52 protein-coding genes, 1 tRNA gene, 1 other RNA gene and 1 pseudogene (1 of these 55 running past the window's edge) are annotated in these 57,671 nt (G+C 46.1%); 45 read left to right on the forward strand and 10 right to left on the reverse strand.

What is annotated here, in order from left to right:
• Nucleotides 1–435: 435 nt before the first annotated feature.
• The 3 genes from BC351_RS25470 to BC351_RS25480 are packed head-to-tail and all read right to left on the reverse strand — an operon-like array spanning nucleotide 436 to nucleotide 2,940.
• Nucleotides 436–738: an MTH1187 family thiamine-binding protein gene (locus tag BC351_RS25470; RefSeq protein WP_079416309.1), complete on the reverse strand. Its 303-nt coding sequence runs from the start codon at nucleotides 736–738 to the stop codon at nucleotides 436–438.
• Nucleotides 739–784: 46 nt separating this feature from the next.
• Complete coding sequence (locus BC351_RS25475; protein ID WP_079416311.1) at nucleotides 785–2,347, reverse strand: GMC family oxidoreductase; 1,563 nt, start codon at nucleotides 2,345–2,347, stop codon at nucleotides 785–787.
• Nucleotides 2,344–2,940 (reverse strand): gluconate 2-dehydrogenase subunit 3 family protein, encoded by a 597-nt coding sequence (locus BC351_RS25480; protein ID WP_079416313.1) that lies wholly within the window; start codon nucleotides 2,938–2,940, stop codon nucleotides 2,344–2,346. The genes BC351_RS25475 and BC351_RS25480 overlap by 4 nt, the downstream gene beginning before the upstream one ends.
• 303 nt (nucleotides 2,941–3,243) lie before the next feature.
• Between BC351_RS25480 and BC351_RS43560 the strand changes: the two genes are divergently transcribed.
• The 26 genes from BC351_RS43560 to BC351_RS25610 all read left to right on the forward strand — a co-directional run bounded on the left by BC351_RS43560 (nucleotide 3,244) and on the right by BC351_RS25610 (nucleotide 29,884).
• Nucleotides 3,244–4,095, forward strand: coding sequence for a C40 family peptidase (locus tag BC351_RS43560; protein ID WP_079416315.1), 852 nt, complete (start codon nucleotides 3,244–3,246; stop codon nucleotides 4,093–4,095).
• A gap of 122 nt (nucleotides 4,096–4,217) precedes the next feature.
• The gene (locus tag BC351_RS25490; RefSeq protein WP_079416317.1) at nucleotides 4,218–5,333 is read left to right on the forward strand and encodes a PucR family transcriptional regulator; all 1,116 of its coding nucleotides are present in this window, start codon (nucleotides 4,218–4,220) and stop codon (nucleotides 5,331–5,333) included.
• A 111-nt stretch (nucleotides 5,334–5,444) separates the two neighbouring features.
• Nucleotides 5,445–6,575, forward strand: coding sequence for an ABC transporter ATP-binding protein (locus BC351_RS25495; RefSeq protein WP_079416319.1), 1,131 nt, complete (start codon nucleotides 5,445–5,447; stop codon nucleotides 6,573–6,575).
• A 167-nt stretch (nucleotides 6,576–6,742) separates the two neighbouring features.
• Complete coding sequence (gene hprK / locus BC351_RS25500) at nucleotides 6,743–7,684, forward strand: HPr(Ser) kinase/phosphatase (RefSeq protein WP_079416321.1); 942 nt, start codon at nucleotides 6,743–6,745, stop codon at nucleotides 7,682–7,684.
• Between the two features lie 37 nt (nucleotides 7,685–7,721).
• Entirely contained in the window at nucleotides 7,722–8,699 is a 978-nt protein-coding gene (gene lgt / locus BC351_RS25505) for a prolipoprotein diacylglyceryl transferase (protein ID WP_079416323.1), read from the forward strand.
• Nucleotides 8,677–9,345 carry a pyrophosphatase PpaX gene (gene ppaX / locus BC351_RS25510; protein WP_079416325.1) on the forward strand — a complete coding sequence of 223 codons (669 nt, stop codon included), beginning with the start codon at nucleotides 8,677–8,679 and terminating at the stop codon, nucleotides 9,343–9,345. The genes lgt and ppaX overlap by 23 nt, the downstream gene beginning before the upstream one ends.
• Nucleotides 9,342–9,836 carry an acyltransferase gene (locus BC351_RS25515; RefSeq protein WP_079416327.1) on the forward strand — a complete coding sequence of 165 codons (495 nt, stop codon included), beginning with the start codon at nucleotides 9,342–9,344 and terminating at the stop codon, nucleotides 9,834–9,836. Before ppaX ends, BC351_RS25515 begins: the two co-directional genes overlap by 4 nt.
• 205 nt (nucleotides 9,837–10,041) lie before the next feature.
• Nucleotides 10,042–11,259: an ATP phosphoribosyltransferase regulatory subunit gene (locus tag BC351_RS25520; protein WP_079416329.1), complete on the forward strand. Its 1,218-nt coding sequence runs from the start codon at nucleotides 10,042–10,044 to the stop codon at nucleotides 11,257–11,259.
• Between the two features lie 78 nt (nucleotides 11,260–11,337).
• On the forward strand, nucleotides 11,338–11,973 hold the full coding sequence (gene hisG, locus BC351_RS25525; RefSeq protein ID WP_079416331.1) for an ATP phosphoribosyltransferase: 636 nt from the start codon (nucleotides 11,338–11,340) through the stop codon (nucleotides 11,971–11,973).
• Between the two features lie 61 nt (nucleotides 11,974–12,034).
• Complete coding sequence (hisD, locus tag BC351_RS25530; protein WP_079416440.1) at nucleotides 12,035–13,321, forward strand: histidinol dehydrogenase; 1,287 nt, start codon at nucleotides 12,035–12,037, stop codon at nucleotides 13,319–13,321.
• A complete protein-coding gene (hisB, locus tag BC351_RS25535; RefSeq protein ID WP_079416333.1) occupies nucleotides 13,322–13,930 on the forward strand; it encodes an imidazoleglycerol-phosphate dehydratase HisB in 609 nt (202 codons plus the stop codon).
• A 2-nt stretch (nucleotides 13,931–13,932) separates the two neighbouring features.
• Nucleotides 13,933–14,544 (forward strand): imidazole glycerol phosphate synthase subunit HisH, encoded by a 612-nt coding sequence (gene hisH, locus BC351_RS25540; RefSeq protein WP_079416335.1) that lies wholly within the window; start codon nucleotides 13,933–13,935, stop codon nucleotides 14,542–14,544.
• Between the two features lie 236 nt (nucleotides 14,545–14,780).
• On the forward strand, nucleotides 14,781–15,539 hold the full coding sequence (gene hisF / locus BC351_RS25545; RefSeq protein WP_079416337.1) for an imidazole glycerol phosphate synthase subunit HisF: 759 nt from the start codon (nucleotides 14,781–14,783) through the stop codon (nucleotides 15,537–15,539).
• Nucleotides 15,536–16,189 carry a bifunctional phosphoribosyl-AMP cyclohydrolase/phosphoribosyl-ATP diphosphatase HisIE gene (hisIE, locus tag BC351_RS25550; RefSeq protein WP_079416339.1) on the forward strand — a complete coding sequence of 218 codons (654 nt, stop codon included), beginning with the start codon at nucleotides 15,536–15,538 and terminating at the stop codon, nucleotides 16,187–16,189. The genes hisF and hisIE overlap by 4 nt, the downstream gene beginning before the upstream one ends.
• Before the next feature lie 26 nt (nucleotides 16,190–16,215).
• A complete protein-coding gene (gene hisJ, locus BC351_RS25555) occupies nucleotides 16,216–17,022 on the forward strand; it encodes a histidinol-phosphatase HisJ (RefSeq protein WP_079416341.1) in 807 nt (268 codons plus the stop codon).
• Between the two features lie 74 nt (nucleotides 17,023–17,096).
• Entirely contained in the window at nucleotides 17,097–18,047 is a 951-nt protein-coding gene (locus BC351_RS25560) for a ribose-phosphate diphosphokinase (protein WP_079416343.1), read from the forward strand.
• Nucleotides 18,048–18,283: 236 nt separating this feature from the next.
• Entirely contained in the window at nucleotides 18,284–20,020 is a 1,737-nt protein-coding gene (locus BC351_RS25565; protein WP_079416345.1) for a tetratricopeptide repeat protein, read from the forward strand.
• 175 nt (nucleotides 20,021–20,195) lie between these two features.
• Complete coding sequence (gene trxB, locus BC351_RS25570; protein WP_079416347.1) at nucleotides 20,196–21,143, forward strand: thioredoxin-disulfide reductase; 948 nt, start codon at nucleotides 20,196–20,198, stop codon at nucleotides 21,141–21,143.
• Nucleotides 21,144–21,461: 318 nt separating this feature from the next.
• Nucleotides 21,462–22,409 carry an ROK family glucokinase gene (locus BC351_RS25575; RefSeq protein ID WP_079416349.1) on the forward strand — a complete coding sequence of 316 codons (948 nt, stop codon included), beginning with the start codon at nucleotides 21,462–21,464 and terminating at the stop codon, nucleotides 22,407–22,409.
• Between the two features lie 75 nt (nucleotides 22,410–22,484).
• The gene (rapZ, locus tag BC351_RS25580) at nucleotides 22,485–23,372 is read left to right on the forward strand and encodes an RNase adapter RapZ (protein WP_079416351.1); all 888 of its coding nucleotides are present in this window, start codon (nucleotides 22,485–22,487) and stop codon (nucleotides 23,370–23,372) included.
• A gap of 32 nt (nucleotides 23,373–23,404) precedes the next feature.
• Nucleotides 23,405–24,388 (forward strand): gluconeogenesis factor YvcK family protein, encoded by a 984-nt coding sequence (locus tag BC351_RS25585; RefSeq protein ID WP_079416353.1) that lies wholly within the window; start codon nucleotides 23,405–23,407, stop codon nucleotides 24,386–24,388.
• 5 nt (nucleotides 24,389–24,393) lie between these two features.
• Nucleotides 24,394–25,326 (forward strand): DNA-binding protein WhiA, encoded by a 933-nt coding sequence (gene whiA / locus BC351_RS25590; RefSeq protein ID WP_079416355.1) that lies wholly within the window; start codon nucleotides 24,394–24,396, stop codon nucleotides 25,324–25,326.
• A gap of 148 nt (nucleotides 25,327–25,474) precedes the next feature.
• Complete coding sequence (locus tag BC351_RS25595) at nucleotides 25,475–25,744, forward strand: HPr family phosphocarrier protein (protein WP_028555561.1); 270 nt, start codon at nucleotides 25,475–25,477, stop codon at nucleotides 25,742–25,744.
• A gap of 248 nt (nucleotides 25,745–25,992) precedes the next feature.
• Entirely contained in the window at nucleotides 25,993–27,057 is a 1,065-nt protein-coding gene (locus tag BC351_RS25600; RefSeq protein WP_279628367.1) for a phosphotransferase, read from the forward strand.
• The gene (locus BC351_RS25605; protein WP_144028531.1) at nucleotides 27,041–27,952 is read left to right on the forward strand and encodes a phosphotransferase; all 912 of its coding nucleotides are present in this window, start codon (nucleotides 27,041–27,043) and stop codon (nucleotides 27,950–27,952) included. The genes BC351_RS25600 and BC351_RS25605 overlap by 17 nt, the downstream gene beginning before the upstream one ends.
• A gap of 162 nt (nucleotides 27,953–28,114) precedes the next feature.
• On the forward strand, nucleotides 28,115–29,884 hold the full coding sequence (locus BC351_RS25610) for a stalk domain-containing protein (protein ID WP_079416361.1): 1,770 nt from the start codon (nucleotides 28,115–28,117) through the stop codon (nucleotides 29,882–29,884).
• A gap of 428 nt (nucleotides 29,885–30,312) precedes the next feature.
• On the opposite strand, the gene clpP is transcribed toward BC351_RS25610, so the two are convergent.
• On the reverse strand, nucleotides 30,313–30,894 hold the full coding sequence (gene clpP, locus BC351_RS25615; protein ID WP_079416363.1) for an ATP-dependent Clp endopeptidase proteolytic subunit ClpP: 582 nt from the start codon (nucleotides 30,892–30,894) through the stop codon (nucleotides 30,313–30,315).
• A gap of 202 nt (nucleotides 30,895–31,096) precedes the next feature.
• Nucleotides 31,097–31,168 (reverse strand) — tRNA-Arg (locus tag BC351_RS25620).
• A 278-nt stretch (nucleotides 31,169–31,446) separates the two neighbouring features.
• Between BC351_RS25620 and BC351_RS25625 the strand changes: the two genes are divergently transcribed.
• The 12 genes from BC351_RS25625 to ssrA all read left to right on the forward strand — a co-directional run bounded on the left by BC351_RS25625 (nucleotide 31,447) and on the right by ssrA (nucleotide 44,682).
• On the forward strand, nucleotides 31,447–32,469 hold the full coding sequence (locus tag BC351_RS25625; RefSeq protein WP_079416365.1) for a sugar-binding transcriptional regulator: 1,023 nt from the start codon (nucleotides 31,447–31,449) through the stop codon (nucleotides 32,467–32,469).
• A gap of 78 nt (nucleotides 32,470–32,547) precedes the next feature.
• Nucleotides 32,548–33,555, forward strand: coding sequence for a type I glyceraldehyde-3-phosphate dehydrogenase (gene gap, locus BC351_RS25630; protein WP_029195998.1), 1,008 nt, complete (start codon nucleotides 32,548–32,550; stop codon nucleotides 33,553–33,555).
• A gap of 124 nt (nucleotides 33,556–33,679) precedes the next feature.
• Nucleotides 33,680–34,861 (forward strand): phosphoglycerate kinase, encoded by a 1,182-nt coding sequence (locus BC351_RS25635; protein ID WP_079416367.1) that lies wholly within the window; start codon nucleotides 33,680–33,682, stop codon nucleotides 34,859–34,861.
• Nucleotides 34,862–34,886: 25 nt separating this feature from the next.
• Complete coding sequence (tpiA, locus tag BC351_RS25640; RefSeq protein WP_079416369.1) at nucleotides 34,887–35,639, forward strand: triose-phosphate isomerase; 753 nt, start codon at nucleotides 34,887–34,889, stop codon at nucleotides 35,637–35,639.
• A gap of 1 nt (nucleotide 35,640) precedes the next feature.
• On the forward strand, nucleotides 35,641–37,179 hold the full coding sequence (gene gpmI, locus BC351_RS25645; protein WP_079416371.1) for a 2,3-bisphosphoglycerate-independent phosphoglycerate mutase: 1,539 nt from the start codon (nucleotides 35,641–35,643) through the stop codon (nucleotides 37,177–37,179).
• Nucleotides 37,180–37,216: 37 nt separating this feature from the next.
• Nucleotides 37,217–38,509, forward strand: coding sequence for a phosphopyruvate hydratase (eno, locus tag BC351_RS25650; protein ID WP_079416373.1), 1,293 nt, complete (start codon nucleotides 37,217–37,219; stop codon nucleotides 38,507–38,509).
• A 46-nt stretch (nucleotides 38,510–38,555) separates the two neighbouring features.
• Entirely contained in the window at nucleotides 38,556–39,266 is a 711-nt protein-coding gene (locus BC351_RS25655; RefSeq protein WP_079416375.1) for a M50 family metallopeptidase, read from the forward strand.
• Between the two features lie 111 nt (nucleotides 39,267–39,377).
• Entirely contained in the window at nucleotides 39,378–39,614 is a 237-nt protein-coding gene (secG, locus tag BC351_RS25660) for a preprotein translocase subunit SecG (RefSeq protein WP_029196004.1), read from the forward strand.
• A 75-nt stretch (nucleotides 39,615–39,689) separates the two neighbouring features.
• On the forward strand, nucleotides 39,690–40,493 hold the full coding sequence (locus BC351_RS25665; protein WP_244209171.1) for an alpha/beta hydrolase: 804 nt from the start codon (nucleotides 39,690–39,692) through the stop codon (nucleotides 40,491–40,493).
• 36 nt (nucleotides 40,494–40,529) lie between these two features.
• A complete protein-coding gene (rnr, locus tag BC351_RS25670; RefSeq protein ID WP_079416377.1) occupies nucleotides 40,530–43,571 on the forward strand; it encodes a ribonuclease R in 3,042 nt (1,013 codons plus the stop codon).
• Nucleotides 43,572–43,666: 95 nt separating this feature from the next.
• A complete protein-coding gene (gene smpB / locus BC351_RS25675) occupies nucleotides 43,667–44,149 on the forward strand; it encodes an SsrA-binding protein SmpB (RefSeq protein WP_057310204.1) in 483 nt (160 codons plus the stop codon).
• A gap of 168 nt (nucleotides 44,150–44,317) precedes the next feature.
• Nucleotides 44,318–44,682, forward strand: a transfer-messenger RNA (tmRNA) gene (gene ssrA, locus BC351_RS25680).
• Between the two features lie 449 nt (nucleotides 44,683–45,131).
• Here the strand turns inward: ssrA and BC351_RS25685 are convergent.
• Together BC351_RS25685 and BC351_RS42420 are read right to left on the reverse strand one after the other, a co-directional pair.
• Nucleotides 45,132–46,175 (reverse strand): annotated as a pseudogene (locus BC351_RS25685) (recombinase family protein); the annotation flags it as partial.
• 36 nt (nucleotides 46,176–46,211) lie between these two features.
• The gene (locus tag BC351_RS42420; RefSeq protein WP_158082226.1) at nucleotides 46,212–46,382 is read right to left on the reverse strand and encodes a hypothetical protein; all 171 of its coding nucleotides are present in this window, start codon (nucleotides 46,380–46,382) and stop codon (nucleotides 46,212–46,214) included.
• Nucleotides 46,383–48,007: 1,625 nt separating this feature from the next.
• Here BC351_RS42420 and BC351_RS25690 point away from each other — a divergent pair.
• On the forward strand, nucleotides 48,008–48,196 hold the full coding sequence (locus BC351_RS25690; RefSeq protein WP_079416379.1) for a hypothetical protein: 189 nt from the start codon (nucleotides 48,008–48,010) through the stop codon (nucleotides 48,194–48,196).
• Nucleotides 48,197–48,261: 65 nt separating this feature from the next.
• On the forward strand, nucleotides 48,262–48,585 hold the full coding sequence (locus tag BC351_RS25695; protein ID WP_144028532.1) for a hypothetical protein: 324 nt from the start codon (nucleotides 48,262–48,264) through the stop codon (nucleotides 48,583–48,585).
• Between the two features lie 434 nt (nucleotides 48,586–49,019).
• Here the strand turns inward: BC351_RS25695 and BC351_RS25700 are convergent, their stop codons facing one another.
• Complete coding sequence (locus tag BC351_RS25700) at nucleotides 49,020–49,313, reverse strand: HNH endonuclease (RefSeq protein ID WP_079416383.1); 294 nt, start codon at nucleotides 49,311–49,313, stop codon at nucleotides 49,020–49,022.
• Nucleotides 49,291–49,887, reverse strand: a complete 597-nt coding sequence (locus BC351_RS25705; RefSeq protein WP_244209172.1) for a hypothetical protein — start codon at nucleotides 49,885–49,887, stop codon at nucleotides 49,291–49,293. The genes BC351_RS25700 and BC351_RS25705 overlap by 23 nt, the downstream gene beginning before the upstream one ends.
• A gap of 493 nt (nucleotides 49,888–50,380) precedes the next feature.
• Here BC351_RS25705 and BC351_RS25710 point away from each other — a divergent pair, with 493 nt between their 5' ends.
• From BC351_RS25710 to BC351_RS25730, 5 genes are all read left to right on the forward strand, one after another.
• Complete coding sequence (locus BC351_RS25710; RefSeq protein ID WP_079416387.1) at nucleotides 50,381–50,731, forward strand: helix-turn-helix domain-containing protein; 351 nt, start codon at nucleotides 50,381–50,383, stop codon at nucleotides 50,729–50,731.
• 545 nt (nucleotides 50,732–51,276) lie between these two features.
• Nucleotides 51,277–51,945: a vWA domain-containing protein gene (locus tag BC351_RS25715; protein WP_079416389.1), complete on the forward strand. Its 669-nt coding sequence runs from the start codon at nucleotides 51,277–51,279 to the stop codon at nucleotides 51,943–51,945.
• Nucleotides 51,942–52,724 carry a PP2C family serine/threonine-protein phosphatase gene (locus BC351_RS25720; RefSeq protein ID WP_158082227.1) on the forward strand — a complete coding sequence of 261 codons (783 nt, stop codon included), beginning with the start codon at nucleotides 51,942–51,944 and terminating at the stop codon, nucleotides 52,722–52,724. Before BC351_RS25715 ends, BC351_RS25720 begins: the two co-directional genes overlap by 4 nt.
• Before the next feature lie 3 nt (nucleotides 52,725–52,727).
• Nucleotides 52,728–54,674 (forward strand): helix-hairpin-helix domain-containing protein, encoded by a 1,947-nt coding sequence (locus tag BC351_RS25725; RefSeq protein ID WP_079416393.1) that lies wholly within the window; start codon nucleotides 52,728–52,730, stop codon nucleotides 54,672–54,674.
• Nucleotides 54,675–54,940: 266 nt separating this feature from the next.
• Complete coding sequence (locus BC351_RS25730) at nucleotides 54,941–55,852, forward strand: hypothetical protein (protein WP_079416395.1); 912 nt, start codon at nucleotides 54,941–54,943, stop codon at nucleotides 55,850–55,852.
• Between the two features lie 447 nt (nucleotides 55,853–56,299).
• Here the strand turns inward: BC351_RS25730 and BC351_RS25735 are convergent, their stop codons facing one another.
• A protein-coding gene (locus tag BC351_RS25735; protein ID WP_079416397.1) for a hypothetical protein crosses the window boundary here: on the reverse strand, nucleotides 56,300–57,671 show its 3' portion. It continues 2,447 nt past the right edge of the window; the window shows 1,372 of its 3,819 coding nt (coding positions 2,448–3,819); its start codon lies beyond the right edge, outside the window — the gene reads right to left on this strand; its stop codon occupies nucleotides 56,300–56,302.

Consider the following 57,671-nt stretch of genomic DNA (forward strand, 5'->3'; position numbering starts at 1 on the left):
TCAGTTGGTAGAGCACCTGACTTTTAATCAGGGTGTCGTAGGTTCGAATCCTACATGACTCACTTTTATAAGCAAACACCGAGGACCAGTTGAAGGTCTTTTTTTGTTTTATAGGTAAAAACGCCTTATAGGCTCTTCTCTTGTTTCGTGTTTAGGTGTTGCCCGACCCATTCTAGCCAAAACCTGCAAAAGTGCAGGCTTTTTCGACAATATCACACGAAAAGCGGAAAAGCCTGCGATTATGCAGGAATTCTGAGCTTTTTCGTTCTGAAATCAGAAATCAGCCGGCAAAAGATGCACAATTGCAGGAATTTATTGATTTGCGGCTAAATCAAGCTCAAAAGGATGCATAATCGCAGGAATTTAATGGTTGTTGGAGCGAGATAAAAAAAGGGCTGTCCCCAAGTAGGTTTTCTACTTGAAGGACGGCCCTTTCTATTTTAGTTTGGCAGCCACAGACTGCATTTTTTGTTGCATCGAGGCTGGTTTATCGCGGCGATCGTCGATTTTGATCGAAGTGGAGACACGTTCGGCTCCATTGGCAAAAGGGACCTCATGCACGGCACGGATGACCTCTAGCAAGCGATCTAAAGGGCCTTCGATGATGGTGCCCATGGGGGTCATTTCAAAGGTAATGTCGGTATGCTTCTCTAGTTCTTTGTGCAGATCAGCCACATAACCGCTAAGACTGGTAGTAGCTGTTCCAATGGGAATAATGGTGAATTCAGCGATAGCCATGGATGTACGTCTCCTTTCATTTAACTTGTCTACATCCATTGTCGCATTAAGAGCTGGCAAGATCAATGATGTAGTCGGCTGTCCGAGCGGCAAGGGCCATGATGGTATGAGTGGGGTTAGCGCCGCTGGATGTAACGAACAGGCTGGCATCGCAGATGAACAGGTTAGGTATATCATGACTTTGGCCATAGGAGTTCACGACGGAGTTGGCCGGATTATTGCCCATGCGGCAGCCGCCCATGAGATGTTGGGTGTCTGGCACAACGAAAGCTATCTCGCCTGCGGCGGCTTTTAAGATCATTTGCATGTTGTCAACGGCGTGATCGATTAGTTTCTGGTCATTATCTCCATAGTTGAAGGTGACTATCGCTCGAGGCATGCCGTATTCATCTTTTTCAGCAGAAAGGCTGATATGGTTGTTCCAATCCGGTAGAACTTCACCTACCATCGTTAAACGCCCGTAATAGTTGTAATCAAGCATGGCCTCTCTTAACTTCGCCCCCCATAGAAGATCTGGGGATGATTTGCTGATGCCTTGAGCCATATCAATCGGCTTTGAACCATGGGCATGGATGGTATAACCACGGGCGAAGCCTCGCTTCGAATCCGTTTCATAGAAATCTTGCGTGGACGCCAAGACTGGAGCGCCTTTGTAAAGTCGAACTTCATGCTCAAACTTCGCATAAACATCGTTGCTGCTGTGCGTCATGACGGCACGGCCAACCCAGCCGCTGGAATTAGCTAATCCGTCAGGAAACTGCGGTGTGGCCGAATGAAGCAGCAAGCGTGGCGTTTCGATAGCATGCGCGCATAGAATAACGGTTTTGGCTCGTTGACGGTAAGTCACCCCTTGATGAACAAAGAGAGCGCCACAGACATGTCCATAGTCGTCAACTTCAATTTGAGTAACCATACAGTCCGCTAAAACCTCAGCACCAGCTTGGACGGCTTTGGGAATATGGACAATCAAGGTGCTGAACTTTGCATTCGGCATGCAGCCTTGCATACAGAAGCCGCGATTCGTGCAAGGGGATCGCCCGTCCAAGGGAGCGGAAAGGATAGCCAAGGGGGTTACCGCCGTTTGAATGCCTAGTGTTTTGCAGCCTTTTTGAAACAGAGAAGCATTCGTGCTTAAGGAGCTGATCTCTGGAAAAGGATAAGGACCATGGAAATTTCCCCAAGGGAAATGTTTCGGGCCGGAGACAGCGACTTCTTTCTCTATCCTGGTGTAATAGGGGTCGAGATCTTTGTAATGAATAGGCCAATCTTCGCCAACACCGTCAATGGATTTCATTTTGAAATCAGACTCATGAAATCGCAGAAAAACGCCGGTAAAGCGCTGCGTGCCCCCACCGACTCCTCTTCCTGACGGATAAGCGCTCATATCCAAAGCGCCAGATCCCGCCACGATCCGAGTATCCTCCCACGCAAGGCCTTTCATGCTCAGCTCGTCACTCGCGAAATCTTTCTGAGGATCCCGCCAAGGACCCGCCTCAAGTACGACAACACTCAGCCCGGCTTCGCTGAGCTCTTGGGCCAGCACGCCGCCGGCTGCACCTGCGCCTACGATTAATATATCAACGGCATCGTGCTCGTGTCTCCAGTTCATGGCTTTCTCACTGCCTCCCATGGGTCGAGTTGGCCTAGTTCCATCCGTACATATCCCTTGGGATATGCTGGACCGCCATAACCGATTTCAGACCAGACCAGGGGGTGCGAGTAATAGGCCTCTACGCTTAGTTGAAGCACTTTGTGAAAGAAGGCTTTTTGGGGAATGCCATCCCAAGCTTGTGTTGGGGGATAGCTGTCACTACTGATTTGGAACATGATCTGCCGCTGATCCACCTCATCCAGTTTGAAGAACGGCTTGCTGCTTGCGATCCAACCGGCTTCATCCACGCCTTTAAGTCCTTGCCGCAGAAGCTGCCGGAGTGGAGGGACATGCGCTTTGCGCAGTCCTTCTCCTTTATTGTCAGTCAAAGCCTGGTCAATGTGACAAAGGATAAATTGAATGATTTCGCCCCGTTGATCATCCATAAGCAGGGAGCACCAAGCTCGTAAGGTTTCCGCTTCGACTGGTGACACAAATCCATACGATTGGTTACGCACCAAACGTGCGGACACAATGGACCGAGTGTGAGGATCCCATTCCTTTTGTTCGTCCATTACGTCATATGTCGGATAGTAGCTGTTTTTAGGCATATGTTATCAACCTCCGTATATTGCGCAAGGCCAACGTAACCGACCTATTTGTACAATTATTTCCAAAATAGCGAAGTTTATGAGTTTGAAGTCAAATAGCCTTATTTCCCAAAATGAATATTGTTTAGGAAATGAATGAAAATCATGGGGACTATCCCAATGAATCATCTGGCACGCCTGCCAATGTTATGTGCGAGTGGAAATATTTTAGGAATGAATGTCTATTCATTACCATGGTAACCTTGTTCTAGATCGATAGAACATTCCCATTTCTACAAACAATTATGCACTGGAGGAAATGTTATGATGAGAAGTTTGGCACACCGCTCCCTAGGAATTACGGCGGCGATTACCATTGCTTTATCTGCAACCACAGCTGTTTCCGCATATGCGGCTAATGATGATATGGATGCTGTATCCTTGGCTAAGAAAATGATGGGCGTGGATTATGCCAAAAGTGGCGAAACCCCTTCGGCAGGCTTTGATTCTTCTGGTCTGATCTATTACGTGTATCAAACTTTAAATTATTCGGTTCCTAGAACACTCAACGAGCAGTTTAATATGAACAAAAAGAAAATCACCGATGTGGCTAAAGCAGAGCCAGGTGACGTCTTGTTCTTTGGCAGTGGCACTAAGCCATCATATGCTGGGATCTATGTAGGAGAAGGTAAAATGGTCATGGCATCCCAGAGCAAAGACGAAGTCGTCACTCGCAATGTGAGTGATTACAAAAAGAATTTCATCGGCGGCAGAAGCATTCTGTCGGCTAAGGATCGATTGAAGGCGGAGTTGATCCTGAGTTCTCAGAAATACCTCGGTACTCCCTATCTTTTTGGCGCCAAATATGGACAAACCAAAACGATGGATTGCTCCTCTTTTACCAAAACGGTGTTTGCCGAGTATGGGATTACACTGCCGCGTGTTTCACGAGATCAAGCCAAGGAAGGAACGTTTGTGAGCAAAAGTAATTTACAAGCCGGCGATCTAGTTTTCTTTACGACTGTGGACTCAGGTAAAAATATTGGACATGTTGGCATCTATGTCGGGAATGGCAATATGATTCACACGTATGGTGAAGGCGGCGTTAAATTCACATCAATTAATAAAGAATGGTGGGCAAATCACTATGTGACAGCTCGCCGTGTGTTGAAATAGTAGGCAAGACTAGAGCCCTTCTGCACCTTCATGCGGGAGGGTTCTTTCACATCCGGAGTGTGACATATGGTACAATAGAGAGATAGATATAGATGATGCTATTGGAGTAAGGAGAGAGGCAAATGGATTGGGAGCGAGTAAAAGAGCGATTGGAAGCGGTTTTACAGGCGCCTATTGAGATTAGTTTATTACCCGAGGCGGATTGGCAGCAGTTGATGGAAGAGCAGGAAGTACGGAATGAAAGCAACAGCCGAAGCGTGATACGCGGTCAAGATGTGCTATTTTATTTAACTAAGGAACATAAAGATGTTCGCGTTCTGCAGGTGGCGGGAGCTCAGTTAACCACATCTGAACGGATGCTCGTTGAAATGGCTGTAGAGACCAAACAAACGCAAGAGAAAAAACAATGGGGAACGTTTCTCTCAGAAGATGAAAGAAAAGCGCACCAATTAAGGGACTGGCTGCTCGAGCAGATGGAACGAGGTTCAACTTACGCGGAGCTGCCCGACTCGCTGGCTTCACAATCTTCTCTTTATTCGACAAAGATTCCGCTTCTTTTATATGGGGATTACTCTCAAAATCAAAGTGTTTCGTATGCCGAGCTGAAAAAGCTTCTGGAATCCTTCTTTGAATCTGAGATTATCTTAATTCCGCTGCTCAATAAAGAGTGGTTGATTCTTGCACCGGAAGGCTTGCTGACGAGCGGAAGTGAGGAGCGAGAGGGCGATGAGGAAGAGAGTGTTGAACAAACCCTTGATGCTCTAGGATCAGGCTTATACGAAATGCTGGCCAATGAATGGGTGGGAGAGTGCCATCTCGCTATTGATTATCCGGTGAAGCCGGCGAAATCCTTGTTCGCGACGATTCTGAAGCTGAGAGAAACAATTATGCTAGGGCGATCCTTCCACGTAGGAAGTTTCATTCATCTCCGCTGGGAGCTTCGCTTGGAGAAGCTGCTGCATTTAATAGACGAAGAAGAGAAGGCTGAATTCCTCGAGCAGGTGCTCCGCGGCACCGATCATGCGCTGGATACAGAGACGGTTACGACACTCGAGCACTTCTTCACACTAGACTGCAACGTAAGCGAAACGGCGAAGAAGCTTTATATTCATAGAAATACCCTGTTGTATCGTTTGGACAAGTTCAAGAATGAGACGGGACTTGATGTAAGAACCTTCAATCATGCGGTATTAGTAAGGCTGGCATTACTATTGTACAAAGTAACGAAAAGAAAGTGATTTTTTTGTAGGGATTGTGCATAGTCAGTCAGGCATCTGTAGGGTAAGATGAGTATATTGAAAAGTTGATTAAGAAGTCATTGATCGATAAACCGTAGGGGGAATGAAACCATGGCAGGCGTACGTTTAAATCATATCGTTAAAAGATATTCTGGTGCAGAAGAATCTACAGTTAAAGATTTCCATCTTGAAGTTGAAGATAAAGAGTTCGTTGTATTGGTTGGAGCATCCGGTTGCGGAAAATCCACAACTCTTCGTATGATCGCAGGATTAGAGGAAATCACTGAAGGTGAATTGTACATCGGAGACCGCCTTGTTAATGATGTCGCTCCAAAAGACCGCGATATCGCGATGGTATTCCAATCCTATGCCCTTTATCCGCATATGACTGTTTATCAAAACATGGCATTCGGTTTGAAACTTCGTAAATTCAAAAAAGCTGATATCGATGCTCGCGTTCGCGAAGCAGCGAAAATTCTAGATATCGTTCACTTGCTGGATCGCAAGCCAAAAGCTCTTTCCGGTGGTCAACGTCAACGTGTTGCCTTGGGTCGTGCGATTGTTCGTGAGCCACAAGTCTTCTTGATGGATGAGCCGCTTTCCAACTTGGATGCGAAACTTCGTGTACAAATGCGTGCGGAAATCACAAAATTGACAAAACGTCTTGGTGTTACAACGATCTACGTAACGCATGACCAAATCGAAGCTATGACAATGGGCGATCGTATCGTTGTTATGGACAAAGGTATTATTCAACAAGCAGCTACACCAGAAGAAATCTACAACTTCCCAGTGAATATCTTCGTTGCGGGCTTCATCGGATCCCCATCCATGAACTTCATGACAGGTACATTGTCCCAAGAAGGAAGCGGAATCTTCTTCAAAGCAGGATCTGTTAACGTAGAAGTTCCAGCTGGTAAAGCACAAGTATTGAAAGATAAAGGTTTCGTTGGCAAAGAAGTGATTCTGGGTGTTCGTCCAGAAGATATCCACGAAGAGCCTGTATTCTTGGAAGCATCCCCGAACACAGTATTCAACGTTAACGTTGAGTTGACTGAGAACTTGGGTCACGAAATGTACTTGTACCTGAACGGTATCGGCGCTAACACAGTTATCGCACGTGTTGACGGTCGTTCCGGAATCAAAGAAGGCACAAACGTGAAATTGGCTTTGGACATGAACAAAGTTCATTTCTTCGATAAAGATACAACATTATCTATCTTGGTTAATCCAAACCTGTAGGTTTAAGTTAGAAGGGCCAGCCGTTATCGGCTGGCCTTTTTATTTGCTTTACAAAGACGATAGTTGATTTCAATTAGGTATTCCATTACGATGAAAGTATTGGAAAGCTAGCAAGGAAGACAGATCAAGCACGTTATGCACAGGCGAAACTCGGAGGAGATAGGACGATGGCCAAAAAAGTGAAGGTTTCCGAAATGATAGAGCAACTCCATATGGAGGTTCTTGCAGGTGAATCCGGACTGAAACGTCCGATAACAACCGGAGATCTGTACCGTCCGGGCCTTGAGATGGCAGGGTATTTCAATTACCATCCAAGAGAACGGATCCAAATGCTAGGCAAGACGGAAATTACCTTCATGGAAATGTTGACAACGGGTGTGAGGAGAAACCGTGTGGAGCAGCTGTGCTCGCCAGAGGAGACACCTTGTATTATCGTGACGAGAGGACTAGATGTTCCGGTCGAGCTGTTAGAAGAAGCAACCAAACGTGATCTTCCCGTTCTTCGCAGCCAGATGTCGACAACCATATTCGCGAGTAGGTTAACAGGGTTTCTGGAGAATAAATTGGCTCCGAGTACGACCATTCATGGTGTACTGGTCGATGTCTACGGAATTGGTATTCTGATAACAGGAAGCAGCGGCATTGGTAAAAGTGAAACAGCGCTTGAACTTGTCAAAAGAGGCCATCGACTGATTGCCGATGATGCCGTAGAAATTCGTCAGAATGGCGACAAGGTATTGACGGGCAACGCGCCTGAACTGATTCGACATTTGCTTGAAATCCGCGGTGTCGGTATTATCAATGTGATGACACTGTTCGGGGCCGGGGCTGTTCGAAACGTGAAGAAAATCTCGGTTGTGGTGAAATTGGAGAATTGGCAGCAGGACAAGCAATATGACCGATTAGGTCTGGATGAGGAATTGACGCGAATTATCGATACGGATCTTCCGCTCGTTACGATTCCGGTTCGACCAGGCCGAAATTTGGCGGTTATCGTGGAAGTGGCGGCCATGAATTATCGATTGAAACGTATGGGCTACAACGCGGCGCTTCAATTTACGAATAAGCTGACGGAGTCATTGAATGAAGACTATGAGGATTTTGATTGAGGACTGAACGCATTTAATTGAATGAAGGAGTGAAACTATGCTCGAGAGTGTTGCGTTTTCCCTTGGACCGATACATGTCCGGTGGTATGGAATTATTTTAGGAGCAGCAGCGCTGATAGGCTTGTTAATCGCAATTCGCGAAGGGAAAAGATTCCGCATTGTCCCTGACTTTTTTATGGATTTACTATTAATTGGCGTACCTTCCGCCATTATTGGGGCAAGAATTTATTATGTGGCGTTCCAATGGAAAGATTATAAAAATAATTTAGCTGAAATTTTTATGATTTGGCATGGCGGGATAGCCATCTATGGAGCGTTAATCGGTGCGATTATCGGGACTTTTTTCTACATGCGAGCCAAAGGGTATTCATTCTTGCGAATCGCGGACATTTGTGCGCCAGGGCTGATTGTCGGTCAAGCGATTGGCCGTTGGGGCAACTTCATGAATCAGGAAGCGCATGGCGGGCCAGTCACAGAGTCATTCTTGCGCGATACGCTGCATTTGCCGAATTTTATCGTGAATCAAATGAATATTGAGGGTACGTTCTATCACCCGGCATTTTTGTATGAATCCGTATGGAACATTGTTGGGCTGCTCTTGCTGCTGTGGCTGCGTCGCAGGCCGTTCCTGCGGGCAGGGGAACTATTTTTCGGCTATTTCATCTGGTATTCCATCGGCCGCTTCTTTATTGAAGGCGTTCGGACGGATAGTCTTGATATTACGGGACCAGCCTGGTTGGCTTCGCTGATGGATACGTTATGGTCACCTATGAGGCTGGTATTTGAACCCGGCGTGCTGACGTATGGCGGCAATATCAGATTCTCGCAACTGCTGGCGCTTCTCATTGTGATTGCGTTGGTGATTGTCATTATTGTAAGAAGGAAAAAAGGCTACGCCAATGTGCGTTATGCCGATCCAATTGTATCCACCAAATCCGTGGACAAGAATCAAGCAACCAAAGATCAAGAGGTAGAGGATAAAGGAGCAAATTATGATTCAAACCGTACTGTTTGACCTGGATGGCACGATTGTTGATACGAATGAGTTGATTGTGCAGTCTTTTTTGCATAGTTTGGAAGGCGAAACACCGGAGCCCCTGAGTCGGGAGCTGATTATTCCGAATATGGGACGTCCGCTGGTGGAGCAAATGACATTTTTCACAGGACAGACTGAGGCTGAAGCGATTGAAGCGCTGATCAAGAAATACAGAACCTTCAATTTATCGAAACATGATGAGCTGGTAAAAGAATTCCCGAATGTTCGTATTGTGATGGAGAAGCTGCATGCAGCTGGCTATAAGATTGGCATCGTAACAAGCAAAATTCGACAAACGACATTAATGGGGCTAAAACTGTGCGGTCTCGATACTTTCATTAGTACGATCGTAACAGTGGAAGATGTGAAGGAAGCCAAGCCGCATCCAGAAGGCATTTTCGCAGCACTCAAGGAATTAGGAAGCACCCCCGAGCAAGCCATCATGGTAGGCGATAGTCATTATGATATCGAGGCAGCGAAGAATGCAGGAGTTACCGCTGTTGGCGTTACTTGGTCTTGGAAAGGGCGTTCCTACTTGGAAGGGTATAGCCCTGATTATCTGATTGACGATATGTTTGACTTGCTCCCTATTGTGGGACTCACGTCGGATGTGGATGCTGGTTGAGACGAACGGACAAGTACCCGGTAGATGGACCTAATGCTTTATGGCAAATTTATCATACGGTCAGCAAGTGGAAAGCGATGAAGAATTTTGTTTTTATCCAAATCACTCGCTACTCCCCTTCGCTGCGGATGAAAAATTGGATTTATCGTCACGTATTGGGCATGAAGGTGGGTGAACATACCGCTTTTGCCTTGATGGTGATGGTGGATGTCTTTTTTCCGGAAAAGATTCATGTAGGGAGCAATACGATTATTGGCTATAACACGACGATCCTCGCTCACGAGTATTTGACCAAAGAGTATAGACTTGGCGAAGTGCATATTGGGTCTCACGTCATGGTGGGGGCCAATACCACGATTCTTCCTGGTGTAACTATTGGAGATTATGCTGTCATAGGAGCAGGATCCGTTGTACATAAGGATGTGGCTCCATACAGTTTTGTGGCGGGCAATCCTCTGCAAACGATAAAAGAAAGACAAGATCCCAAATGAGAGTTGTGCGCTTGAGAGCAGTGCAGCTCTTTTTCTTTGCGCAGGTAGAGGCTTATCCAATCAATAAAGTGACAATTGACGGTCCTAGGGTTACGTGATAAAATAGCCGTACATTCTTTATTTTGGTAGTATGGTAGCACGTTAACGTACTAAAGTATTTTATAAAAGGGAATGAGATTGAATTCCTAGATGTTGAGGTGAGACGGTGTCGAAGCCAAAAGTATTTGAAAAACCGTTAGGGGTTAAGGATTATTTGCCTGATGCAGTGACGAAGCTGCGCAATATTGAATACCGTGTACTGGCTTGTATGGAGCGCTGGGGGTATAACCAGATTATTACGCCTACACTTGAATATTACGATACCGTTGGAGTCGCTAGCTCCACAGAAGATAAAAAGCTGTTCAAGCTGCTTGACCGCAAAGGAAAAACATTGGTTTTGCGTTCTGAATTAACAGCGCCGATTGCGCGTGTGGCCTCATCGCTTCTCAAGGAACATGCGTTCCCATTGCGATTATCTTATCATTCGAACGTATTTCGGGCAATTGAAGAGGAAGCGGGACGGGACTCCGAGTTCTTCCAGACGGGCGTTGAGCTTGTTGGCGATGCTTCCTCCGAAGCCGATGCAGAGGTTGTAGCTCTGGCGATTGCTTCTCTACAGGCCGCAGGTGTGAATACATTCAAAATTGCCTTGGGCCATGTAGGCTTCCTGAACGGTTTATTCCAGGAAACGCTTGAAGGCCGCAGCGATGCGCAGCTGGCGTTGAAGGAGCACTTGCTTAGTCGGGATTACGTCGGCTACCGTGAAGCGATCAAGGCACTGGCACTTACACCAGAAGTGGATCGTGAGCTTAATGGCGTGTTGAGACTAAGAGGCGGAGATGAGATCTGTGAGCAAGCCCGCATGGTGTCTCAGCATCCAATCGCACAGGATGCGATTCGTCATCTGTGCGAAGTATGGGATGTTCTGAAAGCCTATGGGGTTAGTGAGCATGTGGTGATCGACTTAACGATGATTGGAGATTTCTCCTACTATACAGGTATGACTTTCGAAGGGTATGCGGCGGATCTTGGATTCCCGGTTTGCAGTGGAGGCCGGTATGACAATCTGCTCAGTCAGTTCGGGCGTCCGGCTCCGGCAACAGGTTTTGCCCTGAAGACGAATCGGATTCTCGAAGTTACGGGGAAAGAAACGGCGGAGGAGCCAAGCCGTGTGCTGATCGCATATGATAGCGAGCATCGGGAAGAGGCGCTGCAGCTGGCGAAAGCGATGCGCGACAGCGAGCAAGAGGTTGTCGTTATTACACAGCTGGTAAGTGAGCGGGAAGCTTGGGCTAAGGAAGTGTCGCAGAGAGAAGACGGCGCTTACGAGCTTCGGGGAACGGTTTATCAGGATGTTATTAAGATGATAGACGCAGCAGTGTAGCATGAAGGATAGAAGCGATGAGCGCCAAGGTTGTGCGTGAATCCTTTGATGGATGTAAGGTTGAAGGAGGTTGGCATAGTGGACGATATTTTAAAAGTAGCGATGCCGAAAGGCCGTATTTATAAACAAGCAGCAAAATTGTTTCATCTAGCGGGTCTGCCGATTCCAGAGGATTTGGAGGAAGGGCGTCGATTGATTATTCCAGTGCCTGAGGCCAGAATGGAATTTATTCTCGCGAAGCCAGTAGATGTTCCGACGTATGTAGAGTACGGCGTAGCGGATATCGGCGTTGTCGGCAAAGATGTTCTGATGGAAGAAAATCGCAACGTCTATGAGCTGCTGGATCTGGGAATTGCGCGATGCCGCATGTCAGTCATTGGACTGCCGGATTGGAAGCAAGTCATTAACCCGCGTGTGGCGACGAAGTATCCTAACGTGGCTTCCCAGTATTTCCGTGAGAAAGGGCAGCAGGTTGAAGTTATTAAGCTGAACGGTTCCATCGAGCTTGCCCCGTTGATTGGTCTTGCCGATCGAATCGTGGATATGGTCGAAACAGGCCAGACGCTTATGGAGAACGGACTTGTGGAGCAAGAGGAAATTTTCCAGATTACGAGCCGCTTAATTGCGAATCGGGTTAGTTATCGCATGAAGAATGAATCTATTCAGCGATTGTGTGACATGCTGCAGGCGGTATTGCCTGTTGCTAAGGTATAGATGAAGTAGTGCAATGACATAGAAGAAGCATCGAGAGAAAGAACAAGAGAGGATGATGGATATGCGGATACTTCCCGCCTCGGAATTTCAATTGAACCGCGAGGTCGAATACGGCTCGCCGGAGCAAAATGAGACCGTCCGCCGCATCATCGATGAGGTGCGCCAGGACGGAGACGCTGCGCTGATACGCATGGCGCAGCAGTTCGACAACGTCGAGATCGCTGAGCTTCGCGTCAGCGACGAGGAGATCCAGGCGGCGTACGAGCAGGTGGACGCCGAGTTCTTGGCGGCACTGCGTCAAGCCGCCGCGAATATTCGTGCGTTTCATGAGAAACAGAAACGCACGTCGTGGATGGACCTGCAGGCGAACGGCAGCCTGCTGGGCCAAATCATCCGACCGCTGAAGCGGGTCGGATTGTATGTGCCCGGAGGGAAGGCGGCTTACCCTTCCTCCGTGCTTATGAACGCCATCCCCGCAATCGTTGCGGGGGTGCCGGAGATCGCGATGGTGACGCCTCCGGCCACCGCGGGCGAAGCGGGCATCAACCCGCATATTCTCGTGGCAGCAGCCGAAGCGGGTGTGAAAGAGATCTACCGCGTAGGCGGGGCGCAGGCGGTAGCCGCGCTGGCCTACGGGACGCAGTCCATACCGCCGGTCGACAAGATCGTCGGACCAGGCAACATCTACGTCGCGCTGGCGAAGCGCTTCGTGTTTGGCGTCGTCGATATCGACATGATCGCCGGGCCTACAGACATCGTCGTGCTGGCAGATGAGCACGCCGATCCTGAATACATCGCGGCTGATTTGCTGGCGCAAGCCGAGCATGACGAGATGTCACCGGCGATTCTGGTGACACCGTCGCAAGAGCTGGCCGAATCCGTTCGGCTGGAGCTATGGCGGCAGCTGGATGTGCTGCCGAAGAAAGCCATCGCAGCGGTGTCCACTGCGACCAAAGGAGCGATCCTCTTGGTCAATAGTCTCGACGAGGGAGTGGACGTCGTCAATCGCTTGGCGCCGGAGCATTGTGAGCTGCTGGTGCAGGAGCCTTTTAACCTGCTGCCGCGCATCGAGAATGCTGGCGCTATTTTCCTCGGCGCCTACAGTACGGAACCCGTCGGCGATTATTTCGCCGGACCTAACCACGTGCTGCCGACGAACGGCACGGCACGTTTCTCATCTCCACTGAATGTGGATGATTTCCTCAAAAAATCAAGCGTTATTCACTATAGCAAGGAAGCGCTGCTCGCGAATGGCGAGATGATCATGACGCTTGCCCGCAACGAAGGGCTGGAAGGTCACGCGAGAGCGGTGGAAGTAAGACTCAAGAAGGAAGGGAAGTTGAAGTAGATGGCTGAACAGGATAAAGCATTGACTCGCTCCGCGAGTGTAGCCCGCAAAACGAATGAAACCGACATTGTCCTGAAGTTCGATGTAGACGGAACAGGAATTTCAGAGCTTCAAACGGATGTGCCTTTCCTCAATCATATGCTCGATTTGTTCACGAAGCATGGGCAATTCAATCTGAATGTCGACGCCAAAGGCGATATCGAGATTGATGATCATCACACGGTAGAGGATATCGGGATTTGTTTAGGCCAGACGCTTCGCGAAGCTTTGGGTGATAAACGAGGAATTAAACGCTATGCCAGCGTGTTCGTTCCGATGGACGAGGCGCTTGCGCAAGTCGTCATTGATATTAGCAACCGTCCGCATTTTGAATATCGGGCGCAGTATCCTTCACAGAATGTCGGCAGCTTCGATACGCAGCTGGTTCATGAGTTCTTGTGGAAGCTGGCGCTGGAAGCCCGCATTACGCTTCATGTTATCGTGCACTATGGGCAGAACACGCATCACATGGTGGAAGCCGTGTTCAAAGCGTTAGGTCGTGCCTTGGATGAAGCAACCACGATTGATCCTCGCGTGCAGGGGGTTCCTTCGACGAAGGGAGTGCTGTAAGCATGATCGCCATTATAGATTATGGAATGGGCAACTTGCATAGCGTCAGCAAAGCGGTTGAGCGTCTTGGCTACGAAGCTGTTGTGACTGGGGATGCGGAGCAGATCCTCGCCGCTGAAGGAGCTATCCTGCCCGGCGTAGGGGCTTTCGGCGATGCGATGGAGCAATTGCGCGAATCGGGGCTAGACGGCGTTGTTCGGCGCTATGCGGAGTCTGGGAAGCCGCTGCTTGGCATTTGCCTCGGGATGCAGCTGTTGTTCGCTAGCAGCGAGGAGCATGGAAACCATGAGGGGCTTGGCCTCTTGCCAGGTTCAGTCGTTCGTTTCCGTGGAGATTACAAGGTTCCGCATATGGGGTGGAATCGACTTAACTACAAGAGCGCAAGTCCGATTTTCCAAGGCATCGAAGAAGGGCATGTGTATTTCGTGCACTCTTACCATGCGAAGCCGGAGCGCGAAAGCGATCTGTTGGCGGTAACGGATTACCACCAGCCAGTGACGGCAATTGTAGGCCGGGATAACGTATACGGCATGCAGTTTCACCCCGAAAAAAGCGGGGATATTGGGATGCAGCTGTTGAACAATTTTCTAGCTATGTGCAAGCAGCCGAAATAAGAGGCTTTAGGGTCTCTTAATTGGCTGGATGGCAGGGTTCGGCAGCGGATAGAAGTCTCTGGGGGCTCTTATTGGCGCGGGATCGCGGGAATGGACTCGATTTTGGAAAGATAGAAGTCTTTGGAGACTCCTAAATGGAGCAATTGGGTTGATTTTATGCCAATAGAAGTCTTTAGGGGCTCTTATGGCTGTGCGCACGATAGGCTACAAGCTCTTAAGAAAAGGAGGTAACCCTCATGTTAGCCAAAAGAATTATCCCTTGCCTAGACGTCAAGGATGGTCGTGTGGTTAAAGGTGTGAATTTCGTGAATTTGCGCGATGCGGGCGATCCGGTGGAGCTGGCGGCGATTTATGATAAAGAAGGCGCAGATGAGCTGGTGTTTCTCGATATTTCGGCTTCTGTCGAAGGTCGCGCTACAATGGTTGAGGTTGTTCGTCAGACCGCAGGGGAGATTACGATTCCTTTTACTGTAGGCGGCGGTATCTCCAGCGTGGACGATATGAAACGCTTGCTGCGTGCCGGAGCGGATAAGATCGGAATTAACACGGCAGCGGTTCGCAACCCTCAGCTCGTATCTGATGGAGCGCGCAAGTTCGGTTCCCAGTGTATTGTTGTTGCTATTGACGCCAAGTTTAACAGCGAGTGGGGCGAGTGGGAAGTGTTCACGCACGGTGGCCGCAATGCCACAGGCATCAAAACGCTGGAGTGGGCGAAACGGATGGAGGAGCTGGGCGCAGGCGAGATTCTCCTTACCAGTATGGACGCAGACGGTACGAAAGACGGGTTTGACCTGAAGCTGACACGCGCCGTATCTGAACTGCTGACGATTCCTGTCATTGCCTCGGGCGGAGCGGGTAAAGCGGAGCACTTTTATGATGTTTTCACAGAAGGCAAAGCGGATGCAGGACTGGCCGCCACCATTTTTCACTATAAAGAGTTAACGATTCAAGGGGTCAAAGATGACCTTAAAGGTAAAGGGGTTGAAATCCGATGACATTTTCAATTGATCAAATTAAATTTGACGCACACGGACTTGTACCTGCTATCGTGCAGGATGCTGTTAGTAAAGAAGTGCTTATGCTGGCGTATATGAACAGCGAGTCCTTGCAGCGTACGATCCAAACGGGTGACACTTGGTTCTGGAGCCGTTCCCGCGGGGAGCTTTGGAACAAAGGTGCAACTTCCGGTCATACGCAAAAAGTGAAATCACTGCGCTACGACTGCGATGGCGACACGTTGCTTGTGCTTGTAGAGCAAGTTGGACCTGCCTGCCACAACGGCACGTATACTTGTTTCACAGAAAACGTCCCTGTGGAGGGGGCTGCTCAAGAATCGGCGCCTGCCGCTGAAGGCAACCGTTTCGCAATTCTTGGCGAACTCGAAGCCGTTATCGCTTCCCGTGATGCTGAGCGCCCAGAAGGTGCTTATACTACGTATCTGTTCGAAAAAGGTGTTGATAAGATTCTTAAAAAGGTCGGAGAAGAAACCGCCGAAGTCATTATCGCAGCCAAAAATAAAGACAATGACGAGCTTCGTTATGAAGCCAGCGATCTTATTTTCCACTTGATGGTTCTGCTTCGCAATAATAAATTGCCATTGGACGATATTATGAAAGAGTTAGCCAATCGGCATGTCAAAAAATAAATAAAACGACCTGGAGTGAATTCACGATGTTGATTGATTATCATACACATCATGTGCGCTGCGGTCATGCTTCCGGGGAACTGGAGGCTTACGTCAAACGCGGCATCGAGATCGGGCTGGGCCAATTGGGGCTGTCGGATCATATGCCGCTTTTGCATGTGAACCCGCAGGAATATTGGCCGGAGATGGCTATGCCGATGGAGGAGCTGCCCCGCTATGTGGAGGAGTGCCTGCATCTCAAAGAAAAGTACAAGGACCAGATTGATATCCGCGTTGGCTTAGAGGGTGACTATATCGAAGGCTACGAGTCGGAAATTGCTGCCATTATTAAGGCGTATCCGTGGGATTATGTCATTGGTTCGGTCCATTTTCTGGGTGAGTGGGATATTTCGGATTTCAGGCAGACAGCAGGTTGGGAAGGCAAGGATATCTACGCAGTGTATACTGAGTACTATGATGCCGTGAAGAAAGCAGCGCGAACGGGACTCTATGACTATATCGGTCATATCGATGTGATCAAACGCTTCGGTTACAAGCCGGACCGTGATCCGTGGGAACTGGAGAAGGCGGCTTTGGACACGGTCAAAGAGTGCGGTCTTGCCATTGAGCTTAACGCATCCGGCCTTCGGATGCCTTGCAAAGAGATGTTTCCAAGCCGCCGAATGCTGGAATATTGCCATAAGGTGGGAATTCCTCTGACAATAGGCTCAGATGCCCATCAGCCGGAACGTCTTGCCCAATATTTGGATGAGGCTAGAGACCTGTTGAAAATGATCGGATTTAACGAAATAGCCACATTTCATGCACGAAAACGACAACTTGTGACTTTTTAAATTCGACACCTTTCATGTATAATGAGTAGGGCGTGACAATCTATTTAATGAACCTTCGGAGGTAACCATTAACCATGCATAGCGACAATGTTAAAATTTTTTCCGGATCTTCGAATCCGAAGCTTGCGGAACGTATTTGTAAAGAGCTCGGCCAGCCGCTTGGACAAATCAAACTATCCCGTTTTAAAAGCGGAGAAATCTACTGTCTCTACGAAGAAACGATTCGTAACTGTGACGTATTCCTGGTACAAACCTTCTCTCATCCAATTAATGAGCATATGATGGAACTCTTGGTCATGATGGATGCAGCAAAAAGAGCATCTGCAAAAACGATCAACCTTGTCATTCCATATTATGGTTACTCTCGTCAAGAACGTAAAGCTGCTCCACGTGAGCCAATTTCTGCTAAATTAGTAGCTGACTTGTTCAGTGCTGCCGGTGCGACTCGTGTTGTCACGATTGACCTGCATGCGCCTGCGATTCAAGGCTTCTTCAATATTCCAGTGGATCATCTGACTGCGCTTGACGTGATCAGTGATTGCATCAAAAAGAAAAACCTGCCGAACCCGATTATCGTATCGCCAGATGCAGGCCGCGCCACTACCGCTGAGAAAATGGCCAACATCTTAGATGCGCCATTCGCTATGATGATCAAAAAACGTCCTGAGCATAACGAGTCCGTGATTACTCACGTGATTGGCGATGTTGTGGGCCGTACGCCGATCATTATCGAGGATCTCATCGATACGGGGACAACGATTGTCAATGTTGTAGAGAGCCTGAAAGAACGGGGAGCTCACGATGTTTACATTTGTGCGACGCATCCTGTGTTCTCCGGCCCTGCCTTGCAGCGTTTGGATCACCCGAACATTAAGGAAGTTATCATTACCGATTCCATTGCGATTCCGGAAGGGCACTCGGATAAATTCAATGTGCTTTCTGTAGCTCCGCTGTTGTCGGATGCGATCCGTATTATTAATGACGGTGGATCCCTATCCTCCCTCTTCAAATACGGCGGCGTGTAAGGAAGCTTTCCAAGCCGACTTTGAAAACGATGTTGATTCAGGGAAGCTGATTCGGCGTCGAATCTTGAACGAAATCCGGCAACTGCGGTACTCACGTAGGCTTACCTACGCTCCGCTGCTCGTTCCTCGGATTTCGTCCAACCTTAGTCCAGATCTTACCTTCGGATAATGTTTTTGGCTTCCAAGCGATCTATGGTATAATTTGAGTGTAATCAAATTACCGGAGGTGTCTTGCTATGGAAAAGATTAAGCGCGTGTCCGATGCACCAAAGCCAAAAGTTATTTCGATTAACATGGATGCCGCATTCTTTTTCGAGAGAGCGGTTCAATCTTTGGATCGGTTTCATTATGATAAGGCACTGAAATATTTCCGGCGGGCCGCAGAGTATGAGCAGGATAACCCTGTGAATCATTGCAACCTTGCGGGAGTTCTCTCGGAAATGGGTAATTACGACGAGTCGAACCAAATTTTGCAGCAGATCCTTGAAACCATTGATCCCGAGATGACGGAATGTCACTTTTATATGGCTAACAATTATGCCAACATGGAGAATTTCGAGCAGGCAGAACAAGCATTGGTTCGGTATTTGGAGACTGACCCTACAGGTCAATTCATGGATGAATCCGAAGAAATGATGGAAATGCTGAGCTACGAGCTTGAACGACCCGCCCCTCTCACTAGCATTAAGAGTCGAGAAGGGCTCTTCGAGCATGATAAGGCCCGCGCCCTTCTTGAAGAGGGGAAATTCGCTGAAGCTGTGAGACAGCTGGAGAAATTGGTGAAGAATCAACCTGATTTCACGGCGGCGCGGAACAATTTGGCCCTTGCTTATTACTATATGGGTCAATTTGAGAAGGCGATGGAAACGATCAAAGGGGTACTGGAGATTGATGCCGGAAACCTGCATGCGCTCTGTAATATGGCGATTTTCCATCAGCATTTTGGGAACAAGCAGGAGCTGGCAGAGTTGACGGATCTCCTGCGCAAGACGTTTCCCTATCAGCAGGACCATGTGTTTAAGCTGGCAACGACAATGGGCATTTTGTCCGAACATGAGAAGGCCTACCACTTGTTTAAGCGTCTGCTGAAAGCAGGGGATGGCACGTCCGATCCTTGCCTCTATCATTATGCAGCTGTGGCGGCTTGTCATATTGGTCGATTCACCGAAGCGTATCGCTACTGGAAGCAAGCTCAGAAGCTTGACCCAGGTGCGGAGATATCCAAGTTCTACTTGGAGCAGCTGCGTACTCGCGATAAGGTGGAGGAACCATTGACATGGAGCTACCACTATCATCTGCCGTTCGAAGAACAATTCCGTGTGTTGGAGAAATCGACACAAGGGATACCGGACCAATTGAAGAAAGATCCGCTTGTGCGCTCATCCTTCTTCTGGGCATTGCGTCATGGCGATATCGAGACGAAACTGCAGGTTATTCAAGCGTTTGGCTTGATTGCTGACAATGAAGTGAGGGACGCCCTGCAGGATTTCATTCTGGATCGTCAAGAGGACGATTATTTGAAGAAGGTTGCCATTTTCGTGCTTCGCAGCATGGGAATCCGTGAGGCCATTCCCGCCTATCTCGAAAATGAGAAGATTATGGTGGAAGCTTCGCCGTATTCGCCGCATTTGCCGGTTTGGGATGCCAAATGGCAGAGTGTGATGGAAACTGCGCTTTCTCATATGCACAAACGGTATGATATGGTGCAGCAGTACGATCTCGAGATCCTATGGGTGGAATTTCTGACGAAAATTTACCCGAACGTGCCGAAGATTAATAAATCGGAGGGCTGGGCCGCTGCATTGGAATATCTGATTGCGAAGATGCATCGCCGGGCGATTTCTTATCAGGAAGTATCTACGCGCTATGGTGTGACGGTTTCGACGGTCAGTCGCAATGTGAAGCTTATTGATGATACATGCGGCTTGCGTGAGAAGATGGAAGCGATCTTCAATAAATTTACAAGTATTTGACAGTTGGGCTCTGGTATTAATGCAGAACTCCGCTTTCATAAATAAATTTAGCGGCGGTCTGACAGACTGCTTGCCAGCGTTTATAGGAAGCCTAAGATGAGGTTTGTTTAACAAGCGCACATCAGATGCTTTCACAGATAGCTTTCTTAAGGAAAGCACCTAGGAGGGAAACCATATGTACAAATCAGTCGTCGTAGGAACAGGGCCATCCGGTCTAACAGCTGCTATTTATTTAGCGCGTGCCAACTTGAGTCCGCTCGTTATTGAAGGACCAGAGCCAGGCGGTCAATTGACCACCACTACCGAAGTAGAGAATTTCCCCGGCTTCCCTGAAGGGATTATGGGACCTGAACTGATGGAAAATATGCGCAAGCAAGCAGAACGCTTTGGCGCTGAATTCAAAACAGGGTGGGTTAACTCCGTAGAGCTGACGAATCGTCCTTTCAAGCTGCAAGTGGAAGGTCTTGGCGAAATCGAGACAGAAACGCTCATTATCTCTACAGGTGCTTCTGCCCGTTTGCTTGGCATTACGAACGAGAGAGAAAACATTGGACGCGGCGTGAGTACTTGCGCAACGTGTGACGGCTTCTTCTTCCGCGGCAAAAAGATTATCGTTGTTGGCGGTGGAGACTCCGCGATGGAAGAAGCGAACTTCTTGACTCGTTTTGCTTCCGAAGTTCGTTTGGTTCACCGTCGTGATGAGCTTCGCGCTTCCAAGATCATGCAGGACCGTGCTCGCGGCAACGAGAAAGTGAAATGGTCCCTGAACAATACACCGCTTGAAGTCATTGCAGGTGACAAAGGGGTAACCGGCCTGAAAGTGACGAATAATGTGACCGGTGAAGAAGAAATTATCGAAACAGACGGTATCTTCGTAGCAATCGGGCATACGCCTAACACGAAGTTCCTCGGTGGCCAAATCGATACCGATGAGCATGGCTACATTGTTGTGAAGCCAGGTACCACAGAAACGAACATCCCTGGTGTATTCGCTTGCGGTGACGTACAGGATACGAAGTATCGCCAAGCGATCACGGCAGCGGGCAGCGGATGTGCAGCTGCATTGGAAGCTGAAAAGTTCCTTGAAGGCAGCATCGTGCATGATTGGAGTCAAACGCTGTAAGAAGGCGGATGTCGCTACAACGAACGTGGGAGGCTATGCTTTCCACGTTTTCTCTTTTCTTTGGGTGCATAGTTGAATCTTGACCAGCTTACAGGCTTGACTTATAGTTGGAACAGGAGCATAAGTAAACCCCGCAAAGTGACGTATAGGCTTCGAAGCATAATCCGTCCGCATCGAGCTTTGCTTGATCGGCGTTTAAATTTACCGCTAATTGCGGTCATACATCATGAATTGCTTCGATAAGAGTTTATACATTACTTTGCGGGGAGCCCGGAAAATATCCGAAAATTTTATGATTATTCATGAGGTGACTTTGTAATGTCAAACCAGATTTATATCGGTGTAGATTTAGGCGGTACCAACATTAAAGTGGGTCTTTGCGATGAGCAAGGGACGCTGCTGCATACGTATGAAGGACCAACGAGTGCGGAGAACGGTGCTGAATTTGTCATTGGACGAATCGCGGAGTATGTGAAGCAAATTGTCGAAGACTCATCGTATGAGTGGGATCAAGTCGCAGGGATCGGCGCAGGTTTAGCTGGATTCATGGACATTCCTGAAGGATTCATCAAATTCTCCCCTAATTTGCAATGGCGCAACGTTCCGGCTAAGAAGATGCTGGAAGAGCTGCTTGGCAAAACGGTAAAGATCGACAATGATGCCAATGTTGCAGCTTTAGGCGAGGCTTGGGCTGGCGCAGGAGCGGGAATCCCGAATGTTGTGTGCTATACGCTTGGAACAGGCGTAGGCGGCGGGATTATTATTAACGGTAAAATATATCAAGGATCTGCAGGCATGGCTGGCGAGCTAGGGCATATGTCCATCGTACCGGATATTGAAGCCATTCAATGCGGATGTGGTCAGATGGGTTGTCTGGAAACCGTATCCTCCGCGACGGGGATCGTTCGTATGGCCAATGAAGCTGTGGAACGCGGCGAAAGAACGACACTTTCTCTTCATGAGAAGATCGAAGCCAAACACGTGTTCGATGCGGCGAAAAGCGGAGACGAAGTTTCCTTGCGCATTGTAAACCGTGCTGCTTATTATATTGGACGATCCATGGCGGCACTAGCTGTTGTGATTAATCCCAAAAGATTCATCATCGGTGGCGGTGTTTCCAAAGCAGGAGAAATTCTGTTCCAGCCGATTCGCGAAACCTTTAAGAAATATACACCAGAGACAGCGGCAGAAGGCGTTGAAATTGTTGCTGCTACACTAGGCAATGATGCAGGGGTTGTAGGCGCTGCTGGTTTGAATTTACGCTAAATGTTCAGGCAAGGCTCGTAGGTTTGGCCGCTTGAGCGTAAACCTGCGTGAGCACTCCAAAGGAAGGTGTCATTCATGGAAGAAAATCACCCTTTAGCGAAACTGGTCATTATTACAGGAATGTCGGGTGCCGGGAAGACGATTGCCGTACAAAGTCTGGAGGATCTTGGATTCTTCTGTGTCGACAATTTGCCGCCTGTGCTCATTCCTAAGTTTGCAGAGTTGATCGTGCAGTCGATGGGGAAGATCGGCAAAGTCGCACTGGTGATTGATTTGCGGGGGCGTGAATTTTTCACGGCACTTCAGGAGTCGCTTCGATACATTCATGAGAATTACACGCTTAGCTATGAAATTCTTTTTCTAGACGCTACCGATGCAACGCTGGTTCAGCGTTACAAAGAAAGCCGCCGCCGTCATCCGCTGGCTCCGAATGGAGCGCCGCTGGAGGGCATAGGTCTGGAGCGCAAGCTGCTGGAAGAGCTGAAGGGCTTAGCCACGCAGGTTATTGACACCAGTACGCTGAAGCCGGCGCAGCTCAAAGAAAGAATTATTTCCAGGTTTACCAATTTGGAAACCAACCGCATATCTATAAATGTAATCTCTTTCGGATTTAAGTATGGCGTGCCTATCGATGCCGATCTCATCTTCGATGTTCGTTTCTTGCCAAACCCGCACTATGTGGAGCAGCTTCGCCCGCAGACAGGTCAAGATCCCGATGTGTACGACTACGTAATGAAGTGGACAGAGACGCAGGAATTCCTAACCAAGCTGCTTGATATGCTTAATTTCTTGATGCCTCAGTATAAAAAAGAAGGCAAGAGTCAAGTTGTCGTAGGCATTGGCTGTACAGGAGGCAAGCACAGATCCGTTGCGATCACGGAATATCTCGGCAAAGTTATGGGCAACAGCGAAACCGAAACGGTGCGCGTGAGCCATCGAGATGCTGAGCGTGACCGCATCTAAGCGGTTTTTACGATGAAGAGGGTGAAAGAAGTATGGAATACGGGACACCGCAACGCACTCCCCGAATCGTCGTTATCGGTGGCGGAACAGGTCTATCGGTGATGCTTAGAGGTTTGAAAGAAAAGCCGGTAGATATTACAGCTATTGTGACCGTAGCCGATGATGGAGGAAGCTCCGGCATTCTCCGCAATGAAATGCAAATGCCGCCTCCAGGCGACATTCGCAGCGTGCTTACAGCCCTTGCCGACGTTGAACCGTTATTGTCGCTTATTTTGCAATATCGATTTCAAGTAGGTACGGGATTAGCCGGGCATAGTCTGGGGAATCTAATCTTAGCGGCACTTACGGATATTACCGGTGATTTCGTCACAGCTGTACAAGAAATGAACCGCGTATTCGCAGTCCGTGGCCGTGTGCTTCCCGCGTCGAATCAGGCTATTGTCCTGAAAGCCATTATGGAAGATGGAACATTAGTCGTAGGGGAATCGAAGATTCCCAAAGCGGACGGACGAATCAAGCGTGTCTTCATTGAGCCAGCGAATGTAACGCCGTTAGCGGAAGCGGTTCAAGCTATTCGTGACGCGGATGCGATCCTATGCGGCCCAGGAAGTTTGTACACCAGCTTGCTCCCTAATTTACTGGTACCCGGCATCGTAGATGAGATTGTGAAATCGAAAGCTGTTAAGCTGTTCATTTGCAATGTGATGACACAGCCTGGGGAAACGGATGATTACTCAGTCAGCGATCACCTGGATGCGATTTATGATCACCTGCAGCAGCATTTGTTCGACTATGTGATCGTGAATAACGGGGAAATTCCCCCGCAGGTTCAGGCGAGATACGCCGAAAAAGGGGCCAAAGCGGTTCATTTGGATTTGGATGAAGTCACCAAAAGAGGGTACCGCGTTATTGCTGATCGGCTTGTGTTATTTCGCACTTACCTTCGTCATGATGCCGAGAAATTGAGTGACCATATTTATCAGCTCGTCGAAAGCTGGATGTTAAGGAAGAAGTGAGTCTCATGTCCTTTGCGGCAACAACCAAAAAAGAATTAACTTTAATTACCGAATCGGAAGCGTGCTGCGAGAAAGCGGAGCTGTCGGCTTTAATTCGTATGAATGGTTCAGTTCAGCTAACCAATCAACGCGTTGTGCTCGACATTTCCACGGAGAACGCGGCTATTGCCAGACGAATCTATTCGTTAATTAAAAAAGGATACAAATTGCATACAGAGCTTCTTGTGCGCAAGAAAATGCGCCTGAAGAAGAACAATGTATACATTGTTAGAGTGCCCGGGCAAGTGCAGGAGCTGCTCAGCGATCTGAAGATCGTTTCCGAAGGGTTCATCTTCACGACGGGAATCGATAAAGAAATCGTCCGCGGCAACTGCTGCAAACGCGCTTATCTGCGTGGCGCTTTCATGGCGGGAGGCTCCGTTAATAACCCGGAAGGGTCTTCCTATCATCTGGAGATCGCTTCGATCTATGAGGAGCACTGCAAGGCGTTGACCCAGCTCGCCAACAAGTTCGATTTGAACGCCCGTTTCATTGAACGCAAAAAAGGGTTCGTGCTTTATATCAAGGAAGGCGAGAAAATTATCGAGTTCCTGAGTATCATTGGCGCGCATCAAGCGTTGCTGCGGTTTGAAGATGTGCGGATCATGAAGGATATGCGCAACTCGGTCAATCGCATCGTGAATTGTGAAACAGCGAATTTGAACAAAACCATTGGAGCATCATTAAGGCAGATCGAGAACATTCGACTCTTGCAAAGAGAAGTTGGATTGGATAATCTGCCAGAGAAGCTTAGAGAAGTAGCTGAGATTCGATTGCAGCATCCGGATTTGAATCTCAAAGAAGTCGGCGACATGCTCAAAGGCAGTGTGAGCAAATCCGGGGTCAACCATCGGTTGCGAAAAATCGATGAATTGGCAGAAAAACAGCGAAATTCGTAGATAAGAAGTCACTCAGTTCCACATGTATAAGTTTTTCGCATTTTTTCTAGTGTACTTCGGGGAAAAATGCTATAATGTTAAAACATAAGGTATAGCACTGTTATCAATAGTAATTCATATAAGCTCCACACTAGGGGGAATTAGTTCCATGTCCAGACGTCCAGTCGTTGTGAAGTTGAGAACAGGACTTCATGCCAGACCTGCGGCATTGTTTGTTCAAGAGGCGAATAAGTTTTCATCCGAGATTTTTGTTGAGAAAGATGAAAAGAAAGTGAATGCCAAAAGCATCATGGGAATTATGAGTCTTGCGATCAGCACAGGGACCGAAGTCTTCATAAGTGCAGAAGGTTCGGATGCCGAGCAGGCTGTAAACGCTTTAGTCACATTAGTCAGCAAGGAAGAATTGGAAAACCAATAATCCTTCAAAAGCTTCCTTTCGAGGAGGCTTTTTTGCAAGCATAAAATCCTCCATCCGGAGTGTTAAAAAGAAGAGCATCCACTCAAAAAACTCTGCGCAAGACTTACGCGGAGCTTTTTGTGCGCCTAGTATTCTGAATACGTTTCACCCAATTTTTCGTTTATCCATCTCCCTTTGCAGTAATCATACATAAACTTAATATTAATTAAGTCGCAACGCATTTGATGATGACGGGAGGAAGTCCATTTATGGACCGTCCAGAGCCGATACGAAGGTTTAGCTCGATAGTGCTGCAGTATGGTTTACGTTCTAAAAGGATACATGCTTGTCATTCTCTTTATAGAAAAGCAGCCGCGTACCGGGTATCTACGGATAAAGGGGACTATTTTTTGAAACCTTTTGAAGGGCGGAAGGCGCGTTTGGATCGTGTTTATTCTCGAATGGTTTGGTTAAAGGAACATAACTTCCACAATATGCCTAAGTGGCTTGAAACAGGTAAAGGTAAACACTGGGTGAAAAACAATGGACGATTATATTATGTATCTGAATGGATACAAGGTTCTCAATTGGATGGAAATGCGCAAGAATATGAGAGACTGGGTGAGATTCTGGGGAGGCTTCATCTTATTTCTCGGGGGCGGAGATCAGTTTCGTCCTCATTCTCGATGAGGAAAATCAAGAGCTTCCAGCAAGAGAATCAGATGTTTATAATTCATTTGGCAGCGATGCGAAAGAAAAGACAAGGCATTGGTAACTGGTTTAGAAAGCACGGGGACCAGTGTATTGCACTGGCCGATGGAGCATGGAGTACGTTGCAGCAGTCAGATGTCTTGCGGGTGTTGCGCAATGAAAAACCATCACTCATTCACGGTGATGTGACTTGGCCGAATGTCATTGTAAGATCGGACTGTATGTATTTAGTAGACTGGGAATTTGCTGGACGTGGCTCATCTTATTATGAGGTTGCCAAAACACTAAGCAATATGACAAATTATTCGGTAGCGATCATGAATGCGCTGCTTGTCGGTTACGAAAGAATATGTCCATTAACAAAGGAAGAGCGTCTTATTATTGCTTCCTTTTATCGTTTGCCGCGAGAGGCATGGATTGCCATCCGGCAAATCCGGTCAGGTCGACGATCATCTGTTTTTGATGGATTAAAGAAATTGTGGTCTCAGCGTATAGAAGCGGTTCAATGGATGGATAATTGGGCGAGACAGCAACAGCAGGAGCCTCAGCCACAAGAGTCGCAAGAGCTTGTTACTGCCGCTGCTCCAAACGAGGAGGTGATCGGTATTGTCGATAATCCATGACATAGAGGAAGCCTATCCAATTGTGATTAGAAAAAGCAAGAGAATTCGTGACGTGTACCGTCTGAAAACGATGGAGGGACGTGATCTTTGCAGCAAAAATTACGACAATTCTGAGCAAGAGGTGGATTTTATCGCGCGAGTGATGAATCATCTGATCGAAAAAGGATTTCAGTACGGTCCTCGAATCACTTCCTCAAAGAGTCAGATGCAATGGATGATGAGAAATGAGAAGCCGTATATGATTACCAACTGGGTGCGGGGAAGATCACCAGATTTTGAAAATCTAACAGAGTGGAAAAAAGCCATCCGTACGTTGGCGTCGTTTCATCTTCATGCAGAAGGCCTCACACTCCAAGACATACCCCCGGGAAGAAACCGTTACGCATTTTTGCAAAACTTAATAGAAGATTATCGCCAAACGCTAAGTGAATATCAAGGTGCTGGAGAACTTGGTGCACTCATTACTCTTTGCAATGATGCGATTTATCACTTGAACCAGCCCAAAAGTATAGAAGCGATGACTCATGAAGCGTCCGTGCATGCATTTGCACATGGAGACTATAATTATCCAAACTTAGTGATCGATCGTAGAGGATCTATCCATTTAATTGATTTCGAGAATACATCCTTACAGGCGAGGTTGACGGATTTATCTCATATTTTACATCGCAACTGTTCCTGGAACGGCGAGGAGATGATACGGTGGATCGAGTATTATGATCGTAAAAGGCCACTTAGCAGCGCGGATAGACATTTGTTGTTCTCGCTGCTGCTTGTCCCGTATCCGTTTATTCGAGCGATTCGCTTGAAAAAAAGCGATAAAAGAATAAAAGAGGCAATACCTCAGACAAGATCGATCGCTAAATATGTCAATGGTTTAAGAAAAATGCTATGAGTGAAGTTACGATCGGCCGCTAGTGTGGCAAATTTGTTAACAATTAGGCAGAGGTGAAACCTTTATTCTATATTTGCGTCTAATGAACGTGGTCAATGAAGGAAAGGGCTATTTGCCATTCCTGACGTTTACGCAATAATTGTCAAAGGAGCTATAGAAATAATGAAATTCCAAGCTTTAAAAAAGGAAATTACCGTAATGCTCGCTTTAATGGTGTTCCTTGCCAGCGCGATAACAGCGCCAGCTGCTCAGGCGGTATCATCAAGTGCGTCCTTTATTCTACTTTATATTGATAAGTCCGAAGCTTTTGTCAATGATCAGCAAATCCATTTGGAGTCACCTTCCACAATCATTAATGGCAGCACCTATGTACCGGCCAAATTCCTTGGCGATACGATGGGCTTTGCCGTTGAGTGGAATGAGGCTTCACGGACGATTCAGATGACGCCTCCGGGCTATAACATCATCTTGGATGCCGATCATAAGAGTGTAACAACGAATGGCGTGGATACGCCTTTTAACACCGTTGCAGCGATTGTGAACGGGAAGCTTATGGTGAAGCTGACTTGGTTAGCGGATTACATGGGCGCGAAGTATACGTACAACAACGAGCTTCGTCGTGTGGAGATTGTGCATTTTAAGAACCCTGAGGGCGTCTATATTGATCAGGACAGCAACTCCAGACCTGTAGCCAAGTTCACAACGGCGAAGCCTACATACCGTATTGGAGAGCCTGTGAAGTATCTGGACTTAAGTTATGATCCAGATGCCGAAGGGATTGCTTCCTACGAGTGGACAGGAAAACAAGAAGCCTTTTTCAAAGCGGGGAAATATCCAGTAACGTTAACGGTGAAGGACGGGCATGGGCATGTCAGCCCATTGTTCAAAAGCTACGTTACTATTGTGGATGAAACGTACCTGACGGAAATCGAATACCCGATTTATACGAAACCGGTTGGCGGCTTCATCAAGTCAGACTGGGGCACGATCTGGGCACACTTCAATGACATGCTCCCATTGCCTAAGAAAGTAACGGAAGTTGCGGGGCGTACGCTGCTTGTCAGCGATAGTCCAGAGGAATTCACAGAAAAAGGTATTCTTTACCGCGACAACATTAATGGCAAAGCGCGATTATACGCTGATCATATCAACGGTACGAAACAGAAGATGACGATGGCGATTTTTGCAACGAATAATTCCGATAAGCCAGTTATGATTAAAACAACGAACAAAGGCGAAGTGTATCCTTCTGTTTATGCCAACTTGATCGGAAGCGAAGCTTCTGTCGATTTCCTTCTTCAAAATGTGTACACCGATGTGCTGACTGTGCCTCCGCATGAAACTTATATTTATGCGAAGCTTCCGGACTTCTACCCAGGGCAAGGCGTGAACTTGTTCTACGATGTAGAGACAGACGGAGAGCTGCAAATTTCGTTCGGTGTAACGGATCAAAGATTAACCCCGACTACAGCGCAGGAATTGCCGCTATTGGGCTTTACGGGGCACGTACGAGGGACTTTCCCTATCTCCGAGATCAAATGGGACATTGACGCTTCGAGCTTCACGAAAACGTCCGTGTTGACCATCGGGGACAACAAAACGGATCCTTTCGTGAAAGGCTATGACGTGATGCGCAAGCAGAACGTGGAGAACGGCGGAAACTACGGCGTAGTTTACAAAATCCATGCAGATAAGCCGCGCAAGATGGCTGTAATGATCATGGCCAAAGGCGGCGTCTTCAAGGGGCCGTTCAAAATTAACGGCGAGATCATTCCGGTGCCTTACTCCGGTGTCATCACCGCATTTGACGGCATGGAAGTGCTGGCTCGTACGACAGGGACGGAAGATGCGCTTGATATTGAGTTCACGCCTCCTGCGGGTTCAGCGTTCCCGATCGATCTGATTTTCTATCCGCTGGATGAGAAGAAGTAAGTCGGAGTAACTCTTGCGATGAAGCAGGGGCTGCCGATAAGGCAAAAACCTGCGGAAGTGCAGGGATTTTCGGGCGGATTGATGTGAAAAATGGGAATACCTGCATTTATGCAGGTATTTTCATTTTTTCCAGCCTCTAATCCCCAAAAAGCCTTAAAAGCCTGCATAATCGCAGGAAACTAAGAATTGAGGTTATTAAAATAGTAAAAAAGATGCACAATTGCAGGTTTATAAAAAGTGCCAGTAGCTAGGCGGGACGACATTTGAAGCGATGGGCATCGTGTCAGAAAAAATGAGGGACTGTCTTCAAGTAGCTTTTCTACTTATGGGAAGGCCCCTGACTCCTCAAAACTTGCAAAACAACAAAAAAACCAGCCGCACGGCACTCCGAAGAGTGTCCATGCAGGCTGGTTTTCGTTTTTCCTTAATTAGACACGCTCAATTACTTTATCGATGAGTCCGTAAGCGGCTGCTTCAGCTGCACTCATGAAATTGTCGCGATCTGTATCTTTTTCGATGCGCTCGAACGTTTGTCCTGTGCGCTCTGCCAAGATTGTGTTCAGGTTGTCCCGCATTTTCAAAATACGCTTAGCGCGGATTTCGATGTCGGAGGCTTGACCTTCAGCGCCGCCTAGCGGCTGGTGAATCATGACTTCGCTGTTCGGCAGCGCGTAGCGCTTGCCTTTGGCGCCTGCAGTAAGCAGGAATGCGCCCATGGAAGCAGCCATACCAACGCAGATCGTGGATACGTCTGGCTTGATGAACTGCATCGTGTCATAAATAGCCATGCCAGCGGTAATGGATCCGCCTGGGCTGTTGATGTAAAGTGAGATATCTTTATCAGGATCTTGGGCGGCCAAGAAAAGTAATTGAGCAATGATGGAGTTCGCCACAACATCGTTGACACCCGTGCCTAAGAAAATGATGCGGTCCTTCAGCAAGCGAGAGTAGATGTCATATCCTCTTTCACCGCGCGCGTCCTGTTCGACTACCATAGGGATAAAACTCATGAGAATGACCTCCTTGGGGTGGGTACTTGATTTACATGTGTGGAGCCAATTTCGTCATGGTTAGATGAAATTGTTCTCCGGGGTGCATACTATTTACAGTATCTACAAGTATGATAACGAAAAAACCTCCGAAGGTCAAGAAAGGTCAAACTAAGAATAAAAAAAATCAGTTCATAAACTGATTCGGGGTGTTTCTTATGGACGCGCCCGAAAGGAATCGAACCTTTATCTCAGGCTTCGGAGGCCTACGTCATATCCATTGGACCACGGGCGCATATCTGCAAAAAAGTGAAGCAAGGGTTATTATATGTCAGACTTCTATAAAAAGCAAGACAGTAAGCCTTTTCAGTCCTTTTTAGTGAAAATGTTTGAACAAATGTTGAATATTCAGTTAGAATTGGTTATAATAAAAGTGTAAGGAAATTCAGTGAAATAGGCTTTCCGAAGTTGGAAAGTGGTAAGTCACTTTTTTTTCATCCGGGTGGGACGCAAAATGTAGACCCGGGACATAAAACGTCCAACTTTAGGATCAGGAGCGTCAGTCGTCGTCATATGAGAGAAATACTTGACATTCAGAAACAGCTCTTGCCAGATCTATTGGACATCATGAAGAAGCGGTACTCGATTCTGCATCATATCTTGGTTTCCGGCGTTGTCGGACGCCGCACACTAGCCTCGTCGCTCGATATGACGGAGCGCGTGCTCCGCGGTGAAGTCGATTTCTTGAAGGAGCTTGGGCTTCTTGAATCGGATGCCTCAGGCATGAGAATTACCGAGTCCGGTCGTCAACTGCTTGAAGACATGTTGCCGATCATCAAGATTGCATTTGGCTTAACGGACTTGGAAGAAAGTATTGCCAAAGCCTTTGGCTTGTCACAAGTCATTGTTGTCCCCGGCGACTCGGATGCTTCGGATTTCACGAAGAAAGAGCTTGGCCGAGCGGGCGCAGCAGCTTTGCGCAAGTATGTAGCCAAGGATGATATCATCGCGGTTACAGGCGGCTCCACCATGGCGCAGATTGCCAATAACTTGGCGATATCCTCTTCCATGAAAGGCAGTTGGTTCGTACCGGCTCGCGGTGGACTTGGGGAAAGCGTGGATATGCAGGCAAACACCATCGCTTCCATTATGGCCAAGAAGACTGGCGGGAAATACAGGCTCCTGCACGTACCGGATCATCTCGGAGAGGAAGCGTATCAATCCCTTATCCAAGATCCGCAGATTCAGGAAGTTGTTGACGCAGTTCGCAGTTGTCGCATCGTTGTACACGGTATCGGAGATGCTATGGTCATGGCGCGCAGGCGCAAGGTAGATGCCGAGACGACACGCAGCTTACAAGCCGATGGCGCACTTGCAGAGGCATTCGGGTACTATTTTGATCGACAAGGCAATGTGGTTCACAAGATGCCAACGGTCGGACTTCGACTGGAGGATCTGCAGCGGATTGAAGTTGTGATTGGCGTAGCCGGCGGCAAGAGCAAAGGTGAAGCGATCGCATCGGTCCTTCGTCACGGACAAGAGAACGTGCTTGTAACGGATGAAGCGGCTGCACTGGAAATAATGAAACATGTGTGAGCAAGACATCATAACGTATGCCTTAACCGGCTGCGTTTTGAAATATAATTATTTATTTAATCTTAGGAGGAATTGGCTATGACAACAAAAGTAGGTATTAACGGTTTCGGACGTATTGGTCGTAACGTATTTCGCGCAGCTTTGAACAATTCAGAAGTACAGATCGTGGCAGTAAACGATTTGACTGACGTAAAAACATTGGCTCACTTGCTCAAATATGACACAACTCACGGTAAACTAGACGCTACAGTTGAAGCTGGCGAAGGCGAATTGATCGTTAACGGTCGTTCCATCAAAGTTTTTGCTGAGCGTGACCCTGGGAACCTGCCTTGGGCATCTGTAGGCGCAGAAATCGTTATCGAATCTACTGGTATTTTCACAGCAAAAGAAAAAGCAGCCCTTCACTTGAAAGGTGGAGCTAAGAAAGTTATCATCTCCGCTCCTGCTTCCGACGAAGATATCACAATCGTACTGGGCGTAAACGAAGATAAATACGATCCAGCTGCTCATACAATTATCTCCAACGCTTCTTGTACAACAAACTGTCTGGCTCCTTTCGCGAAAGTTATCAACGATAGCTTCGGAATCGTAAAAGGGATGATGACAACTGTTCACTCCTACACGAATGACCAATCCGTGCTTGACGTTCCGCACAAAGACCTTCGTCGTGCTCGCGCAGCAGCTGAGAACATCATTCCTTCCAGCACTGGTGCAGCAAAAGCAATCGGCCTAGTTCTTCCTGAGCTTAAAGGCAAATTGAACGGTATGGCTATGCGTGTTCCTACGCCTAACGTTTCCGTAACTGACTTGGTTGTTGAGTTGAAAGTTAACGTAACAGTTGATGAAGTAAACGCAGCTCTGAAAGCAGCTTCCGAAGGCCCTCTTAAAGGCATTCTGAACTACACAGAAGATGCTTTGGTTTCCAGCGATTTCAATGGCGATCCAGCTTCCTCCACAATCGATGCTCTTTCCACAATGGTAGTTGGCGACAACATGCTGAAAGTGGTTTCATGGTACGACAACGAGTGGGGCTACTCCAACCGTGTAGTTGACTTGGTAGCTTTCATCGCGAAAAAAGGTCTGTAATTCCATAGCGGCAACACACACAAAACGACATGAAGGGGAGAAGCGATTCTCCTCTTTATGTGCGATTTTCCCATATAAAAGGTAGACCGGAAGAAAACCATACACGTTCAGGGAGGCTTTTACGATGAATAAAAAAAGTGTTCGCGATGTTGAAGTAGCTGGTAAAAGAGTATTTGTTCGCGTTGATTTCAACGTACCAGTAGAGAACGGTCAAATCACCGATGATACTCGGATCAGAGAAACGCTTCCTACCATTAAATTCTTAGTAGAGCAAGGCGCTAAAGTCATTCTTGCAGCCCATTTTGGTCGTCCAAACGGACAAGTGGTTGAAGAGCTTCGCTTGACGCCGGTTGCTGCGAAATTGGCTGAGCTTCTTGGTCAAAACGTGATCAAAGCGGATCAATCCGTTGGCGAAATCGTGAAAGCACAAGTCGATGCACTTGAAAATGGCGACGTTCTCTTGCTTGAAAACGTTCGTTTCAACGAAGGCGAAGAGAAAAATGATCCTGAATTGGCCAAAGCTTTCGCTGATCTTGCGGATCTGTTCGTGAATGATGCTTTCGGCGCTGCTCACCGTGCACATGCTTCGACGGCAGGAATCGCTGCTTACATTCCGGCTGTTTCCGGTCTTTTGATGGAGAAAGAGCTTGATGTTCTAGGCAAAGCGCTGAACAACCCTGAGCGTCCTTTCACAGCTATTGTTGGCGGATCCAAAGTGAAAGACAAAATCGCAGTCATTGAAAACCTCCTGAACATTGCAGACAACGTCTTGATTGGCGGCGGTCTGTCCTATACATTCTTGAAAGCACAAGGCTATGAAATCGGTAAATCGCTTTTGGATAATTCCAAGCTTGATTTAGCACTTAGCTTTATTGAGAAAGCAAAAGAAAAAGGCGTGAACTTCCTACTTCCTGTAGATATCGTTGTTACAGATAAATTCAGTGCCGATGCGAATACGCAAATCGTTGGCATTGATGGCATTCCTGCAGATTGGGAAGGCATTGACATCGGACCGAAAACACGTGAGCTGTATGCAGACGTTATCGCGAAATCCAAGCTGGTTGTTTGGAACGGACCGATGGGCGTATTCGAAATCGAGCCTTTCTCCCATGGTACACGTGCAGTAGCTGAGGCTTGTGCAGCAACTTCCGGTTACACGGTTATCGGTGGCGGTGATTCCGCTGCAGCTACAGAGAAGTTCCATTTGGCTGATAAAATGAACCATATGTCCACGGGCGGCGGAGCTTCCTTGGAGTTTATGGAAGGTAAAGCATTGCCAGGCGTAGTAGCCTTGAACGATAAATAATTTTTCACAAAGGAGCATCAATCCAATGAGTAGAAAACCGATTATCGCGGGTAACTGGAAAATGTTCAAAACCGTTTCCGAAGCTGTAAGCTTCGTGAATGAAATCAAAAGCAGCACGGTGGAAGGCGTAGAGAGCGTAATTTGCTCTCCGTTCACGAACCTGCCAGCACTGGTTGAAGCTGCCAAAGGCACGGATGTTCATGTAGGCGCGCAAAACCTGCATTTTGAAGACAACGGTGCTTTCACAGGTGAAATCAGCGGCGTGATGTTGAAGGATCTTGGCGTAGAGTACGTCATTATCGGTCACTCCGAGCGCAGAGCTTACTTCGCGGAAACGGACGAAATCGTGAACAAGAAAGTCGTTGCAGCTTTCAAACACGGCTTGACGCCAATCCTTTGCGTAGGCGAGAAGCTCGAAGAGCGTGAAGCAGGTCAAACCAAAGATGTTTGCAAAGTGCAAACAGAAGCAGCTTTCGCTGGTCTGAGCGCAGAGCAAGCGGCGCAAGTGGTTATCGCTTATGAGCCAATCTGGGCGATCGGCACAGGCAAATCCTCCACGGCTGAGGATGCACAAGATGTTATCGGCTACATCCGTCAGCTTGTCAGCGGCTTGTACGGTGCTTCCGTAGCAGACGCAGTTCGTATTCAATACGGCGGCAGCGTGAAGCCAAACAACATTGCTGAATACATGGCACAGCCTGACATTGACGGCGCACTTGTAGGCGGAGCGAGCTTGGAAGCAGCTTCCTACATCCAACTTGTCCAGGGGGCGAAGTAACATGTCCAGACCGAAACCGGTAGCACTCATCATTCTCGATGGCTTCGGACTCCGCTCGGAAGAGCAGGGGAATGCGGTTGCTCATGCCAAAAAACCGAATTACGACCGTTATTGGGCGACTTTCCCGCATACCACATTAACCGCTTGCGGTGAAGCTGTAGGTTTGCCGGAAGGCCAGATGGGGAATTCTGAAGTAGGACACCTGAATATCGGCGCAGGCCGGATTGTTTATCAGGATTTGACGCGAATTTCCAAATCGATTCGCGACGGCGAATTTTACGATAATGAAACTATTTTAGGCGCTGTTCGTCATGCCAAAGTTAACGGCAAGAAGCTGCACCTGTACGGGCTGCTTTCCGATGGCGGTGTACATAGTCACATTCAGCATTTGTTCGCTTTGCTGGACTTGGCTAAAAAAGAGCAATTCGAAGATGTCTATATCCATGCCTTCCTCGATGGCCGCGACGTAGCTCCGGACTCCGCTAAGGGGTATATGGCAAGCTTGCTGCAAAAAATTGCGGAAGTCGGCGTAGGCAAAATTGCGACCGTTCAAGGTCGTTATTATGCGATGGATCGCGATAAACGCTGGGAGCGGACAGAGAAATCCTACCGCGCCATGGTTTATGGCGAAGGCCCAGCTTATACAGATCCGATGAAGGCGATTGTTGAATCCTATGACAAATCCGTGTTTGACGAGTTCGTTATGCCGACCGTTATTGTTGGTGACGATGGTCAACCGGTAGGACTTGTAGAGTCAGGTGATGCGGTTATTTTCTTCAACTTCCGCCCTGACCGTGCGATTCAGCTTTCCCAAGTGTTCACGAACGAAGATTTCCGCGGCTTTGACCGTGGTCCTAAAGTTGCCAAGAACCTGTACTACGTATGTCTGACATTGTTCAGCGAGTCCGTTGACGGCTTCGTAGCTTACAAGCCTAAGGATCTCGACAACACGCTGGGTGAGGTATTGGCTCAGAACGGTCTGAAACAGCTTCGCGCTGCGGAAACTGAGAAGTATCCGCACGTCACGTTCTTCTTCAGCGGCGGACGCGATGCGGAATTGCCAGGCGAAACGCGTCTTCTCATTCCTTCGCCGAAAGTAGCTACGTACGACTTGCAACCAGAAATGAGTGCCTATGAATTAGCGGCTGCTGTAGTTAAGGAAGTTGAAGCGGAGCGTCATGACGTGATTATCCTCAACTTCGCCAACCCTGACATGGTAGGCCACTCCGGCTTGCTGGAGCCTACTGTGAAGGCAATTGAAGCGACAGATGCTTGTCTAGGTCAAGTTGTAGAAGCGATCCTCGCCAAAGGCGGCGTGGTGTGCATTACAGCCGATCACGGGAATGCAGACGTTGTTACCAATGCAGACGGATCACGCAACACGGCACATACAACCAATCCCGTACCTTTTATTGTGACGGACAAATCTGTTACACTAAGAGATGGCGGAATTTTGGCAGATATTGCACCAACGATGCTTGATTTCTTACAAGTTGTGCAGCCGGTTCAAATGACCGGAGCCACTATTCTAAAAAAATAGCAAGTCACCTATTATATAAAAGGAGTGTTTTCTAACAATGACTACGATTTCTGATGTTTATGCACGCGAAGTATTGGATTCCCGCGGTAACCCAACGGTAGAGGTTGAAGTATATTTGGAGTCCGGCGGTTTCGGCCGTGCTATCGTTCCTTCAGGCGCTTCCACAGGCGCATACGAGGCTGTTGAGCTTCGTGATGGTGATAAAGGTCGTTACCTTGGTAAAGGCGTTCTGAAAGCTGTTGACAACGTCAACGAAATCATCGCTCCTGAAATCATCGGTCTAGACGCGCTTGATCAAGTTGGCATCGACAACAAAATGATCGAGCTTGACGGTACTCCTAACAAAGCTAAATTAGGCGCTAACGCGATCCTTGCTGTTTCCATGGCTGTAGCTCGCGCAGCAGCAGACGCATTGGACGTTCCTTTGTACGTATACCTCGGCGGATTCAACGCCAAAACACTTCCGGTTCCAATGATGAACATCATCAACGGTGGGGCGCATGCCGACAACAACGTTGACGTTCAAGAGTTCATGGTTCTTCCGGTTGGCGCTCCAACTTTCAAAGAAGCTCTCCGCATCGGCGCTGAGATTTTCCATAGCTTGAAATCCGTATTGAAAGAAAAAGGCCTTAACACAGCAGTTGGCGACGAAGGCGGATTCGCTCCTAACTTCACATCCAACGAAGAAGCCATCACAACAATCCTTACAGCGATCGAAAAAGCTGGCTACAAACCAGGTGTTGACGTATTCTTAGGTATGGACGTTGCTTCCACAGAATTCTTCAAAGATGGCAAGTACCACCTTGAAGGCGAAGGCAAATCCTTCACTTCCGCTGAGTGGGTTGACTTCCTTGCTGCATGGGTTGACAAATACCCAATCATCACGGTTGAAGACGGTTGTTCCGAAGACGATTGGGAAGGTTGGAAATTGCTTACTGAGAAATTGGGCAGCAAAGTTCAACTGGTTGGTGACGATCTGTTCGTTACGAACACTGAGCGTCTTTCCAGAGGTATCGAAGAAAACATCGGTAACTCCATCTTGGTAAAAGTAAACCAAATCGGTACGCTGACTGAAACTTTTGACGCGATCGAAATGGCGAAACGCGCTGGTTACACAGCGGTTATCTCCCACCGTTCCGGTGAGAGCGAAGACAGCACAATCGCTGACATCGCTGTTGCAACGAATGCGGGTCAAATCAAAACAGGTGCTCCTTCCCGTACGGATCGCGTTGCGAAATACAACCAACTTCTTCGCATCGAAGACGAGTTGTTCAACGTTGCTCAATACGCTGGCAAAAAAGCATTCTACAACTTGAGAAACTTCAAGTAGGATTAGACGTAGTAATTAATTAAATATTACCTTTGGGGGTCTGTGCATGAGCAATTGGGTGAAAACTATTCTATTTCTGGTAGGTTCCGCGCTGCTCACGCATTGGATCCCCTCTTCGTTTTTTCGCAACCTGGATACGATGGTTCACGAATTCGGGCATGCGGTCGTTACCTTAGCGTTATCGGGCAAAGTGATGTACATTGAGCTGTATGCGGATCATAGCGGAGTCACCTACTCGTCTATCTCCAAATCATGGTCAATCATTCCTGTTTCACTCGCAGGGTACATGACAGCGTCTATATTTGCCTGGTTCCTATTCTCGGCTTATGCAAAGGGCAAGCAGCGTCTAGGTTTGCAGGTGATGATTGCAATATCTGCCTTATCGTTGGTATTGTTCGTTCGCAATGGATTTGGGATCATGTTTTTGGTTGGCTTCATGGCGCTGACGATCATCGTTCTGGCGTTGACGCCAAACTGGCTGCGTGATTTTTACTACTTATTGCTGGCGTTCTTGTGCTTGGAGGAGTCAGTCTTTGGGCCGTCTTCTTTGATTCTTTATGCTTGGCAGAACAGCCGCAGTGCGGGCGATGCAACCAATTTGGCGATGCATACCGGTATACCGGCCATTGTGTGGGCGATTGGTTTCACGCTGTTCGCCTTGTGGTGCGCGAAGCAAGGAGTGCAAGCATTTTTGGGACGAAGCAAAGGGGCAAGAAGCTCGAGTCGACAGTCGGGAGCCGCGGCGTATCGGGACTAAAATGCCAGAGGAGCCGCTAGGTCCCTCCTTTATTGTATTCTGGGACGAACTGTGTTAAAATACTCATGCTAGTTGTATAAGCAAAGAATAGGCAATTGGGGTGCTAATAACATGGTAATCTTTATGAAAATTTTGTTGATCATAGCTTCAGTCGGACTAATTGCAATCGTCCTTTTACAAAAAGGTAAGAGCGCAGGCTTGTCCGGTGCCATTTCCGGTGGTGCAGAACACTTATTTGGCAAGCAAAAAGCGCGCGGTTTAGAACTATTCTTGTCCCGTTTCACGATGGGGCTTGCTGCTGCATTTTTTATCCTTTCCATTGTCGTAGCATACGTAGTGAAAGCTTAACACACATAAAACGATAACAGCAGGGGAAATCTACTCCTGCTGTTTTTTCATTTTAAACGGGTTACGTAGTAGGAGTTGTTTGTCATCGAACGTAGAGTATACAAATCAACAGAGCCTTTCTTCTGGACAGGCCGCGGAAGCAACCAAGAAATCGGCATATTGATGATTCACGGCTTCACGGGATCTCCCTCGGAATTCAGAAGGATTGGGTACGAGCTGCGAGAGGAAGGCTATACCATCCAAGCCGTAAGGCTGCCGGGACATGGAACCTCACCTGATGAAATGATACATACCGGATGGACGGATTGGTATGGGCATGTGCTGGAGAGTTATGATGAGCTTGCAGCGAAGTGCAAGAGCATTGTCGTGATGGGACATTCAATGGGAGGATTGCTAGCCTTGAAGCTGGCTGTGGAACGTCGTGCGGCAGGTGTCATTTCCATCGCCACACCGATCTTCCTTTCTTCCAGAAAGACGGTACTGGCCGGTTTCCTGCAGTATTTTATCAAATACATAGCCAAGAAGCCCAAACGAATCTCCACGTTATTAGATGAGTCATGTGCATATACCAAAACGCCGATTCGTTGTGTCGTAAGTTTGCGTAAACTACTGAAACAAGTAAAAAAAGTGCTGCCTCAAGTAAACGCTCCGGTATGGATCGGACAAGGGAGCAAAGATGGTGTAGTCCGTCATGAAAGTGCAGCGTTTCTATATGAACGAGTCCGTTCAGAAGTGAAGGAGCTCCGCTATTACCCGGAATCCTCACATGGCTTGCTGCTGGATCAAGAGAGAGAGCGAGTCTATGCCGATATTGCCGCGTTTATCCTTTCCCTGCAAGTGGCATACTATGGAGTAAAGGAAGCAGGTACGGCGCATTAAGGGCTAGCTCAACAACAACAAGAAGGTGAAGAGAGTATGACAACAGATAAACAAATCATCAGTTTAATGCAAGAAGAGGCTTATAAGCCTATGTCCTATAAAGAGCTCGAGAAGCATTTTGGTATTGAAAGTGCGAACGAGTTTAAGGATTTTATCAAATTATTAAATCAGCTAGAGGAAAGCGGGCATATCGTTCGGGGTGGAAGTGACCGTTATGGCGTGCCGGAGCGTATGAATTTAGTCAGAGGCAAGCTGCAGGCGCATGCGAAGGGTTTTGCATTCTTAATTCCAGATGATCGGGAACACCCGGACGTCTATATCAATGCGCATGATTTGAACACAGCGATGAACGGCGATATCGTGTTCGTGAAGGTTACCTCCAGAAGCCAAGGCGGAGGCCGCATGGAAGGCGAGGTTGTGCGCGTCATAACGCGTGCCAACACGCAGATCGTCGGTGTTTTCCAAAGTCAGGATACCTATGCGTTCGTGATTGCTGATGACAAAAGGGTATCGAGAGATATTTTCATCCCGCAGCATTCTTTTAATGGAGCGGTAACAGGGCAGAAGGTTGTAGTCAAGATCGTTAACTATCCGGAAGGTCGCTCTGCAGCTGAAGGGGAAGTTATTGAAATCTTAGGCCATAAGGACGATCCAGGCGTGGATATCCTTGCGATTGTGCGTAAATTCCAGCTCCCTGAAGCGTTTAACGAGGAAGTTCTGGCTGAAGCAGAAGCGGCACCGGATTCCATTACGGAGGAAGAGATCATTGGTCAAGGCCGTCGTGATCTTCGTTCCAAGCGGATTGTAACCATTGATGGAGAAGACGCCAAGGATCTGGATGACGCGGTAAATGTCGAGATTTTGGAAAATGGCCACTATAAATTAGGTGTGCACATTGCCGATGTGAGCTATTACGTGCGTGAAGGGTCTGCACTGGATATCGAGGCGTACAACCGAGGCTGTTCGGTGTATTTGACCGATCGGGTTATTCCGATGCTGCCGCACCGTTTGTCTAACGGAATCTGCTCCTTGAATCCTAAAGTGGATCGCCTAACGATGTCTTGCGAGATGGAATTCGATGAGAATTTAAAAGTCGTTAATCATGAGATTTTTACAAGTGTTATTAAAACTAGTGAGCGAATGACATATACAAATGTACGCAAGCTTTTGACTGGTGAAGCTGAGCCGGAGCTTGTGGAGCGTTATGCCTACCTGATGGAAGACTTCAAACGCATGGAAGAGCTGGCTGATCGTTTGCGTTCTAGACGGATGAAGCGCGGCGCGATTGATTTTGATTTTGAGGAGTCCAAAATTCTCGTCGATGCTGACGGCAAACCAACGGATATCGTGAAAAGAGAGCGTTCTGTCGCGGAAATGATGATCGAAGAATTCATGCTAGCAGCGAATGAAACCGTGGCTGAGCATTTCCAATGGATGAAAGTCCCGTTCCTCTATCGTGTCCATGAAGACCCGGATTCTGAGAAATTGATGAATTTCATGGAGTTTGTGACCAATTTCGGTTACACGATCAAAGGCAAGGGCAACGCTATTCATCCTCGTGCTTTGCAGACGTTGTTGGAAGAGATCAAAGGTACGCCGGAAGAAACAGTTCTTAGCAAAATCATGCTGCGCTCGATGAAGCAGGCGCGTTATGATGCGCAGAGCTTGGGGCATTTCGGCTTGGCTGCGGAATTCTATTCCCATTTCACATCCCCAATTCGGCGGTATCCGGATTTAATTATTCACCGTGTTATTCGGGAAGTGCTGGAGAGCGGGAATTTATCGGATACTCGTCATGAATATCTGTCTTCCCGCATGAGCGATATTGCGCAGCAATCTTCCGAGCGTGAGCGCGTGGCTGTGGATGCTGAGCGTCAGACAGAAGCTTTGAAGAAAGCCCAGTATATGCTGGATAAAGTTGGCGAAGAATTCGAAGGCATCATTTCCAGTGTTACTGGTTTTGGGATGTTTGTCGAGCTCGATAATACCGTTGAAGGCTTGATTCGTTTAAGTGATTTAACCGATGATTACTACAATTTCCATGAAAGACAGTTTGCTCTCGTTGGCGAGCGTACGTCCAAGATATATCGGATCGGTGATGAAATTAAGATTCGTGTGGCTCGCGTGAATATGGAGGAGCATACGATTGATTTTGAATTGCTGGATATGAAGCCTCGCAAAGAGGGCGGGTTTAAGCGCGGTGGCGGTGGCAGCGGGAAACCTTTTAAAGGGGCTGCTGGATTTAAGGGCTTCCGTGGTAAACCGAGTGCTGCTGCAAGTAATGGTCAGGGGAAATCAGGCAAATCAGGCAGAGATAAAGGCGGTTTCGCCGCTAAAGGCAAGGGCGGCTATGTCAATGCGCAAGGGAAAAAGCGTGATGGCGCTGCGGCTGGCGGAGCCGTCGATGCGAACGCGGGGCAAGGCCGAGGCAAGAGAAGACGCGGTGACGCTGTTGATGGTTTAGCGGTCAATACGGGGCCTGCAGCAACAGGTCAGGAACAAGGGCGTCGCAAGGGCGGAGCTGCTCGCAGGATTGAAGAGGCTGCTAAGGCTGGCGTCGAGGGCGGAGCGGGCGCAAGAGCTGGTGGCGCAGAAGGCGCAGCGGGAGCAAGAGCTAAGGGCGCGGGCGTCGAAGGTGCGGCGGGAGCGAGAGCTAAGGGCGCGGGCGTCGAAGGTGCGGCGGGAGCGAGAGCTAAGGGCGCAGGCGCCGAAGGTGCGGCGGGAGCGAGAGCTAAGGGCGCAGGCGTCGAAGGCGCGGCGGGGCAAGGCAAACCACGGCGCGCGAAGGCTGGCGGCACGCCGTGGAGCGACAGCCGCGGCAAAGGGCGCGGCGGCAAGGCGCGCGGTCCTAAGCTGAGCGAAGGCGGCAGCCTGAGCCAACGGCTTGAATCTGTCGGCGCAGGGCGGACAGAGAGTGGTGTGCCCCGCGGCGAAAGCAAGCGCGGGCGCGGCGCGGTGTCGCTGGGTGGCGAAGCCCCAGCGGGCGGTAGTGATTGGGCGAGCGGCGTGAACGCGCTCGCCAAGGGTGGTCGTCGCCGGAGCGACGACGGGGACGGCAGCAAGAAGCGGCGGAGATAGTCGCCGCTTCTTGCTTTTCGATCGCGATCTTGCTACAATAGGATGCACATTGTAGCATTATTTACCTGCAGGAACATGCGGGAGGAGGATCTCACGTGGCAACCAAAAAGGCCGATGGCAAATTGCTCGCCCAGAACAAAAAGGCATCACACGACTATTTTATCGAAGATACGTATGAATGCGGTCTTGTCCTGACCGGCACGGAGATCAAATCCTTGCGAGCAGGTAAGGCTAACATAGGCGACAGCTTTTCGACCATTCGCAATGGCGAAGCTTTTGTCCACAATATGCATATCAGCCCTTTTGATCAAGGCAACCGCAGCAATCCAGAAGATCCAACACGGACGCGGAAACTCCTTTTGAAAAAAGTGCAAATCGCCAAAATACTAGGCCAAGCGAAACAAGAAGGATATACCGTCGTTCCTTTGAAAGTGTATATTCGCAATGGCTACGCGAAGCTTCTGATTGGCATTGGTAAGGGTAAGAAGCAGTACGACAAGCGGGAATCCGCAGCGAAAAAGGATGCACAGCGAGATATCCAGCGTGCGCTGCGTGAGAAACAAAAGATCGCTAGATAGCTGGGCTGAGTCCAGACTGGAAGCCAGCACCTCGACTTCCATGAACCTAGCCGTTCATTTTTCTTCAGCTTGTGGTATACTAATTCTGCAGCAAAGATTCAAATGTAACCTAGTTCCAACTTGCAGCGTCTTAACCTTCACCGTCTATGACGGACATGAAGGCAATCCGGGGGTGTTCTTGGATTCGACGGGGATAGTTTGGGCTCGGGTTGCGGGTAGTGGGGCCGCGTCCACTATAAAACGCTAAAGCCTATTAAATGGCAAAACACAAAACAACTACGCTTTAGCAGCTTAATAACCTGTTAGCGTGCTCCTCCTCAGCATCGCCCATGTGACTGGGATAGGGGCTCAACTATAGTGGGATACGACGTTTGGTCTCCGCCTGGGGTCGGACGTAGGAAGACAATCAGGCTGACCCAACGCATAGCCGGTTACGGGGCGATGCTCGGGTGACATCAAAACTGTGACTACACCCGTAGATGCCTGTGTTGCGATATTTTCGGACAGGGGTTCGACTCCCCTCACCTCCATCTGATGTGCACACAATATCGAGTTTAAAAATGACGTCCACGTGTTCTTCATGGACGACGACCTTCTCGACGTAGTGTTGAATGAACTTCTTGATCTCAGGGATGTTTTTCTCAGCTACGAATGATTTGAAGTTAGAGAACAGTTTGCGGAGGGTATCCTCTGTTATGACTGTTCTCTTTTCTTTTAATTCCAACTCCTTAATACGCACCTCAAAACTAGCCTTATTGTATTCCAACTCCTCCATTCTGGATAAAAAAGACGCCTGCGTAAAACCCTTAGATACTGCATCTACGATGTTATTGATCTGTTTATCAATTTCTACTATTTGCTTTCTAATAAAGGGCACCTCATTAATACCTTCACCTTCGTTTTGTTGAATGTATTCGTTTAACTGAATTACTAAGTCAGGAATTGCTTCCTCGCAAAGCAGATTCTTATGAAGTTGGTCTATTACATATTCCTCGATATATTCGCGGCGAATTTCTTTGTTCATACAGTTCTTTGTGCGATCACGATGATTGCATCGGTATGTGACGTATTTTAGCTTGTTTCTCCCACTGAATTTCCGATTGCCGACCATAGAAGCCCCACAAACACCGCAATAGATCAAACCACTAATTAAATAGTTCTCCACGGCTTGGTAAGAGGCATATGTAGTTCTATTTCTTTGCATTTTGCTCTGAACCTGCGCGAACATTTCTTCAGAGACGATAGATGGCATCCCACCAGGGATTCGGATAATGTCCTCATCTGGTTTTTGGCGGTTTGTTCGCATCCCACGGACATCCTTCCCCACTGTTTTGTTAAAGATGTAACACCCAGCATACTTTTCATTGGTCAGAATGTTGTTTAGGCTATTTTTCCCGAACGCTTTCCCACTTTTAGTCTTATAGTTTGAAGTATTGAGCTCCGAAATAATTTGATTATAGCCGTACCCGTTAATGTATAGGTTGAAAATCAACTTAACGGCAGCCGCCTCGAACTCGTTGATTTTATACTGCTTCGTGGTGGGATCGACATCATAACCCAATGGAGGTTGCCCTCCAGTATGTTTGGCTTGAAGTGCAGTTTCCCTCATACCTTTCATGACTTCCCTCGCTAAGTTTTTACTGTAGTATTCTGCCATCCCCTCTAGGACGGATTCTAATATAACGCTCTCAGGCGAATCATCGAGGTGCTCTAGAACACTGATTAGGCGAATGCCTTGAGCTTTCAATTTGCGTTTATAAAAAGCGCTGTCGTACTTGTCCCGAGCGAAGCGATCTAGCTTATGGACAATGACAACATCATATAGTCCTTTTTCGCAATCAGCGAACATCTGTTGGAACTCGGGACGTTTGTCGCTGGTTGCCGTTTTGGCCTTATCTGCGTAAATTTTGACGATAGTATAACCAGCTTTTTTAGCGAAGTCTTCAATTGCCCTAACTTGAGCGTCAATGGACTCATCTCGCTGATTATCACTGGAATAACGAACATAAATGCATGCTTTGATCATCGTGGTCACCTCATGTAGAAAATAATTAGTCTTAAATTAAGCTTCATCTGCCATAACCTTTAGCAATTCGATGACAGGAAGGTAGTAATACCGTTTCTTTTCGTTATCCATATGGGAGTCATTGTGGATAATTATTTCTTCCGGCGTATATCGATTTTCTTTTAAGCACTGCCTGTGAATACGAGTCTGGAATTTTGGTCCTATCATTTGTTTTCCTCCTGCTAGTGTTAGATAGGGCTCCTGATCTTCGAGCTTGTACTTCAGTGCATGTACTTACATATATGATAGCTATACATGTAACATCGCGCCAAAGGGGTCTCACCAAAAAGGGCTCTTGGACCCTTATACGATGTGCGCGTTGTAATTTTAAGTGTTGTACTCAATTTTATTGATTAAAAGGTGTTTTTAATTAATTACACCGCTAAATGCCTCGCAAAATCTACTTATTCTTCCGTAGATCCACACTTTCTTTTCTGTTCAGCCGTGTTACTCAGTGCCTATTCCCATATATAGTCCTAAACTATTCACAATAGGCTGCGACAAACAACCCATAAACTCGTATCTGCATCAGAATGTGTTCTTGTCACCATAATTAGGGCATGTTGCAACCGTCCTTTCATCACTTTATACCTCGTATAAAGATAAGAACATGTTCCTTATGCATCTGTAAAGATCGGTACTACAAATGCTTGATGTCAATGGCAGTTTATTACCCCACCCAGTACCTAGGAAAAGGACTTCATCATCAGGGTGACGTGGGAGTCAAATCACACCGCGGAAATTTTATTTGAAATATTTGTTGCGCAACTTCATTAATAAGGTATAGAAATGAACTTTATTAAGAGGGGGAATCACTATACTACGAATACCAATTAAGAGATAGTTTTTACTGATTGCCTTAAACACCTAAGAAATGATATTGCGACAATTGATCTTTCTCAAAGAGGAGGCAAAGCAAATGAGTTGATAGTGAAAAAGTGAATGAATTCATGCAGTTTGATGTTTGTGAAAGAATATGTTTGGACTAGAAAGAGTTCACTTGTCTTACAGGGTGGTTTTTAGAAAATTGGTGAAAATTATGAAGTAGCATATAGGGATTCCGTCTGATTGGTCGGGAATTTAAAGGATGTTAGAAAAATTGTTTGTGTATCCACTCATGGTATGTATTATCGATAATGTTTCACATATGAACAGCCTGACTGAGTTTAACAGTATGCCCGAGAAGGTCCGTAAAGTTCTTATTTAAAGAAAAAACAGAGAGGGGGGTCTTAATTTTTAGGATTTTCTTTCTAAACTAATCCAACCTAAGATCGTATATGGGTCTGGGAGGTAAAAAGCTATGTACAGAATTCATGAGTACATGGTGACAACGATACTCAGGAAGCATTTCAAAGAACTATGCCGAGCGAAAAAGTATGCTGTAAGCCATTCTAGTAACTCTCATCCTTCCCCGCATAGTAACTAGAAAAGTCAATGTTTTAATGGGGAAACCGGGGAGTTAAGTAAGATAGTGAGAGGATTTTCGGGAAATTGTTGCTCTATAAGATTAATAGAAAGATTTAGTCTCGTGAATACTCCCGCGAGGCACCGCCTCGCTATTAATTGTATAGATTATTTATAAAGATTAAAACATTGTAGAGATTCTTTTGTAGAGATTAGTATACAGAATTTGAAGTATATAAATTCAAAATTTGAATACATGTGAAAAAAACAGAACGCTAGAATTCAAAATTTGAATACATAGTTTGAAAAAACAGAACGCAGAAACTTTAAGAAAACAGAACACAGTAACTCCGATATAAAAATATAAGCTGTTCAGAGGAGAAATTTTAATGAGTAAACTCACGGATCACGAATTAAGTTGGGCAAAAGAACGATTTCACAACTATGGAACTTCCAGTATTCCTTCCGCAGTAAGTAATTGTCTTTTTCTTTCGCCTGGAGCTAAACAGCTTTACTCCAACTTGTGTCAGCATGCTTATGGAGAAAAAAAAGCTGTTTTCCTTCACAATCGCTACTGATGTTGGAATTGAATATAGCTCCTGGGACTCTTAATGAATACCTTAAGGAGTTAAGGAAACATCAATTGATTACTACGCAAAAGGCATCCTACGGCAATTTGATTTATACGGTGGAGAAGATTTGGAACCCTTTTTGTTTAATTCATTCGGAATGGATATGGTTGTTAATTAACGAAGTTCACAAATCTAAAGGCATTTCGTATGAGAAGATTAAACGAGTGATAAAAGAATACCAACAGTCTGAACTATATAATGAAATAGTTTATCATTTCAACGGAAATGAACATTTACAGCTTCTATATAAATGGTTTGGTGAAAAATGGGGTGTAAATCCTATTGTTGAATTTGACGAAGAGGAGTCTAAAGTAACAGTGTCACTAGGAGATTAAAGTAGTGACTGCAGTATCAGAGAAGGATGATGAGCAGATATCTTTTGACGGGAGGTCCCTGTTGATGCTTACTGGGAATGCAAATCTATTAAATTTTTATTCTAGTTTAGGCATTATTTATATTTATCTACGATAATTCTTGGGTCATATGTCTTATAGTGTAGAGTTAAATTTTGTGAAAATAAATTACTTCATCTCATGCTATGGCTGACCTTAATGTACGGAAAAATATATTAATAAAATTAGTCTGTAACGAAATAAGTAAGCTCAAAAGGAAAAAGGACGAAGCAGCTTCCACCCCCGACCAAGGTTCGTGAAGTTAACTTGTCCATTTCCAGAGATTTTCGACTCCTCACCGCACCATGCCTAACCGAGCCTCAACTTACCTTGCCTAGCCCCACCATACCGTGCCATACCTTGCCGTGTGGAATATATCAACCTTCCCAAACTAACTCGCGCCAATTTGGTGGAATGATACCATCTTTAAGAGCCTTTGCAATCATACCTCTATGCCGCACATCCGCACGTAACACATGACATCTACGACATAGCGTTCTCAGATTATTTAATGCGTTACTACCAAGTTTACCAGATCGTATATGATCGATATGGCAGTCCCATAGTGATACAGGGGAATTACAACGAACGCATTTCTGCCGATCCCTTTCCCAGATAACAGGGCGGATCAATTGAAACCATATCTCTCTAGGAGGTCGCTTTTTGGGCATTATTAGCCTCAAATGAAACTACTTCAAACCGTCCCATTCCAATTGAACGGCCATCCGCAAGTCCAACCAACTTACCAGCATCTATACACACAGCCTCCATTTGAGTTCGGTTCACTAATGTTACGTCCCATAGTAAAGTGAAACTAGTCTCCCATCCGGGGGAAAGTCCTAATCGGTAACGAACATTTCTGCCTTTAGTGGCGGGGTTGCGAATAGATTGAACATCAACATATACAGCCTGACTGGAGTTCGTAGTAATATCCCCTTGATTGTTTATAAATCGATTTAATAAGATTTTATCGTCAATGACCTGTAATGTGGCGGACAAGTCTGACTGAATCGAACCTCGTCCCTTTTTAGTATATCTTGCGGCATCTCGGAGGCAACCAAATATGTATGTTGAACTGAGATAAAGTTGTCCTCCGGATGTAGCGGTATAAGTTCGTTTCCACTCTTCTGGATCATTCCCAGCTACACCAGTTCTTTCTTTCTTTTGAAGTGAAATCGTATCAGGGGTAAAGCAGTGGAAAAGTAATGGTCTCGTCCCTTTGATTTTTACTGTTGCTAGAATCAAGTAGATTTCCTCCTTGTCTACTCTTAGATTAAATAAGATGAGAAAAAGTCAAAGTGTTTGTTTGGTTCCATTGACCTATAGCAGTCATAAAAATCTTTGCGATAAATATTAGTGCATATTTATATCTATCTAGTTGAGTGATTCTCAGTGGTAAGTACTAGCATACCTTCTGCATACTCGACTTAATGTCTTGAGGCAAAAGCTACAATAATTGCAATGCGTTTAGGTTGTACAATTGATTGGCTGGATTGAGTGAGTAGGATCTTCGGAGTGGGAGAGGAGTATCAACAGATTGAGCATTTCTGTTGTAATTACAACCTAGTACTGTCATAAATCAATTAAGAAGAATTATCTAAAGAATTTGTAGAAGAAATTTTATTAAGTCTGAATATTTTATAGATGTTTATATTATACTACGATAAATTTATGATGTATATAATCTGTTGATGAAATGCCTATAAAATCTCTATCGTTATTGATAGAGGTGGTATGTGTGAGTGATTTGGCTAAGACCATTGGAGAATGGATAAAATATTTGCGTGAACAAAGAGGATTAAGCCAAGAGCGTTTGGGTGAGGTTTCTAGCTTACATCGGACATACATAGGACAAATGGAGCGGGGAGATGCTAACGTAACCCTTGAGACATTAGAGAAGGTTACAGAAGCACTAGGTATTTCTGTGGGTGAATTATTTAGATTAATTAATCCCGAAGAAGACATCAAAATGAGTACTACGTTATCTCAAATTATTACTGTGCTTCAGGGCAGGAGTGTAGAAGATCAAAAAGCATTATTACAAGTATTAGCAATTGCATTTGACTGGAAGGACGGCAAATTGTTATAAGATGGAGGAGCACCTTAAATGGTGTTCCTTTTTTACTAGATTGTGAGACTTTCAGTTTTCAACAAATGGTGTCCACAATACTGAAAATATACCTATCATCGCAACGTTATGAGGATGAAAAGAATGGTTCATGGTGCGGTGCTTAGGAAAAAAAACCTGAAGAATATGCAACAATTCGCGTTGATCGGAAAATTGAGAGGAATGTTACCTGAGCAGCTGGATCTTTTTTACGATTGAGGAGGGATGAGAGAATAGAATGTTTGACAAAGATGATGTAGTAATAGGACAAGCCTTATTAAGCATAGCCTAGTCTGTAATCTATTTAAAAAGTAGAAGTGGATAGATTTTATGGTGATTATTCAACTGGTATGAGTACAAACGAGAACAACGTCTTTATAGGTCGGCATAACTAGCTACCACAAATATTGCTATGTAAAAGAAAGGGAAAGGAACTACCTGGAGTAGGGAACATTTCCTGGTTAAAGCAGGAAAAAAACATAAAATGTCGAATATTTGTCTAAAAAAATTATAAGGTGGATGTAACGATGTCCTTTGACCAAATACCGTTTGCAGCTGAGTTTGCTGAAAATCCTGAATCTCGTTGTCCTGTTGTGCTTCTATTAGATACGTCGTATTCCATGAACGGAGATCCGATTAGAGAGTTAAACGAAGGGCTGAAAATATTCAAAGATGAACTAATGGCTGACAGTATGGCAGTAAAACGTGTAGAAGTTGCAGTTGTTAGTTTTGGGCCTGTTCAGGTTGTATCGGATTTCCAAACCCCAGATATGTACTACCCTACAGAACTAGCCCCGAGTGGTGACACGCCAATGGGAAAAGCGATAGAGCAAGCAATCGATATGGTTCATACAAGAAAATCTATTTATAAGCAAAATGGAGTTTCCTACTATCGACCATGGATCTTTTTAATTACTGATGGGGGACCAACAGATAACTGGAGAGGTGCGGCGTCACTCGTAAAGGAAGGGGAAAACAACAAGTCGTTCATGTTTTTTGCAGTAGGTGTAGACGGAGCTGACATGGACACGCTGGGGAAAATATCAACGCGTGAACCGATAAAACTGAAAGGATTGCGGTTTAGAGATTTGTTCAGTTGGCTTTCCGCTTCCTTAAGTTCAGTGTCGCATTCTACCCCTGGTGATGCAGTACCCTTGGAAAATCCCGTTACACCTGAAGGATGGGGGGCTGTGTGAAAGCTAGCTGGAAATATGCTTTCGCATCTGTGAAGGGAACATCACACGAAAAAAACGGACTTCCTTGTCAAGATGCTTCTCTTTGCGAAATTCTCAAGGATAAGAATGGGCAGGACATACTGGTGGCGGTAGTATCCGACGGGGCAGGAAGTGCCCAACTCTCGGACCAAGGTTCTAAGCTAATTTGTGCTTTGTTTATGGATGAAATGAAAGCATTGTTAGCGACAGGACAGGGAACAGAAGATGTGACAGAAGCCTTTTTTAAAACATGGCTTAATTACTTTCAAAAAGAAATTAAAGTAAGGGCAGAAATAAGTTTAGGCACGCCAAGAGACTTTGCCTGTACTTTTCTTTGCGCTATCATAAGTAACGAATGCGAAATTTTTGCTCAAATTGGTGACGGAGCAATTGTAGTTTCAAACGAATTGGATCAGTATTCGTGGGTCTTCTGGCCCCACCAGGGCGAGTATGAGAATACCACATTTTTCGCGACGGATGTCAAAGCAGAAGAGTGGCTTCAGTATGAACGTCGCAAAGGCGTGCCTTGTTTTGAAGTTGCTCTCTTTTCGGATGGTTTACAACGGTTAGCCCTACATTATCAGACTCAAAGTGCACACAGTCCTTTTTTTCGGCCATTTTTTAGTGCATTGCGCTCACAAGAGCAGTCTGTTAGTGATAAGTATACTCAATCATTGATCTCATTTTTAGGATCGCCACCTGTCAATGAACGGACCGATGATGATAAAACGTTTATTCTCGTCACGAGAAGAGGCGATTAACCTATGCAAAATCGTATAATAGCAGTAAATAGTTTTGGGAAAAATGTGCCTTTTGGCAAGGAATTAGGGCGCGGAGGAGAAGGTAGCGTATTTGAAATATCTTCCGCTTCTAAAATTGTTGCAAAAGTATATCACCAAGCGCTACAGCCCAAAAAACAAGAAAAAATACTCACAATGGTGCGTTTGCAGCAAGATCGATTATTAAAATTTTCAACATGGCCTGTAGACGTACTTAGGAATCCTAATAACGAAATAATCGGATTTATCATGCCGAAACTTACAGGTAAAGAGATACATAAGTTGTACGGTCCCAAAACTCGATTAATTGAATTCCCTTACTCCACATATCCGTTTCTCGTTCATACGGCAGCGAATTTAGCGCGTGCATTTGCAGCTGTTCACGAAAGCGGACACGTAATTGGAGATGTGAATCATGGGAATTTTTACGTTTCGGATCAAGGAACTGTAATGTTGGTAGACTGCGATAGTTTTCAAATTAAAACTACACAAGACATTTTTCGCTGTGAAGTCGGTATCCCAATGTATCAACCGCCAGAACTTCAAAATGTTTCATCTTACCGGGATGTGGAGAGAAACTCGAATCATGATAACTTTGGTTTAGCAGTTTTTATTTTTATGTTATTGTTTATGGGCCGTCACCCCTTTGCAGGAGTGTACTCTGGTCCTGAAGATATGCCTATTGAAAAAGCAATTGGACAATACAGATTTGCATACGGTAGCCATGCGGTAGCGAAACAAATGAAGCCTCCGCCTGGAGCACCATCCTTGACTTCAGCGCCTTCAGCTGTAGTTCAATTATTTGAGCGCGCTTTTGCACCAGAAGGAGTAAAGGGAAATCGCCCTAGCGCAGAGGAATGGATAAAAGTGTTGGGGGAGTTTTCGGAAAATTTACAAAAATGTAGAACGAAAGAACAACATCACTATAGTAAGCATCTATCGTCTTGCCCTTGGTGCGATATTGAAAATAAAATTGGAATTGTTTTATTCCTTTCCCAGGTTCGATCCTCCACTTCAGGCTCAGTAGGGCAACAAAATACTTTTGAGATAAAAATGATTTGGGCCCGTATCGCGGCTGTTTCCGCCCCAGCTTCGGCGTTTACATTACCTGATTTTTCATCCGCAGTGGTTGCACCGTCTCAGACGGCACTTAAGGCAGCAAAGAAAAGAAAACGGATGAAGGGATTCACCCTATTATCTATTATAGCTGTTGATGGGACTTTGTTATCTCTAATTCCGCAAGCATCAGTATGGATTATCATTGTATCAATCATCATTGCAATGGTAGTATTCCAATCTAAAAAACCAGTAAGTGCTTTCAAAGAAAGTTACGAAAAGGTAAAAAAAGAGCGGGATAGTTTAATTAGCAGATGGGCTATGGAAACGGGAGCAGAAGCGTTTTATAAGATGTATCATTCTTTAGAAAATATAAAAAGCGAGTATCAAAATTTAGATTCATATCGAAACTCTCGATTAAAAGAGCTTCAATCTAAACAGCGAGATATCCAATTACAACGATATTTACAGAGCATACGCATTGCTAATGCAAGAATCGACGGAATTGGTTCCAGTCGAACCGCGACACTCCAATCATTTGGTATAGAAACCGCAGGAGATATCTCTAAGGCTGCCATTCGGCAAGTCCCTGGGTTTGGACCTTCTTTTACTAAGCGGTTATTAGACTGGCGAGATACAGTAGCTCGCCAATTTGTGTTTAATCCTAAACAGGCGGTTTCAACAGCTGATATTGCTACAATAGACCGAGATATTTCCATAAAAAAACAAAAGTTCGAACAACAATTATTAGTGGGGGCGTCCCAACTACAACAACTTTCTGACCAAATTAATTCCAAAAGAACACGAATGCTTCAAGAAGCTAATTTGGTTGCAAAGAATTTTGCACAGGCAGAGGCAGACTATAAAACGCTATAAATATTGGGGAAAAGCACGAAACTAACACATTTCACTGTAGGTAGAACGAATTTGCTGTCAGTTTATTATAATAATTTAGGTGGATCAATTTAGACTTGCGTGTTCCAGTACTGGCTGTAACTTGGTTGTATGAGTCACCATGAAGCAACTTCTCCATAGCAAAATAATAGAGTGTAAGTAATAGAATAGAAGCGGGCTGGGGGAAACCCTTCTCGCTTCTATTCATTTATTTTGTTAGACTAATAGCTAAAAGGGTGTTGATGCAAATGGGAACTCGGCCAGTCATATTACTCAAAGAAAGAACTGATGATTTTAACAATATGCCATTGGAGGAAACATTATTTTGGATTGAGAGATTCAGTTGCCATCTGGCGAGTGAAATCGACTTCTTAAAAATGTATGAAAGCGAACATGTGGAAGAGATCAGAAGATTATTAAACGAGGATACAATAAAGCGCTTTAAGGGAGTTGCGCTATCTCTTAAGTTTCCATATGAGAATTATCTTAATCATTCCGATCCTAATACTAAGGAGATATTAGAACAAGGATTACTAGTCCAAAGTTGGTCATCGCTGGGATCCCTCTTAGAAAGTACTCTTCAGATATTCTTAGCCTTTTATTACCGGTTTTATCAAAGAAGTGAATGGTACAAGTGGGATAAAGAAGCTATCGCACAGATTGAAAAAGTGCTTATGGGAGATTTTAAATCACAGTTAGAAAGCATTATTGAGCAAAATAAAATTATTGGTGATACGAAAGGGTTAACAAATGATATAAAGAAAAGTTTTCTTACCAAGGTTAAAGAAATTCTTAAGCATAAAATTCAATTACCAAAAATTGAAAGAATTACTTTATCCGACTTAATTGATTTTTATTTTAGCGAGAATGTTATTGAAAGTAACGATTATAGCAAAGCGGATCTTCAAATAATTAGAGATTACCGCAATGCAATTCACGCTTTTCAAGAGCGTCGCATAGGCTCGTGGGATGAGTATAATAATTATTTAAAAGCTGTTATCCTACTAACAATTGACATGTTATCTCGATTGCCATCAATTCCCGACGCTGTCCCCTTTCCTGAATGGTATGTTAACGACAAGACCGAAATTACCATGCAAGAGAACAGGTGGTTTAATTACCGCCTTGCAGTAGACATTCAGCAACTAAAAAGGAGTTAAGGCCCTCGAAGGTTGGGAGCTTTCACACCTCTATAGAGGGGTTCAGGAGGCTTTAAGACTGGCGCCAGACGGATAATAACGAAGCTATATTTAAGTAGATTCTAGGTGGCTGCGCGTCTATCGTTGGAGGAGTGGACGCGGTTAGAAATAAGCTAACTTAAGAGGTAATGGAGAGCTTTGAAAAAACCGCTGGACTGGGTGTACCTACGGAGTAGTTTATTCCATTGTATTGACCCGAGATGAATTAGGGCGAATTAATGAGGTTTTAGAGTTTTTGGTTCCCGCTCTCCCAAGACAAAGCAGGGATACTTAAAACGATAAACTGTATTTGACTGGAATGATTTGAAATGCAGCAAAGCCTCAACCTATGCGATTGAGGCCATTTGTATGGCAGACCATGATTGTGCTTATAAACCACTACCCAATTGACTTGTCAGATGGCTAAAACTATTCAAAACTCTCATTTTGAATACTTTCCCGTTTTGACTCCCACTCACGCTCCCTACGAATTTCTGCTTCAAATATTTTTTCTTCTTTATTTGCCCATTCTGCGACAAAAGAATCTTCATGCTCTTTTAAAACGCTTAATAAACTAAGGTGATTTTGCATTACCTCTGCTCGTGAACCCTCCCACGACATCGGCCTTAGAGTTGATTTAAACTCATTCAGAACCACAATAGGGTCAGAAGAGTTGGCAATGAAACGTAGTGCTAATGGAGTCCACTCCAATAGTTTATTATTTTCACTTTTTCGAAACGGCTCAATGGCTGAGGCTGCAATAGGGTATCTTGAACCAGGATTAATCTCACCCCAAGCAATAATTAGATCATCTTCAATATAAGATAAGGGGTTCGGCGTATCCTCTGATGAAAAAACTCGACGTATCATATAATTAAGTTCATCATTGGCACTGTCTCCTAAAAAAGAGTCGAGAAAGGCTAAAGGCTGTGTTTTAGCGATTGCTTCCAAGACATGATTGTAGTCCATAGTATAAATATCATAGTTTGTAAAAGCGTCAACAAGCCTGTTGCATAGAACTCTAGCATTTTCTTTTGCCGATTCAGTAGAAAAACATACGGTAATAAGGGTGCCTAGCTCATAATCCTTTTGATCTACAATATTTGTCTCTCTATTAAAAGGATATTTTGAAATTAGTTCTTGGGCGAAGGCAATAATAGTGTCACTTAAAGTATTTTCATTAGAATTACCATGTATCCGCATTTGCAAAATTTCAATTGATACTACAACACCTTCGGACTTAGAGGATATTAATCCTAGTAATTCACATAAATCGCTATCACTTATCGTTTGATGGACGCTCCCGTATGCCAAGTTCGCATATTGCGGTATTGGCGTTATTCCAAGGTCTAGAGACCTTTTAAGTCTTTGAAAGCCCTGAATTGATATTTCTATGCTTGTTTGTAGCCAAGGATATACAGGGGCTAGAATTATATTTGTAACAGCCTCATCAAGAAATGCCTCAGATATGCTAGAATTTATGCTAGAAATAGCATTTAAAAATCCACGCACTACTAGGAAATTTCTCTTTGATGCTTCTATAAGGAGAAGTTGTTTATTGAATTTCTGCCACATTTCTTCAGGATTAGCACAGCCATCTGCCAGGCCTTGGCCAAAACTAGCTAGGCGTGTTCCTTCATTGCTTAAAATATCTGGTAATAACTCGTTCAAAATACCATCCTGGGATGCCACCTCCCGTCCTATAGAACGGGTAATGATTTCGGCTTGGTGATAGTCATCAATTATTTGGGCATTTCCATTTTCGTTTTCATCAACCCAAATATGGCCATGACGAGTAAGA

This window comes from Paenibacillus ferrarius, from assembly GCF_002027705.1.
GTDB lineage: Bacteria > Bacillota > Bacilli > Paenibacillales > NBRC-103111 > Paenibacillus_E > Paenibacillus_E ferrarius.

Bases quoted from the DNA above. Each gene is read 5' to 3' on its own strand.
- BC351_RS25495 (WP_079416319.1), top strand. From the start codon at position 5,445: ATGGCAGGCGTACGTTTAAATCATATCGTTAAAAGATATTCTGGTGCA.
- BC351_RS25470 (WP_079416309.1), bottom strand. From the start codon at position 738: ATGGCTATCGCTGAATTCACCATTATTCCCATTGGAACAGCTACTACC.
- lgt (WP_079416323.1), top strand. From the start codon at position 7,722: ATGCTCGAGAGTGTTGCGTTTTCCCTTGGACCGATACATGTCCGGTGG.
- rnr (WP_079416377.1), top strand. From the start codon at position 40,530: ATGACAACAGATAAACAAATCATCAGTTTAATGCAAGAAGAGGCTTAT.
- eno (WP_079416373.1), top strand. From the start codon at position 37,217: ATGACTACGATTTCTGATGTTTATGCACGCGAAGTATTGGATTCCCGC.
- BC351_RS25595 (WP_028555561.1), top strand. From the start codon at position 25,475: ATGTCCAGACGTCCAGTCGTTGTGAAGTTGAGAACAGGACTTCATGCC.
- hprK (WP_079416321.1), top strand. From the start codon at position 6,743: ATGGCCAAAAAAGTGAAGGTTTCCGAAATGATAGAGCAACTCCATATG.
- hisB (WP_079416333.1), top strand. From the start codon at position 13,322: ATGGCTGAACAGGATAAAGCATTGACTCGCTCCGCGAGTGTAGCCCGC.
- tpiA (WP_079416369.1), top strand. From the start codon at position 34,887: ATGAGTAGAAAACCGATTATCGCGGGTAACTGGAAAATGTTCAAAACC.
- BC351_RS43560 (WP_079416315.1), top strand. From the start codon at position 3,244: ATGATGAGAAGTTTGGCACACCGCTCCCTAGGAATTACGGCGGCGATT.
- BC351_RS25715 (WP_079416389.1), top strand. From the start codon at position 51,277: ATGTCCTTTGACCAAATACCGTTTGCAGCTGAGTTTGCTGAAAATCCT.
- clpP (WP_079416363.1), bottom strand. From the start codon at position 30,894: ATGAGTTTTATCCCTATGGTAGTCGAACAGGACGCGCGCGGTGAAAGA.
- BC351_RS25565 (WP_079416345.1), top strand. From the start codon at position 18,284: ATGGAAAAGATTAAGCGCGTGTCCGATGCACCAAAGCCAAAAGTTATT.
- BC351_RS25655 (WP_079416375.1), top strand. From the start codon at position 38,556: ATGAGCAATTGGGTGAAAACTATTCTATTTCTGGTAGGTTCCGCGCTG.
- BC351_RS25600 (WP_279628367.1), top strand. From the start codon at position 25,993: ATGGACCGTCCAGAGCCGATACGAAGGTTTAGCTCGATAGTGCTGCAG.
- BC351_RS25725 (WP_079416393.1), top strand. From the start codon at position 52,728: ATGCAAAATCGTATAATAGCAGTAAATAGTTTTGGGAAAAATGTGCCT.
- BC351_RS25575 (WP_079416349.1), top strand. From the start codon at position 21,462: ATGTCAAACCAGATTTATATCGGTGTAGATTTAGGCGGTACCAACATT.
- hisJ (WP_079416341.1), top strand. From the start codon at position 16,216: ATGTTGATTGATTATCATACACATCATGTGCGCTGCGGTCATGCTTCC.
- BC351_RS25490 (WP_079416317.1), top strand. From the start codon at position 4,218: ATGGATTGGGAGCGAGTAAAAGAGCGATTGGAAGCGGTTTTACAGGCG.
- ppaX (WP_079416325.1), top strand. From the start codon at position 8,677: ATGATTCAAACCGTACTGTTTGACCTGGATGGCACGATTGTTGATACG.
- BC351_RS25730 (WP_079416395.1), top strand. From the start codon at position 54,941: ATGGGAACTCGGCCAGTCATATTACTCAAAGAAAGAACTGATGATTTT.
- secG (WP_029196004.1), top strand. From the start codon at position 39,378: ATGGTAATCTTTATGAAAATTTTGTTGATCATAGCTTCAGTCGGACTA.
- BC351_RS25475 (WP_079416311.1), bottom strand. From the start codon at position 2,347: ATGAACTGGAGACACGAGCACGATGCCGTTGATATATTAATCGTAGGC.
- hisH (WP_079416335.1), top strand. From the start codon at position 13,933: ATGATCGCCATTATAGATTATGGAATGGGCAACTTGCATAGCGTCAGC.
- BC351_RS25585 (WP_079416353.1), top strand. From the start codon at position 23,405: ATGGAATACGGGACACCGCAACGCACTCCCCGAATCGTCGTTATCGGT.
- hisF (WP_079416337.1), top strand. From the start codon at position 14,781: ATGTTAGCCAAAAGAATTATCCCTTGCCTAGACGTCAAGGATGGTCGT.
- hisD (WP_079416440.1), top strand. From the start codon at position 12,035: ATGCGGATACTTCCCGCCTCGGAATTTCAATTGAACCGCGAGGTCGAA.
- BC351_RS25560 (WP_079416343.1), top strand. From the start codon at position 17,097: ATGCATAGCGACAATGTTAAAATTTTTTCCGGATCTTCGAATCCGAAG.
- BC351_RS25700 (WP_079416383.1), bottom strand. From the start codon at position 49,313: ATGCCCAAAAAGCGACCTCCTAGAGAGATATGGTTTCAATTGATCCGC.
- BC351_RS25625 (WP_079416365.1), top strand. From the start codon at position 31,447: ATGAGAGAAATACTTGACATTCAGAAACAGCTCTTGCCAGATCTATTG.
- gpmI (WP_079416371.1), top strand. From the start codon at position 35,641: ATGTCCAGACCGAAACCGGTAGCACTCATCATTCTCGATGGCTTCGGA.
- BC351_RS25480 (WP_079416313.1), bottom strand. From the start codon at position 2,940: ATGCCTAAAAACAGCTACTATCCGACATATGACGTAATGGACGAACAA.
- BC351_RS42420 (WP_158082226.1), bottom strand. From the start codon at position 46,382: ATGATAGGACCAAAATTCCAGACTCGTATTCACAGGCAGTGCTTAAAA.
- BC351_RS25690 (WP_079416379.1), top strand. From the start codon at position 48,008: ATGAGTAAACTCACGGATCACGAATTAAGTTGGGCAAAAGAACGATTT.
- hisIE (WP_079416339.1), top strand. From the start codon at position 15,536: ATGACATTTTCAATTGATCAAATTAAATTTGACGCACACGGACTTGTA.
- BC351_RS25635 (WP_079416367.1), top strand. From the start codon at position 33,680: ATGAATAAAAAAAGTGTTCGCGATGTTGAAGTAGCTGGTAAAAGAGTA.
- BC351_RS25610 (WP_079416361.1), top strand. From the start codon at position 28,115: ATGAAATTCCAAGCTTTAAAAAAGGAAATTACCGTAATGCTCGCTTTA.
- rapZ (WP_079416351.1), top strand. From the start codon at position 22,485: ATGGAAGAAAATCACCCTTTAGCGAAACTGGTCATTATTACAGGAATG.
- whiA (WP_079416355.1), top strand. From the start codon at position 24,394: ATGTCCTTTGCGGCAACAACCAAAAAAGAATTAACTTTAATTACCGAA.
- trxB (WP_079416347.1), top strand. From the start codon at position 20,196: ATGTACAAATCAGTCGTCGTAGGAACAGGGCCATCCGGTCTAACAGCT.
- gap (WP_029195998.1), top strand. From the start codon at position 32,548: ATGACAACAAAAGTAGGTATTAACGGTTTCGGACGTATTGGTCGTAAC.